The sequence below is a fragment of the Ferribacterium limneticum genome (genome assembly GCF_020510625.1).
Classification (GTDB): Bacteria; Pseudomonadota; Gammaproteobacteria; order Burkholderiales; family Rhodocyclaceae; genus Azonexus; species Azonexus limneticus_A.
On record NZ_CP075191.1, the window covers coordinates 3316055 to 3373168 of the forward strand.

The window sequence follows — 57114 nt, forward strand, 5'->3', positions numbered from 1 at the left end:
AGGCGACAGCGTCGGCCCATCGGCGGCAAAAGCCATCGAAGCGGCGAATGAAAGCGCCAACAGCCCCACTTCCCTACCCAAGTACTTATACATTTTCCGTCCCTTTTTGTTGAAAAAATCAGGACTGTTGGGTGACTGCTCGGGACATCGGATGTGCCCCTGTTATGGAGGCAAATTGGAGCATCGCAGCGGTCGTTGAACTGCGAACAGTTAGTTCGGTTTTTCACCGGCACAGTTATCGTCCACGCCCGATTCGGCATCGTCGGCCACGGCCGCAATGCCCGAAATGCCCGAGATGCCTTTCAGTGGAGCGCCATTCCCGTGCAAGCGGGAATCCAATACGTTGAAACCCCTGGGTTCCCGCCTCGCCCGCCGCGAAGCGGAGTCCCGGGTGTGTCTAGGCCGCGGGAACGACAAATTCGAAGGGTTTTCCTCTTAACTGAACGGAATTGCCGCCATGCCCGAGTGGTTCGCGCAAGCCATCCGGCGGTTTTCAGGGCAGATCGCTCAGGGAGGCGCTGATTAATTAGTCATCCCCGCGTAGGCGGGGATCCAGTCCGTTGATTTTTCTGGATTCCCGCCTGCGCACCCCAAGGGTACTTCCTACGGGGCGCGGGAATGACATTTCCGAATAAATCAGCGTTTCCTCAGTTTTTTTCCTGCCCCTGCAACTTGCGATACAGCGTCCGCGTGCTAACGCCGAGTCGCTCGGCCAGTTGGCCATGATCGCCCGTCGCCCGCTGCCGAACCCAGGCCAGGTAGCGCGCCTCCAGCGTGGCCAGATCAACGACTTCACCGATCCGGAAAGCGCCATCCTCATCCACCAGCGCTGCCGGCACGTCGTCGGCCATGTCCAGCAGGTGCGACAGGTCGATGACTTCACCGTCCGCCATCAAGGTGGCGCGCTCGATCAGGTTGCGCAGTTCACGAATATTGCCGCTGAAGCGGCGGCCGGCCAGCCACTCGAGGGCCGCTGGCGAGAGCTTCCGCCCCGGCTTGCGGTCAACCCGTTCGAGCAGGGAAACCGCCAGCAAGGGGATGTCCTCGACCCGCTCGTGCAGGGCCGGCGTATGAATCGGGAAGGTATTGATCCGGAAATAGAGGTCGCGGCGAAAGGTTTCTGCCTGCACCATGGCCCGCAGATCGCGGTGCGTCGCGGTCACCAGACGGAAATTGGCCGGTAGCCAGTCGAGTCCGCCGACCCGGCGATAGGTGCCGGTTTCGAGCAGGCGCAGTAGCTTGACCTGCAAGGCCAGCGGCAATTCGCCGATTTCGTCGAGGAAGAGCGTGCCGCCGGCAGCGGCCTCGACCAGCCCCTGCTTGCGGTGCGTGGCACCGGTAAAGGCGCCCTTTTCGTAGCCGAACAGTTCGCTTTCGAACAGGGTTTCGGTCATGCCGGCGCAGTCCACCGCGACGAAAGGCCCTTCCTCGCGCGAACTGGCCTCATGGATGGCGCGCGCCACCAATTCCTTGCCGGTCCCGGTTTCGCCAAGCAGCACAACCGACGCATCCGAATTGGCCACACGCAGGATTTTTTCGAGCATGCCGACAAAGGCCGGCGAGCGGCCGACCAGGCCCTGCGCCGCGGCCCGGCTGCTGGCCTGGCGCACCACGCGCATGGTTTCGACAAAGTAGACGATTTGCCCCTGATCATCGCGAATCGGGGTCGTTTCGACGGCGACGTGCTCCTCGCCACGCGGCGTGTGGTGCAGATGCAGGACGCGCTGCGGCTCACCGGTTTCAAGGCTTTGCTTCAGTGGGCAGGCTTCCCCGGCCTGGTCGCAGGGCACGTTGAATCGATGGGATACCTCGTAGCAGCAGCGCCCGGCCAGCGGCTTGCCGCCGCCAAACTCGTGAATATAGGCGGCGTTGGCGGCGACGATCCGGTAGTCGGCAGCCATCACGATGCGCGGCTCGGGCAGGCCATCCAGAAAGGAGATCAGTTCGCTGAGGAAGTGGGCAGTCATGCCACAATTGTCACACACGCCACTATTTTTCGCCATTTTTGGCACAGATACCCACCAAAAGAACTAGTCGCCATCCGCACAAATATCTAAGCGATTGATTTAATTGGGCTTTAAATCGGCGCTGATTCAGGCACGCATCTTGATATGTAAACCTCCGGAAACCGGCGACACCACTCCTGAGCAAAGCGCTTTCCTCAACGTGTGAACGAACAGGAGTTGGCTGCCGAATCTGGCTTGGCGGCATATCCCCCTTAGTTCGCCCCGCAGGCTTGCTTTATGCGGCCAAGCCAATCGGTGCCGGCGGTCCCGGTTTCCAACCCTATTCAAACACCGATCGAGGACCGATGAGCCAGCCCGAAGCCAACCCGCAGCAAGACAGCGCTGCAAAAGTTTCCTTCTACGAAAAGCGCAAGAAAATCTACGCCAAAGGCGTCCGCGGCTTTTTCGACAACTGGCGTATCGCCCTCGTCATCTTCACGCAGCTTCTGTTCTACGTCAGCCCGTGGCTGGTCTGGAACGGGCGGCAGGCCATCCTGCTCCACCTCGTCGAGCGCAAGTTCTATATTTTCGGCGTTGTTTTCTGGCCGCAGGATGTCATCTACCTCGCCGCCCTGCTCATCGTTTCGGCCTACGCCCTCTTCCTCGTCACCGCCGTGGCAGGCCGGCTGTTCTGCGGCTACGCCTGTCCGCAAACGGTCTACACCCAGATCTTCATGTGGATCGAAAACTGGGTCGAAGGCGAGCGCAACGCCCGCATCAAGCTCGACAAGGCCCCGCTTGATGCGCGCAAGCTGCGCATCAAGGCGACCAAACACGGCCTCTGGCTGCTCTTCTCGCTATGGACCGGCTTTACGCTGGTCGGCTTCTTCACCCCGGTCGAAGAACTGGTCAACAACGTCCTGACCGGCAACCTCGGCCCGTGGGAAACCTTCTGGATTTTCTTCTACGGCGGCTTCACCTACCTCTTCGCCGGATTCATGCGCGAACAGGTCTGCAAGTACATGTGCCCCTACGCCCGCTTCCAGAGCGTGATGTTCGACCCGGATACGCTGATCATCACCTACGATCCGGACCGTGGCGAAACCCGCGGGGCGCGCAAGAAGGGTGTCGATGCCAAGGCGGCCGGCCTCGGTGATTGCGTCGATTGCGGACTCTGCGTGCAGGTCTGCCCGACCGGCATCGACATCCGTAACGGTCTGCAATACGAGTGCATCGGCTGCGCCGCCTGTATCGACGTTTGCGACCAGGTCATGGACAAGGTCGGCCTGCCACGCGGCCTGGTGCGCTATTCGACCGAAAGCGCCATGGAAAAGCACCTGACCAAGAAAGAAATTCTTGCTCACATCGTCCGCCCCCGCATCCTGCTGTACACGGTCATCCTCGTCATCATCACCGGCCTGGCCGCCTGGTTCCTGGCCCACCGCATCCCGCTCAAGGTCGACATCATCCGCGACCGCTCGGTGCTGGCCCGTGAAGCCGACGATGGCCGCATCGAGAACGTCTACATGCTGCAGATCATGAACACCGAGGAACGGCCGCATCGCTACCGCATCACCGTCGACGGCCTGCCCGGCGCCGAAATCGCCGGCAATCCGGAGGTCGATGCCAAGGCAGCCGGTCTGACCTCGTTCAACACCGTGGTCAGCGTGCCGCCAGAGGCGGGCAAGACCGGCTCCAACCAGATTCACTTCGACATCGTCGCCATCGACAACCCGGACATCAAGGTCCGCGAGAAAGCCGCTTTCCTCCTGCCTCAGTAGGCATTCCATTTGCAGATCAAGCGTGACGCGAAGACGAGACGAAGACAGTGCGTAATGCACGGTGAGTCGAAGTCGACAAAGTCAGGGTTGGTCTGAAAATGGAATAAGGCAGACTCCGCTTGGGCGGGAGCTGGTCTCCCGCCTTTTTTTGTCCACTTTTCAGCGGGACGCCATGCAGCGATCAAGAAAATGGCCCAGTTGCGCCAAGTGCCGCGTCACATCGCCATAGTCGTCATGGCTGCCAGGGACCAGCAGTAACTCGACTGCGTCGCTGTTTCGCGCCGCATATATTTCCCGCGCCTCGTCCACCGGCACGGTATCGTCTTCCAGGCCATGCACCAAGAGAACCGGGCAGTTGATTCGGGCAATGGTGTTGCATGGCGCAATGGCATCGAAGCGATGGCCAATCACCCGCTGCACGTAAGCCAGGATGTAAGCGCCAAGCGGCCAATAGGGAATGTGCATGCCGGACATCCAGCGCCGCATCATTGCCGCCGGGTGGGCGAATGCGGCCAGACTGATGACGGCCCGCACATCGTCCCGACGGGCAGCGACCAGCAGGGCTGCGCCAGCCCCGACGGAATGCCCGACGATACCCAGCCGCTGCGGATCGACCTCGGGCTGCGCCGCCAGCCAGGCCAGCCCGGCTTCGATGTCCTCGGCAAAGCGCGGCAGCGAAGCAAAGCTGTCGCCATCGCTCTGGCCGTGGCAACGGGCATCGAGCAACAACAACGAATAACCGACGGCATGCAGCGGCGCTGCCAGCGGCAACATCATTTCCGCATTGCCGCCCCAGCCATGCATGACAACCAGCGCCGGACTGCCCGGCGCCGCGGGGATGAACCAGCCGAACAGGCTTTTATCGTTGGCCGCAGGCACCCGCACCGGATGCCACGGCAAGCCTTCCGGCTCCGCGCTTTCGATCACCCGTGGCGCCGCCAGGCCGCGCCGGATGGCGAAATTCAGCGCACCTAAGCCGCCGGCCACCAGCGGAATACCCCAAAGCCAGCTCATGATGTGCTTTATGGATGTGGCTGGAAGATGGCGCCGGACGCCACGCCGCGCGCCGTCCGGACCAGTGTGATCGCCCAGAAAAAGCAGAGCAGCAGCCAGGCGGCAAGGCCGATGGCGAAGGTGGAACTCCAGCCGAGCAGCTTCGTCAGGCGCAGGCTTTCAGCCACAAAGGCACCGAGCGGGAAGGTGAAGCCCCACCACGACAAGGCGAAGGGCAACTGTCCGGCAGCCCGCGCCGACAAAGTCAGCAGGCTGGCCATGACCAGCCACCAGACTCCAAAGCCCCAGACCAGCAACATCAGCACCGTGGCCACCTCACGCGCGGCCGGATAGGGTAACTGCTCGGCAACATTCATCAGGCTGACCGGAATGACGCCGATCGGCGCCAGATGGATCCACACCGTCGGCGTCAGGATGCCCAGGGCCGGCTTGTGCAGGTATTTGCGGTGCAGGGTCAGACCGAGCAGGCCGAGATACATCATGCTGCCCGCCCCCAGGCCGATGGCGTTGATGGTGAGCGCCCACTCGCGCAGTGCGCCATCCATGTGGGCAAGCAGCGGCCCACCGGCCAGCGGCATGACAACGAGGCCAACGGCCGGGATGAACTGGGCCGGCGTCACGTGCTCGGCCGCGACATGCTCACCGCGGAACATGATGAAGAGCACGGCGAAGCTGAAGACAAAATGCAGAATCACGCCCAGCCACCACAGCACCAGCGCCACTTCGACACAGGGCGTGAAGGTCAGCCACTGCGCCGCCAGCACCAGCAGCGCAATCGAAAAAGTCGGGTAGAAATTGGCCTGCACCGGATGCAGCATCGTCTGCATGGCCGCTGGCCGGAAGCGCAGCCAGCGAGTCAGCCAGGGAACCGCCAGCACAATAAACAAGGCACTGTTGAACCAGTGCAGCAACTCGGCCGGCAGCGCCAGCCAAGGCCAACGCAGGGAAAGCCCATGCGTCGTCATGGCAAAAACACCCGTCCCCATCACGGCGGCAAACCAGCCCGGGGCAAAGGTCCGGGAAATATCGGCGAAGCGGGGATAGCTCATTGGACGACCCTATAAATATTAGACTTTGCTTATTTTAACTGCTTGACTATGGCTAGGCACATCAGTGCCAATCGCACGAATTCTATTCGCGTCAAACCCCCTCTCCGCCAATTCCTTTCAGGTAGCGGAGGTTTGTCGTTCCCGCGAAAGCGGGAACCCAGTGAATGCGTGATACCTGGATTCCAGCCTGCGCGGGAACGACGCCTAACAGAACCATATTGCCCCCTCTCCCCCAATTTATTGGGGGAGAGGGCTGGGGAGAGGGGGCCTCTGATGAACCCACCAGCCATTCGACCAAACCCGCAACCGGGGAAGCCACCGGCTATCCGTGCGCGAACCCTCAAACCCCCGCCAATTCGGCGATATACTGGCCGAAACAATATAAACCGAATTGGAGACCGAGCCTGGCACTGCCGGGCCATTGCGCATGGATACCCTGTTCCTGCTCGCTGTCGTCACCGTCGTCATTGTCCTGGTCTTCGACTACACCAACGGCTTCCATGACGCGGCCAACATCGTCGCCACCGTCATCGCCTCGCGCGCCATGTCGCCGGCCCAGGCCGTGCTGATCGTCGGCGTTTTCGAATTTCTCGGCCCGCTGCTCGGCGGCACCGCCGTCGCCAACACCATCGGCAAGTTCGTCGCCCTCGACGGCGTCGCTCCGGTGCTCTCGCTCTCCATCCTGCTCTGCGGCCTGATCGGCGCCATCGTCTGGAATCTCGGCACCTGGTATTTCGGCATTCCGTCCTCCTCGTCGCATGCGCTGGTCGGCGGGCTGATCGGCGCGGTCGTCGTCGCCGTCGGCGCCGATCATGTCGTCTGGGGTTTTGCCGAACTGGCCAACGGCCACCTGACCGGCATCGTCAAGGTCCTGGCCGCACTGGTGCTTTCACCGCTGATCGGCTTCTGGCTGGGCTTCCTGATCCACCGCCTGCTCACCGGCCTGCTCGTCGCAGCCAACCCGGCCGCCAACTCGCGGCTGCGCGGCCTGCAGTACCTCACTGCGGCCGGCCTCGCCTTTTCGCACGGCGCCAACGACGCCCAGAAAAGCATGGGCATCCTCACCCTCGTGCTGCTTCTCGGCGGCTTCATCCCGACTTTCGAGGTGCCGTTCTGGGTCATGCTCGCCTGCGCCACCTCCATTACGCTCGGCATCATGTCCGGCGGCTGGCGCATCGTCCGCACGCTCGGCTTCGCCATCTACCGCGTCCGCCCCATCCACGCCCTCGGCTCGCAGCTGACATCCGCCGCCGTGATCCTAGCCGCTTCGGCCGGCGGCGCGCCGGTGTCGACCACCCACGTGGTGGCCACTTCGATCATGGGCATCGGCGCCTCGGAACGGCCGCGCGCCGTCCGCTGGGCCAAGGCCAAGGACATCGCCATGACCTGGCTGATCACCATACCCGGCGCCGCCATCGTCGCCATCCAGGCCTATGCGCTGGTTCATCTCTTTCTCGGAGGCACGCCATGAGCGAAGAAATCAAGCCGTCGATCTTCCGCCGCCTGTTCGATCGCGTTTTCCCGAAAATGCCGGATTTCTTCACCCTGCTCACCGAGCAGTGCGGACAAGTCGCCCACACCGCCGGCCTGCTCGTCGAATTCATGGAAACCGGCGATGCCAAGGTCGGCCTCTCAATCCGCCAGGACGAACACGAGGCCGACCGGGTCAAGATCCGCAACCTGCACACGCTGAACGAGGCCTTCTCGACACCGATCGACCGCGAGGATCTCTACCGGGCCATCATCGATCTCGACGAAGTCGTCAATTACTGCAAGACCACGGTGAGCGAAATGGAAGTCCTCTGCCTCGCCCCCGACAAGCATTGCCTGGAAATGGCCATGCACATCAAGCTCGGCTGCGACGCCCTGTCGCAAGGCTTCGCCCGGCTGGCCAAGGAACCCGCTGGCGCCGCGGCCGATGCCGACTCAGCCCGCAAGGCCGAGCGCCGCGTCGAAAAGAACTACCGCCGCGCCATTGCCGAACTGTTCGTCGGCGACGACTACATCCACATGTTCAAGCGCCGCGAAATCTACCGCCACCTGTCCAACGCCGCCGATCGCATGTCCAACTGCGCCAATACGCTGCACGACATCGTGGTCAAGATGACCTGAACCCCGAACCTATCCCCAGATGCTGAAGAAACTATCGCGCCGCCTGCTTGCACGCCTTGGCTGGAAGCTGATCGACCCGCCGGAACGCCCGGCCCAGGCGGTTCTGCTCGCCTACCCACACACCTCGAACTGGGATGGCGTCTATGCCCTGCTGATCAAACTGGCACTCGGCCTCGAAGCCCGCTGGGTCGGCAAGGACACGCTGTTTCGCTGGCCGGTCGGCGGGCTGATGCGGCGACTGGGCGGCATCCCGATCGATCGTCGCGCGCCGCGCGGTTTCGTCGCCGAAATGGCAGCACAATTCGCCACCCACCCGAACTTCCTGCTGGTCATCGCCCCGGAAGGCACGCGCAGCCTGACCAAAGGCTGGAAAAGCGGCTTCTACCGCATCGCGCTCGCCGCCAAAGTGCCGGTCGCACTGGCCTTCGTCGATTACCCCCGCCGCGAAGCCGGCATCCTCGCCTACCTGACGCTGACCGGCGACCCGGCTACCGACATCGCCGCCATCGCCCGCCACTACGAAGGCCGGCAAGGCAAACGACCAGAACTCGCCTCGCCGATTCGCTGGCTGGACTAAAGGCCGCCTCGCCGACCATCGGGATTACCTTGCCCGTTGCCTGCAGACGGGAATCCAGCCAGCTGTATTTTCTGTTCCGGATTCCCGCTGGCATGCTTCAAGGTGAGTCCTGCGCTGAGAAATGGCTCGCCAAAGCGACAAGACTCGCCAACAAGCCCGCCAAATGGATCAGTGCAGCCCCTCGCTGCGCTTCTGCACGCCAAACAACAGCGCAAGCGACAAGCCCAGCAGCAACAGTCCATTCGGCTCTGGAACCTGGCTGCTGCCCGTCGGCGTGATATTCCAGACAAACGAGGCGTCCTCGCTAAACCCCTGAGTTCCCAACGCCCCCTCAGCCGACCAGTCGCCCAGAATCAACATCGAATAGGTCGTTCCGGCGAGCAGATCAAAGCTCACTTCATTGGAGCCGGTATCGCGCTGAAGCAACTGCGAACCCACACCGCTGATGGAGAAATTGAAATTCCCAATCGCCGGGTCATTCAAACCGTTGCTCGTGATATCCCACAGCAAGTTGAACTTGCCGTTTTCATTCATCGTGAATTGATAAAGGAATCGCGCCGCTAGCTGCACACGGCCCTCAAGAAGATTCTCTGTGCGCCAGCCGAGAGCCGAGAACCCCACGGCACCGGCTGCTGAGTCGGAAAAATTGCTTGCCCCAAAGCCGAAGCTGTTAGCCGTAGCCCCATTTGACTCGGAATATGCGGAAGTACCCACCGCCATCGGCGCAATACCCGTAGTCCACGCCGGGTCATAATTCCCGACAAAATCGCCTCCGGCCGCATAGGCTTGGGTATACACCGAAAGCTCGGTCTGGACCGGTGTTGGCAACGCCTGCGCCGATGTCGACACCATCCCCGCCAGCGCCAGAACACTCAAAGTGGAAATCAGTTTATTGGACATTTTTATCTCCCTTTATGGCTAAATAACTTCGCCAAAAATCATGCATAACACATACCAACAACCAATAACCGCCATCGATTCATAACCTTACGAAATTTACAAATAAGTCACCCAGCCAAGGTGTAACGAAATCCGACACCCCCGACTCGAACACAAGCCAGACCGACGGGCTAGAATCCCGTCATCATGCACATCGACACCTTCCTAGCCCGCTGGCGGGCGGCCGGCGGCTCCGAGCGCGCCAATTACCAGCTTTTCATCGCCGACCTCTGTGCCTTGCTGGAAGTCGCCCCACCCCAGCCCGCCAACGAAGACACCCGCGACAATCCTTACGTCTTCGAGCGCCGCGTCATCTTTCATCACGGCGATGGCAGCACCAGCAACGGCTTCATCGACTGCTACAAACGCGGCAGCTTCATCGGCGAAGCCAAGAAAATCCGCGCCGGCGCCGAAACTCGCCAGTTCGACGACGCCCTGCTGCGCGCCCGTGGCCAGGCTGAAAACTACGCCCGCCATCTGCCCGCCGACGAAGGCCGGCCGCCCTTCCTCGTCGTCCTCGACGTCGGCAACGTCATCGAGCTCTACGCCGAATTCACCTGCACCGGCGGCAGCTACACGCCCTTCCCCGATCCGCGCAGCCACCGCATCCGGCTCGACGACCTCAGCAAGCCGGAAATCCGCGCCCGCCTCAAAGCCGTCTGGCACGACCCGCACAGCCTCGACCCGGCCCGCCGCACCGCCCGCGCCACGCGCGAAATCGCCGTTCGCCTCGCCCGCGTCGCCCAGTCCCTGGAAGGCAAATACCAGCCCGAGCGCGTCGCCGCCTTCCTCTCGCGCTGCCTGTTTTCCATGTTCGCCGAAGACGTCGGCCTGCTCCCCAAAGTCGACAACGAAGGCGCCTTCACCGGCCTGCTCAAGAGTTTCCTCCTCCCCTCTCCCGCCAGCGGGAGAGGGGCCGGGGGAGAGGGCAGCCCAGTAAGCCAATTCGTCCCCCTCGTCGCCGAACTCTGGCAAGCCATGGACGAAGGCAAATTCTCCGTCGCCATCCGCGCCCAGCTGCCGCGCTTCAACGGCAAGCTCTTCAAGCAGCCCGAAGTGCTGCCGCTCGACCGCGACCAGATCGACCTGCTGCTCGAAGCCAGCCGCGCCGACTGGGCCGAAGTCGAACCCGCCATCTTCGGCACCCTGCTCGAAAGTGCCCTCAACCCGCTCGAACGCCACGACCTCGGCGCCCACTACACCCCGCGCGCCTACGTCGACCGCCTCGTCCTGCCCACCGTCATCGAGCCGCTGCGCGCCAACTGGCACGACACCCAGGCTGCCGCCCTGCTGCTCGCCAACGAAGGCAAGCTCAAAGACGCCGCCGACCTCGTCCGCGCCTGGCACCACAAACTGTGCACCACCCGCGTCCTCGACCCCGCCTGCGGCTCCGGCAACTTCCTCTACGTCACGCTCGAACACATGAAGCGTCTCGAAGGCGAAGTCCTCGACACCCTCGCCCAGCTTGGCGACACGCAACAACGCCTCGAAGTCGAAGGCCTCACCGTCGACCCGCACCAGTTCCTCGGCCTCGAAATCAACCCGCGCGCCGCCGCCATCGCCGAAATGGTCCTCTGGATCGGCTACCTGCAATGGCACTTCCGCACCCAGGGCAGCGGCCTGCCGCCCAGCCCCATCCTGCGCGACTTCAAGAACATCGAATGCCGCGACGCCGTGCTCACCGCCGACGCCATCGCCTTCGCCACCGATGAAAGCGGCAAGCCGCTCACCCGCTGGGACGGTCGCACGACCAAACCCCACCCCGTCACCGGCGAACTCGTGCCCGACGAAGCCGCCCAAATCCCGCGCGAACGCTACACCAACCCACGCCCCGCCACCTGGCCGCAGGCCGACTACATCGTCGGCAATCCCCCCTTCATCGGCGCCGCCGCTATGCGCCAGGCCCTCGGCGACGGCTACACCGAAGCCCTGCGCGCCGCCTGGCCGGCCGTCCCCGAATCCGCCGATTTCGTCATGTTCTGGTGGCACCACGCCGCCGACCTCACCCGCCGCGGAGAAGTCCAGCGCTTCGGCTTCATCACCACCAACAGCCTCAAGCAAACTTTCAACCGCCGCGTCCTCGAACACCACCTCAACGCCCAGCCGCCGCTCGCGCTCGCCTGGGCCATCCCCGACCACCCGTGGGTCGACGCCGCCAGCGGTGCCGCCGTGCGCATCGCGATGACCGTCGCCACCGCCTCGCTCCCCTCGCCCGCGGGCGGGAGAGGGGCCGGGGGAGAGGGCAGCGGCATCCTGCAAACCGTCGTTGGCGAAGGCGGCGCCGACGGCGATGCCGTGCACATCGAACTCACCGAGAAAACCGGCCGCATCCACGCCGACCTCAGCATCGGCGCCGATGTCGTCGGCGCCAAGGCGTTGCGTGCCAATGAAGGCATCAGCTCGGCCGGCTTCAAACTGCATGGCGCCGGCTTCATCGTCTCCCCCGACGAAGCGGCCAAGCTGCAACCCTGCGACCGCATCCACCCCTACCGCAACGGCCGCGACCTGACCGACAAGCCGCGCGGCGTCTTGGTCATCGACCTCTACGGCCTGACCGCCAACGAAGCGCGCAGCCGCTATCCGGCGACCTATCAATGGGTGCTCGAGCGCGTCAAACCGGAACGCGACCAGAACAACCGCGCCACCTACCGCGACAACTGGTGGCTGTTCGGCGAACCGCGCAAAGACCTGCGCCCCATGCTCGCCGGCCAACCCCGCTTCATCGCCACCGTCGAAACCGCCAAGCACCGCACCTTCCAGTTCCTCGACGCCGCCATCGCCCCGGACAACAAGCTCGTCTGCATCGCACTGGCTGACGCCTACGCCCTCGGCGTGCTCTCGTCACAAGTCCACGTCGCTTGGGCGCTGGCCGCCGGCAGCCGCCTTGGCGTGGGCAACGACCCGGTCTACGTCAAAACCACCTGCTTCGAAAAATTCCCCTTCCCCGCCGCCAGCCCCGAGCAGCAAGCCCGCATCGCCGCCCTCGCCGAGCAACTCGACACCCACCGCAAGCGCCAGCAGGCCGCCCACCCCGAGCTGACGCTGACCGGCATGTACAACGTGCTGGCCAAACTGCGCAGCGGCGAACCGCTCACTGCCAAGGACAAAGCCCAGCACGAAGCCGGCCTCGTCGCCGTCCTCCGCCAGCTCCACGACGAACTCGATACCGCCGTGCTCGAAGCCTACGGCTGGTCAGACCTTCTCCCCTCGCCCGCCAGCGGGAGAGAGGCCGGGGGAGAGGGCACCATCAACACCGACGCCCTGCTCGACCGCCTCGTCGCCCTCAACGCCGAACGCAGCCGCGAAGAAGCCACCGGCCTGATCCGCTGGCTGCGGCCGGAATTTCAGAATCCGAAGGCAACCCATCCCCACCCCAACCCTCCCCTTGAAGGGGAGGGAGCGACACTCCTCCCCCTTTATGGCCCGCAGGGCCGGTATCCCTTGGGACAAGGGGGAGGCCGGGAGGGGGATGGGTCACTCCCCGCACCCAAACCCGCCGAAAAACGCCCCTGGCCACCCAGCCTGCCCGAACAGGTGGCAGCCATCGCCCAACTCCTGGCCGAAAGCCCGCTGGCGCTCAGCGAGCCGGAAATCGCCAGCCGCTTCACCGGCAAAGGCCCATGGAAAAAACGCCTGCCGCAACTGCTCGAAACCCTGGTCGCGCTGGGTCGCGCCCGGATGAGCGACGACGGCCGTTTTGGAGCCAGCAAATAATGTTGAAAGCCTTGATCCCGCTGCTCGGTATTTCTCCGGTCCTGATCATGGCCGGCCTGCTGACTTGGCAAAAGCGGCGACTGGACGCCGACGCCCGCCGCGAGGCGATCACGACAGAACTGCGCAACCCGCCGGCGGCAAGCCTGGAGGCCAGGCGCGAAGCGATCCACGAGAAGCAACTGACCCGGATAGTCAGCGCCATGGTGAGTGGCATGATCGCGGGAATGCTGATCCTCTCACGGCACGCCGAAGTCGATCTCAGTGCCTGGGGGTTGATGGACACGCTGCTCGTGCTGTTCATCGTCGGTATCGGGCTGTATTACGGGCGCCAGATCATTCGGGACATGCGCCCGACCCGTCAGCTCAAGCAAGCCATCCGCGCCGAACAGGCATCCGCCCAGGAACTGGCCGCCTCGCTGGCCGGCGACAACCGCATCATCCACGACATCCAGTGCGGCGATTTCAACATTGACCATGTGGTCGTCACCCCAGCCGGCATCTTTGCCATCGAAACCAAGTCGCGCCTGAAACCACCGGCCGGCAACGGTAGCCCGAAGGTGAAGTACGACGGCCAGTCGCTCGATTTCGGCGGTTGGAAAGAGACCAAACCGGTCGAGCAGGCGGAGCGTCAGGCCCGCTGGCTAGCGAACTACCTGCGCAAGGAAACTGGCGAGTCCTTCGCTGTGACGGCGGTTTTAGCCCTGCCCGGTTGGTGGATAGACCGCACCGCACGGATTTCGCCAACCATGGTGCAGGCGATCAACCCGAAGAATTCCCGCTGGCTGCTGCTCCCCGAGAAGAAGGCCCCGCTCCTCGACAGCCCGGCGATTCAGCGGGCAGCGAATGCAGTTGAAAAACTGGCACAGGCCAAAATGCCATGAAATTCACCCAGTATTTTCTTGTCACACGTCAGCGTCCGGATCGCTCACCGATTGATCTGGCGTGGATTGAGCGAGTCGTGACTTCACCCGAGCATGAGCGTATTCAGGCCGATGGCCGGATACGTCGCTGGCGGCAGATACCCGAGTCGGATGGACGGCACCTGCGTGTTATTCTTTTGGAGGACGGCGAGACCGTTCACAACGCTTTTTTTGACCGGAGTTTCACGCCATGAACATCAAGTATTTTCAGGATACCGACACGCTGTACATCGAGTTCCGCAAGGGTGAAATCGCCGAAACACGCGATCTCGACGAAAACACGCTGCTCGACGTCGATCGCGACGGCAATATCGTCGCCATGACCATGGAGCACGCTCGACAGCGCGCAGACATTCCGCAGTTTTCGTTCGAACAGATTGCAGCCTAACCCAATGCGCGCAATCCACCCCGGCGAAATCCTCCGCGAGGAATTTCTGGTACCGCTGGGTATGAGGGCCAATGCCTTGGCGATGGCGTTGCACGTTCCCGCCCCGAGAATCAATAACATCGTCCGCGAACGACGGGCGGTGACGCCGGACACGGCGCTGCGACTGGCGCGCTATGTCGATACGACAGCGCAGTTCTGGCTGAATCTGCAGAGCACTTTCGACCTGAAACAGGCGGCTAGCGAGAGCGCAGAGCAGATCGCCGAGGAAGTACGGCCGCTACAGCGCGTCGCTTGAGCTCGCCGACTCGACTAAAAGCGCCTATTCGGCGACCAGCACCACTTCTTCGTCACCAATGGTGACCACCTGACCGGGCCGCATTTTGGCCCGTTTTCGCGTGTCGACCGCACCATCGACCTTGACCCGCCCTTCGGCAATTGCCGCATGGGCGGCGCCGCCCGATTCGCAGAGGCCGGTGGCTTTCAACAGTTGATCCAACTGGATGTATTCGCCGCGCACGGCAAAGGTGGTGCTCACAATGGTTTCCGATCAGTTCAGACCGCCCCAACACTCACAAGGGTCAGCGCTAAGGAGGGTGGTTAATTTGGCTGGCACGCGGCCAGGTGAAGATAGTATCGGCAAAGTTTCGTGACGCCAAAGCACGCCGGCGCCCGCCGAGGTTCATTTGTAGAACTCGCTGCCGGCGACCCGGTAGCTGAGAACTTCGCCGTCGCACAAGCGGGCGCTGGCCGGCTGGCCGACGCTGGCGGTGAGCCGGCGTTTCCCCGGATTGCTGTCCAGGCAGGCAGCACGCCTGCCATCGCACGTCATGCCGAGGTAATGAGAAGATGCGCCGGCCTCCAGATAGAAACCGCGGTCGTACTCGCGCCCCCGGCCGGCGACGTCGATGATCTCTTTTCCCGGCGCCAGACAGGCTTGGCGCCATGCTTCGTGCGCCGTCTCCGATTCGTTGACGGAATAGAGGATGACGGCCAGCGGGATAAACGCCACAGCAAGCAAGGCCCAGACAGTCCGCGCCGAAATTCGCTCGGATCGCGGCACCGGGGGATTGTCCGCTTGGTGATCAGTCATGGCGCAACGGCGCCGGCTCCAACCAGGATCAGATGCACCCGGCAAGGCCCGTGCGCGCCGAGGACGATGGTTTGCTCGATATCGCCGGTCCGTGAAGGCCCGGAGATGAAATTGACGGCGCGCGGCAGGCTGCCGCGTTCGGCGCGGAGGAGCGCGAAGGCGTCTTCCATAGTTGCCACGATACGCGAAACATCGACCAGCGCGATATGCGTTTCCGGCAACAGGCTGACCGTCGCCGGCGTTTCCGGGCCGGAGAGCAGCATCAGGGTGCCGGTTTCGGCGACGCCACAGAAGCAGCCGGAGATGCCCACCAGATCGGCATCTTCAGCCGCCCTTGCGGCGACCTGCAAAGCGCTGGAGGCCCAATCCAGGCAGGCGACATCCGAGGTCACCACGGCCTGCTGCCCGATGCCGTGCGCGGCCAGGTAAGCCGCCACCGCCGCCGGCGCATCTTCCCGTCGGGCCACGACCGCGACGGTGCTCGACAGGCTTTCCGCCTTGAGCCGGAAGCGTTCGGCCAGATTGCCGGCCATGCTCGGTTGCGGCCCGCGTCCGGCATTCGCCAGCGACGCTACGGCGGCGGCCCGGCGCCCGGCAAAATCGTCCTTGGCAACGCCGTGTCGGACGCGGCCGAGGATTTCGTCTTTGGCGCTCATGCGACCCGATTCCTTGGCGCGCCGGCGACAAAGGCCTCGATGTTGTCGATCAGCTGATCGGCCAGCGTCTGCATGGCCGGTCGGCTGGACCAGGCGACGTGCGGCGTCAGCAGGAAATTGGGCAGGGCCAGCAAGGTCGGATCGACCATCGGATGCCCGGCAGGCGGCGGTTCGGCGGTAAGCACATCGAAGCCGGCGCCGGCAATCCAGCCTTCCTTGAGCGCCCGAACCAGGGCCGCTTCATCGACAATGCCGCCGCGCGCCGTGTTGATCAGCAAGGCAGAACGTTTCATCGCGCGCAATTCCGGCTCGGCGATCAGGCCAGTGGTTTCCGCTGTCAGCGGGCAATGCAGGCTGATCGCATCGGCCTCGGCCAGCACCTCGGCAAACGCCGTGTAGCCGGGTCGAACGGCCATCGCGCCCTTGCGCTCGGCGCGCAGCACGCACATGCCGAAGGCTTCGGCCAGGCGAGCCACGCCATTGCCCAGCGTGCCACTGCCGATCAGCCCCAGCGTTGCACCATGCAGATCGCGGATCGGATGGTCGAACAGACAGAACTGTTCAGCCCGCTGCCAGCCGCCGGCCTGCAGGGTTTCCCGCCAGGCGATCAGGTTGCGCGAGAGGGCAAGCAGCAGCGCCATGACGTGTTCCGGCACGGTGTGTTCGGCGTAACCGCGGATGTTGGAAACGACGATGCCGCGCGCCCGACAGGCGTCGAGATCGACGTTATTGGTCCCGGTGGCCGACACGGCAATCATTTTCAGGTCAGGCAAGGCATCGATGGCTGCCGCATTGATCGCCACCTTGTTGGTGATGGCAATCGCTGCCCCGGCCAGACGCTCGACAACCTGCCCCGGCGAGGTCTTCGCGTATTCGACCCGGTCATGGGCGAAAGGCGGCCGCCGAACTTCGGCGATCAGCGATTCGCCTTCGAGCTGGACGATACGCAACATCAGGCCGCTTTCATTTCAAACGGGGTACCGGCCGCCTCGGCAATCGCCCCGACTTGCACGCCCAGCGCGGCATGGCCGCTATAAATCAGGCGATCGACGCCGCCGGCGCACAAACCTTCAATCGCCGCGGCATCGCCCTGCATCAGGTTGAGCACGCCGGCCGGCCATTCGGCGCGAGCCGAGAGTTCGCACAGCGCATAGACGGCCGACGGCGCCTTCGGGCTCGGTTTGACGACCACGGTCGCCCCCGCCATCAGTGCCGGCGCAATAGCTTCGGCAAAATTGGCCAGCGGCCGGGAATCGTCAAGGACCACGCCAAGCACGCCGGTCTGGCCGACCAAAGCGCCTTGCAGCGCAGCCACCGCTTCGCCCACCTCGGCCGTTGCCCGGGCCTCGTCAAAACCGCATTCCTGGACCAGCAGCTTGGCGAAATGTCCGGTGTAGCGATCCAGCGCCTCGGCCAGATTGGCCAGGCAATGGCGCCGGGCCGGCATGCCCATCATCGCCCACTCGGGCTGCGCTGCCTGAGCGGCCTTTACCGCCTCGGCCGCCTCGCTGGCGCCGCACAGCGGCACCCGACGAATCGCTTCACCGGTGGCCGGATTGGTCACGGTAAAAAAGGAATCGGTGACCGTCAAAAAGGCGTGGCCGTTGATCCAAAGCGGAATGGCCATCGGGCCGTCAGGGGCTAATTCCATGTTCAAGCTCTCTTTCTTGCTGCGTAAAGTTCGTGAAAGGTTTGGCCACCGGCAACCGGCAGATCGCGTCCAGCGGTCCACTCCGGCGCCAGGCCAAGAATCCGGATACGGCCCTCGCCATCGGCCAGCCAGCTCAGGTAGCGCGCCGCGCGGCGGGTCAGCCAGCGATAAAGCAGCGGCTTGCCGGCGATCCAGGCCCAGGTTTTCAAGGCCAGACGCTCCGACCACGGGCGCAAGCCGCGTTCAACCTGCTCCTCGCGCAGACGGTGCATCAAGGTCGGCAAAGGAATCCTGACCGGACAGACGCTGCCGCACTGGTTGCAGCCGGTCGAAGCATGCGGCAAGTCGAGGGCGTTCTCGATGCCGGTATAAAGCGGCGTCAGCACCGAGCCCATCGGCCCGGGATAAACCCAACCGTAGGCGTGGCCACCGAGCGAAAAATACACCGGGCAATGGTTCATGCAGGCGCCACAGCGGATGCAGCGCAGCATGTCCTGATAGGCCGAGCCGAGCAAATTGGCCCGACCGTTGTCGACCAGGATGAAGACCGTCTTGTCCGGACCATCCTGGTCGCCCGGCTGTTTGGTGCCGGTCAGCAGCGAGACGTAATTGGAAATGCTCTGCCCGGTCGCCGAACGTGGCAGCAGGCGCATCAGGGTCGCAAAATCCTCCAGCGTCGGGACGATTTTCTCGATGCCGGTGACCACGACATGCACCTTGGGCAGCGTCGTCACCATGCGGCCATTGCCTTCATTGGTGACCAGCGCGGCCGTACCGGTTTCGGCAATCAGGAAATTGGCACCGGAGATGCCCATCTCGGCCGTCAGGAAGTGCTGGCGCAATACGGCGCGTGCCTCCTGGGTCATCGCCGGAATATCGGCCGAAGTCCGCGTTTCGATCGGCCGGCCATGCTCCTTGGCAAACAGCGCTTCGACTTCTTCGATGGTCTTGTGCACGGCCGGCGCGATGATGTGCGACGGCGTCTCGCCGGCCAGCTGCACGATGTACTCGCCCAGATCGGTCTCGACCGGCCGGATGCCGGCTGCCGCCAGCGCCTCGTTCAGATGCGCCTCTTCCGACAGCATGGACTTCGATTTGGCCGCCTTGGTCACGCCATGGCGACGGGCAATGTCGACGACCAACTGGCTGACTTCATCGCCATCGCGTGCCCACAGCACTTCGGCGCCCGTTGCCTTGGCCCGCTCCTCGAAAATATCCAGCCAGACATCGAGATCAGCCAGCGTTCGATTGCGGATGCCTTCGCAGGTCGTGCGCAACAACTCGAAGTCGAGACCATCGTCGGCCAGCGCCGCGACACCCTTGGCCCGCTTGCCGACGAACAGCGGCTTGGCTTTCTGCAGGGCACGTTGCAGTACCGGATTTCGCACCTTCTCGCCAGCCCGCGCCTGGAAATGCATGGCCTGCGAATGTTTGACGGCCGACATCAGGAATCGCCCCCGCCGGCCAGCACTTCGGCGATGTGCAGGACGCGGGTCGTTTCATCACCGCGCCGACGCAGGCGACCCTCGATATTCATCAGGCACCCGAGATCGCCGCCAACGACGGCATCCGCCCCGGCCGCCGCAATCGAATCGCACTTGCGATCGACGATCCTGGTCGATACGTCGCCGAACTTGACCGAGAAGGCGCCGCCGAAACCGCAGCACTCCTCACAATCGGTCATTTCCTTCAACGACAGGCCATTCACCTTCATCAACAATTCGCGCGGTTGCCGCTTGATGCCCAGGCCACGCAGCCCCTTGCAGGAATCGTGATAGGTCACCGAGCCATCGAACTCGGCGAGCGCCGATGGCAACTTCAGCACATCGGCGAGAAAGGTCGTCAGCTCATAAGTCCGCTCGGCAATGGCCCGCGAACGCGGCCCCCAATGTGCATCAGCAGCAAACAGCTGGGGATAGACATTGCGGATCTGGTCGGTGCAGGAGCCGGAGGGAATCACCACATAATCGTAGCCCTCCAGTTCGGCAATCGCCTTCTTGGCCAGATCGGCCGCAAGCACCTTGTTTCCGGCACTCCAGGCTGGCTGGCCACAGCAGGTCTGGCCTTCCGGCACGACGACTGCACAGCCGGCAGACTCCAGCAGGCGCAAGGCTGCGAAGCCCACGGATGGGCGCATCAGGTCGACCAGACAGGTAACGTACAAGGCTAAGCGCATGCTAATATTGCGGCGCACAAGAAAATGAAGTGGCTAATGCTACTCAAACCACACCAATAAAGGAATCCAGTTGTCCGAAGCTGCCAGCGGGTCCGCGAAAGCGCCCGGCTCAATTCAGGTCATCGAGCGCATGATGTCGCTGCTCGATGCCCTCGCCGCGTCTCCGGAAGCTGCAAGCCTGAAACAACTGGCCCAGGCCACCGAACTCCATCCTTCGACAGCGCACCGCATTCTGGCAGCGATGTGCAATGCGCGCTTTGTCGAACGTCAAGATGCCGGCACTTATCGCCTCGGCATCCGCCTGCTCGAACTGGGTGGCATCGTCAAATCCCGGATCAACATGCGCGAGGTTGCCCTTCCTTTCATGCAGGAACTGCATGAAAAGATCGGTGAAGCAATCAATCTTGGCGCCCGCCACGACGACGATATCGTTTATCTCGAACGGACCTCGTCCGGCCGCGCCCTCGTTCGTGTCGTCTATCTCGTCGGTGGCCGCGCCCCGCTGCACCTGACCTCGCTCGGCAAGCTGTTCCTGGCCGCCGAGAGCCAGCAAAAAGTTCGTGACTACGCCAAGCGTACCGGCCTGCCCGGCAAGACGCCGCACTCGCTGACCACCCTGACCGCACTCGAGAAAGAGCTCGACAAGGTGCGCCGGCATGGCGTTGCCTATGACGACGAAGAAGCCGAAATGGGCCTGAAATGCGTCGCCGCCCCGATCTACGACCACGACGGCGAAGTCGTTGCCGCTCTGTCCGTTTCCGCCCCGGCCGACCGGCACGATCCCGACTGGGCTCGCCAGGTCAAGCAAACGGCCGACGCCGTCTCCCACACCCTCGGCTACACCGGCCAAAAAAGATAAAGGCCGCTCGCGGCGGCCTTTGACTTGCTTCGTTCAGGCAATTACGCCGGGCGGCGCGATCCAGATCCCAGACCGGCACTTTCCATCCAGCGCTTGATCCGGTTGGCATCACCAACCCGGGTCATTTTGCCGTTCGAATCGAGCAGCACAATCACGACCGGCTTGTCGGCCACGCGGGCCTGCATCACCAGACAACGCCCGGCTTCGGAAATATAACCGGTCTTCGAAACACCAATTTCCCAGTTGTCGTTGCGGACCAGCGCGTTGGTATTGTGGAAGTCGCGGATGCGTCCGTTCAGTTCCACCCTGGCTTCCGCCGTCGTCGAATACTGGCGGATTTCCGGGTAGCGCGCGGCAGCCGCCACCATGCGGGCCAGATCGTGCGCGGTCGAGACGTTATTGCTCGACAGACCGGTCGGTTCTTCAAATCGCGAGTTGTACATGCCCAAGGCTTGCGCCTTCTTGTTCATTGCTTGGACAAAAGCGGGCAGGCCGCCAGGGTAATGCCGACCCAGGGAGTTGGCCGCGCGATTTTCCGACGACATCAACGCCAGCAGCATCGCTGCCTCGCGGGTCATGGTTGTGCCAACCGGCAAGCGCGAACGTGTCCCTTTCAAGCCATCGACGTCTGCATCGCCAATGGCGATGAGTTCCTGCAGGTCGAGCTTGGCATCCAGAACGACCATGGCGGTCATCAGCTTGGAAATGGAGGCGATCGGCACCACCAGATCTGGCTGTTTTTCGATCATGGCCTGACCGGTGGTCTGATCGATGACCAGCGCCGAGGCCGAATAGAGCGCCAGACGACTCGGATCGGCATCCATGTCCATCATCGAGGCGTGACGAATCGGCTTTGCGGCAGGCCTGGCGGAATGGGCGACAACGGTTTTCCCGGTGTGACGGGACTGGGCTGCAGCTTTCCCGGTCGGCGCTGCCTTGGCAACTGATTTCGTCGCTTGTTTGCCAGCCGACTTGGCGGCCAGGGGGGCCTTGCTCGCCGCCTTTGCCGTTCCTTTTTTCGCGACCTGCTGCTCGGACTTCTTTGCCGTCGCAGCTGCAACGGGGGCTTGCATGCCAACGCCCAACAAGGCGCCGACCAACAAGGCGGCCTTCAGTTTATGTTTCATTTACTATCTCCTGCCAACATCGGGCAAAGTTTACCTTACTTTAGCAGGAGATATGGAAATATCAATAAAAAATAGATAGATACAACAACAACTTAAAGCAGTTGGTCACACCGCATCGACAACGGTCAGTGCAGTCATATTGACGATGCGGCGAACGGTTGCCGTCGGCGTCAGGATATTGACCGGCTTGGCGGCCCCGAGCAGGATCGGACCAATAGTCAGGTTATCCCCGGCCGCTACCTTCAGCAGGTTGAAGGAGATATTAGCCGCATCCAGCGTCGGCATGATCAGCAGATTGGCCTGCCCCTTGAGACGAGAATTCGGGAAGGCCGCCTGACGAATACGCTCATCCAGTGCGGCATCGCCGTGCATTTCGCCCTCGACTTCCAGATCCGGCGCCCGCCGGTTCAACAGGGCCAGGACATCGCGCATCTTGACCGAGGTTGGCGTGTCTTCGGTTCCGAAAGTGGAGTGAGAAAGCAGCGCCACCTTTGGCACGATACCGAAATTGCGGATTTCTTCTGCGGCCAGCAAAGTCATGTCAGCCAACTGTTCGGCGCTCGGGTCGTAGTTGACGTAGGTATCGCCGATGAACACGGTGCGCTCCGGCAACATCAGCAGGTTCATCGCATAGTAACGATCATGGTCGGCCCGGGTGCCGATCACGCTTTGCACATATTCACGATGCGTCTCATGACGCCCGAAGGTACCGCAAATCAAACCGTCGGCGTAACCCAGACGAACCATCAGCGCGCCATAGAGCGTGTTGCGACGACGCACTTCGCGCCGCGCATAGTCCGGCGAGACCCCTTTACGCTCCATCAAGCCGTGGTAAGTCGTCCAGAATTCCTCGTAGTGCTCGTCGAAGAAAGCGGAATTATCGGAGTGCACCACCTCGAAATCCTCGCCTTCACGAATGCGCAGTCCGGCGGCTTCGATCCGGCGGTTGATTTCGGCATGGCGACCAATCAGGATCGGCTTGGCAATGCCTTCATCACGAACCACCTGCACGGCACGCAGCACGCGCTCGTCCTCGCCTTCGGCAAAGACGATGCGCTTCGGCGCCATCTTGGCCTGCGAGAAGACCGGCTTCATGATCATGCCGGAGTGATAGACAAACTCGTTCAAGCCCTGGATATAGGCGTCCCAGTCCTTGATCGGTCGAGTCGCGACACCAGAATCCATGCCCGCCTTGGCGACCGCCGGGGCGATCTTGACGATCAGGCGCGGGTCAAACGGATTCGGAATCAGGTATTCGGGACCAAAGCTGGCGACTTTCTCACCATAGGCGCGAGCTGCCACTTCCGATTGCTCGGCGCGGGCCAGTTCGGCAATCGCCTTGACGGCGGCCATTTTCATTTCCTCGGTAATCGTCGTCGCGCCGACATCGAGGGCGCCGCGGAAAATGAAGGGGAAGCACAGGACGTTATTGACCTGATTGGGGTAATCAGAACGGCCGGTGCAGATGATGGCGTCGCTGCGGACGCTCTTGACCAGTTCCGGCGTGATTTCCGGCGTCGGATTGGCCAGCGCCATGATCAGTGGGTTGGCTGCCATCTTGGCCACCATCTCTGGCTTCAACACGCCACCTGCCGACAGGCCGAGGAAAACATCGGCATCGGCGATCACTTCGCCGAGCGTCCGGGAATCCGTGACCTTGGCGTAGCGCGCCTTGATTTCGTCCATTTCTTCGACGCGGCCTTCATAGACTAGGCCCTTGATATCGGTCACCCAGATATTGCTCGGCGGCGCGCCGAGCATGACCAGCAGGTCGAGACAAGCCAGCGCCGCAGCACCGGCACCGGAGGTGACGATCTTGACCTTGGACAAGTCCTTGCCGATCAGGTGCAGGCCATTCAGGATGGCCGCGCCGACGACAATTGCCGTACCGTGCTGGTCATCGTGGAAAACGGGAATCTTCATGCGTTCGCGCAGCTTCTTCTCGATGTAGAAGCACTCGGGGGCCTTGATGTCTTCCAGATTGATGCCGCCAAAAGTCGGCTCGAGCGAGGCGATGGTGTCGATCAGCTTGTCCGGGTCGCGCTCTTCGATTTCGATATCGAAGACGTCGATGTTGGCGAACTTCTTGAACAGCACGCCCTTGCCTTCCATGACCGGCTTGGCAGCGAGCGGACCGATCGCACCGAGGCCAAGGACGGCCGTACCGTTAGTGATGACGCCAACTAGGTTGGCCCGGGAAGTCAGCGTGCTCGCTTCGCGCGGATCGGCGACGATTTCTTCGCAGGCAAAGGCGACGCCCGGCGAATAAGCCATCGACAGGTCGTACTGATTGGTCAGTTGCTTGATTGGGGTCACCGCAATCTTGCCCGGCTTGGGCTCGCGGTGATAGTAGAGAGCTGCTTCGCGTAATTGCCGTGAATCCATGTCGCCTCCGTTTTATATCGTGAAATGCCATCTCGAATCGCGGAAAATCATACCATGCAACAGCTCATTCAAGCCCCTCGGGTATCACTTAGAGGCACAAAGTCAAGTAGATGTTTACCCTGAGTTGATGCATAATTACGGGCTTCCCAGCCGACGGCCCCTCGCCGCTCTAAGTCTTGGTGGCAGCTCCCGGCGACTGGCGTGAAACCTAGCTATTTCAGTAACTTAGAGAGAGACATCGCCATGACCGCACCGCTGAATGCACCTGATTACGTCAAACACGAAGGCCTGAAGAAATGGGTCGCCGAGATTGCCGCCCTGACCCAGCCGGACCGTATCCACTGGGCCGACGGTTCGCAGGAAGAGTATGACCGCCTGTGCGCGGAAATGGTAGAGGCCGGCACGCTGATCAAGCTGAACGAAGCCAAGCGCCCGAATTCCTTCCTCGCCTTCTCCGATCCGTCCGACGTAGCCCGTGTCGAAGACCGCACCTATATCTGCTCCGAGAACAAAGAAGACGCCGGCCCGACCAATAACTGGGAAGCCCCGGCCAAGATGCGCGAAACGATGAACAGCATCTTCAAGGGCTGCATGAAGGGCCGTACGATGTACGTCATCCCCTTCTCCATGGGGCCGCTCGGCTCGCCGATCGCCCACATCGGTTTCGAAATCACCGACTCCGCCTACGTCGTCGTCAACATGCGCACCATGACCCGCATGGGCAAGGCCGTCTTCGACGTCCTTGGCACCAATGGCGAATTTGTGCCCTGTATCCACACCGTCGGCGCCCCGCTCGAGCCGGGCCAGCAGGATGCCAAGTGGCCATGCAACCCGACCGTCAAGTACATCGTGCATTACCCGGAAACCCGTGAAATCTGGTCGTACGGTTCCGGCTACGGCGGCAACGCCCTGCTTGGCAAGAAGTGCTTTGCCCTGCGTATCGCCTCCAACATGGCCCGCGATCAGGGTTGGCTGGCCGAACACATGCTCATCCTCGGCGTCGAATCGCCGGAAGGTGAAAAGAGCTACGTTGCAGCCGCTTTCCCGTCGGCCTGCGGCAAGACCAACTTCGCCATGCTGATCCCGCCGAAGACGCTCGACGGCTGGAAGATCACCACCATCGGCGACGACATCGCCTGGATCAAGCCGCGCGTCGACAAAGATGGCGTCACCCGCTTCTACGCCATCAACCCGGAAGCCGGTTTCTTCGGCGTCGCTCCGGGCACCTCGGAAAAGACCAACTTCAACGCGCTGGCCACGTTGAAGGAAAACATCATCTTCACCAACGTCGCGCTGACCGACGACGGCGACGTGTGGTGGGAAGGCCTGACCAAGCAGGCGCCGGATCACCTGATCGACTGGCAAGGTAACGACTGGACGCCGGAAGACGGCAAAGCCGGCAAGAAGGCCGCCCACGCCAACTCCCGCTTCACCGCCCCGGCCAACCAGTGCCCGTCGGTTGACGAAGCCTGGGAAGACCCGGCCGGCGTGCCGATTTCCGCCTTCATCTTCGGCGGCCGTCGCGCCACCACCGTGCCGCTGGTGTACGAAGCTTTCAACTGGAACTACGGCGTCTACATGGCCGCCACTCTCGGCTCCGAAACCACTGCTGCCGCCTTCGGTCAGCAGGGCGTTGTCCGCCGCGACCCGTTCGCCATGCTGCCGTTCTGCGGCTACCACATGGGCGATTACTTCAACCATTGGCTGAAGATGGGCAAGACCGTTGATGCCGCCCCGAAGATCTTCTGCGTGAATTGGTTCCGCATGAACGAAAAGGGCGAATTCATGTGGCCGGGCTTCGGCGACAACATGCGCGTCCTGAAGTGGATCGTTCAGCGTTGCAAGGGCAAGGTTGCCGCCAAGGAAACCGCGCTGGGCTGGATGCCGCAATTCGAAGACATCGACTGGACTGGTCTGGACATCAACAAGGCAGAATTCAACAGCCTGACCAACATCGATGCCGATGCCTGGAAATCCGAACTGGCCGGCCACAAGGAGTGGTTCGACAAGATGGGTGAAAAGCTGCCGCGCGAATTCACCCTGAAGCGCGAACTGTTCGAAATGGCACTGTTCAAGAACGCTGATTAATTTCTGTTCTTGCTATGATCGACGGCCACCTCGGGGTGGCCGTTTTACTTTGGAGAACCACATGTACCGCCCCGCCCAACGCCTCGCAGATATCGAGCCCTTCCACGTCGTCGAATTGCTGACTCGGGCTCGACAGCTGGAAGCCGAGGGGCGCGACATCATTCACATGGAAGTGGGCGAGCCTGACTTCCCGACACCTGAGCTTATCGCCAACGCGGCGATCAATGCGATCAAAAGCGGGAAAACCCTCTACACCCAGGCCCTCGGTCTGCCCGAATTGCGCGAGGCAATCAGCCAGTTTTATCGCGAACGCTACGGAGTTGCCGTTCCGGCCTCACGCATTGCCGTCACCAACGGGGCTTCCGGGGCGCTGAACCTGGCCTTCGCCTGCCTGGCCGACCCGGGCAGCGAATGGCTGCTGACCGATCCCGGCTACCCGTGCAACCGGCACATTTTGCGGGCTTTCGAAGGGCGACCACAGAACATCCCGGTCGGCCCGGACACCAACTTCCAGCCGACACCGGAACTGCTGCGCCGGCACTGGAAGCCGAGCACCGTGGGTTTGCTGGTTGCCTCTCCGGCCAACCCGACCGGCACCTTGCTCACGCTCCCGGAGATCACCGGGCTGGCAGATGTCTGTCGTGAAAAGAACGGCCATTTTTTGGTCGACGAGATTTACCACGGGTTGACCTACGAGATTGAAGCGCCCACGGCATGTGCTGCCGGCGAAGATATCTGGGTCATCAACAGCTTCTCAAAATATTTCCAGATGACTGGTTGGCGCCTCGGCTGGATGGTCATTCCAGAAGCCTATGTCCGCGATGTCGAAAAGTTGGCCCAGAACCTCACCCTCTGCCCCTCGACGCCAGCCCAGCATGCGGCACTGGCAGCCTTCGAGCCTGACACCATCGCCATCCTCGAAAGTCGGCGCAGCGAATTCCGTCGCCGCCGAGACTTCCTTGCCCCGGCGCTGGAGGCAATCGGCTTCCGCATCACGGCCCGCCCCGAAGGCGCGTTCTATCTGTATTGCGATTGCTCGGTGCTGGCCGATGACAGCTTCGCGCTGGCCAAGGATCTGCTGGAGAAGACAGGGGTCGCTGCCACCCCTGGCCTTGACTTTGGCAGCAACCAGCCCGAGAAGCACATCCGCTTCGCCTACACCACCGGCGTTGAGCGGCTGGCCGAGGCAGTGGAACGCCTAAGCCGCTATTTCGGCCGGTAGTTCCAGCCCCGGGTAGCGTGAACGCAGGGCCACCCAGTCGAAATAAGGCCCCGGATCGGTCTTGCGTCCAGAGGCAATATGGCAATGGCCGGCGATGGCCATAATCGGATAGTGCGCACGCAAGGCGTCCAGCAAGCCCCACAACGAGGTGTATTGCTCAGCGGTATAGGGCTGGCTATCCGAGCCTTCCAGCTCGATGCCCACCGAGTAATCGTTGCAGTTGTTACGCTCGCACCAGCAGGACTGCCCGGCATGCCAGGCACGCCGGTCGCAGCCGACAAACTGAATGACTCGGCCATTCCGCCGGACATAGAAATGCGCGGATACCTGCAAGTCGGCAATGGTCGAAAAATAAGGGTGCGCGTCAGGATTCAGCCGATTGAGGAAGAAGTCCTCGACCCAGTTACCCCCGAATTCATCGGGCGGGAGACTGATGTTGTGAATCACGACCAGAGATACTGCCTCCCCGGCCGGTCGCTCGCTAAAATTCGGCGACGGCAGCCAGTCAGCCCCCTCCAGCCAGCCGTCCGCCTGCCACGCCATCACTCGATGCCCAGACGCTCAAGCCGGTAGCGCATGGAGCGGAAGGTCACGCCAAGCAGACGGGCCGCCGCCGTACGGTTCCCCTCGGCCTTCTGCAAGGCTTCCAGAATGGCCTGACGCTCGAGGCGATTCAGATATTCATCCAGAGTTTCGCTGCCCCGCCCCGGCGCTTCACCACCCGGCATTTCCTCGGGACCAAGATGCAGGTCGTCGACTTCGATGGTATCGCCAGCGCAAAGGGCCGTTGCTCGCTCCAGGATGTTTTCCAGCTCGCGCACGTTGCCCGGAAAGGAATAGAACTCCAGCGCTTTCAGCGCGCCGTTTGAGAGTTTTGGCGTAGCCTCCCCGAAAACTCGCCGCAGGATGGCATCAACCAGCGGGGCAATATCCTCCAGGCGTTCGCGCAAGGGCGGCATGCGGAGTTCAATCACGTTCAGCCGGTAATACAAGTCCTGCCGGAAGCCGCCCTTTTCGACCAGATCGCGCAGATTACGATGGGTCGCACAGATGATCCGGACGTCTACCGGCTCTTCGGCCACACTACCCACCTTGCGCACCCGTTTTTCCTGAATGGCACGCAGCAGCTTGACCTGCATGGCCAGCGGCAGATCAGCCACTTCGTCGAGGAACAGCGTACCCCCGTTGGCGGCCTGGAAAAATCCCTCGCGCTCACTATCGGCGCCGGTAAATGCCCCTTTCCGATAACCGAAGAATTCGCTTTCCATCAGGTTTTCCGGAATCGCCCCGCAGTTAACCGGAACGAAGGGCCCTGCCGCTCGAGCGCTGCGGCTATGGATCAATCGGGCACCCAACTCCTTGCCGCTGCCGGACTCGCCGGAAATGTAGATCGGCGCCTGGCTGCGCGCCAGCTTCTCGATCATCGCCCGTACCTGCTGCATGCTCGGGGAGTCGCCAATCAGCGATTGCAGGGGATCTTCATCGTCCCCCTGCCCGCCGCCTGGCAAACGTAAGGCAGACTTGATCAGCGCGCGTAGTTGCTCAAGCCCGACCGGCTTGGCCAGATAGTCGAAAGCCCCCGCCTTCAAGGCGGCGACGGCATTTCCAGCGCTGCCATAGGCGGTAATGACAGCTACCGGCGTTTGGGGGTAATGCTCGGTGATGAGGCGAACGATTTCCAGCCCCTCGCCATCCGGCAGGCGCATATCGGTCAGGCAGAGCTGAAAATCATCGGCCTCAAGCGCGGCTTTCGCCTCAGCCACCGAACCCACACACTCGGTGGCCAGGCCCATGCGAGCCAAGGTTAAATCGATCAGTTCACGGATATCGGGCTCGTCATCAACAACGAGAACCCGGCTTAATTCGCCGCGCGGACGCCGTTCGGTTCTGACAACTGACACGTATCGTTTCTCCCTGCCACAATGAAATGCGCCCCGGAACCCGAGGCCATCAATTCCAAGCTCGCACCGTTGGTTGCACAAAGCTCACGGGCGATGAACAACCCCAGGCCAGTCCCCTGAGTATGCGTCGTAAAAAATGGCTCAAAAATCTGTTCGCGCACGGTTTCCGGAACCCCCGGACCATCATCGATCACATGCAATTCTACCCGTCCCTCACCTTGGGCGCCGAGCACCTCGATCCGTACCGCTCCTGGTCCCTTGGTCGAATGACGCAGCGCGTTGCTGACCAGATTCCACAAGATCTGGTGCAGATGGGAGCGATCAAAACAGATGTTCTGTGGCCCAGATGCCTTGAGCAAGACGATATCCGGAGACAAATTCTCCGTTGCCAAAAAGTGTTCGACAAAATTCGCGCAGAACTCGCCCACCTGCAACAATTCAGGCTCGGCGCGATTCTGCCGCCCCAACTCCAGAATATCGCGCACGATCCGGTCAAGCCGGATCACGTTATCGTTAAGAATACGCAGCAGACGTTCCTGCATTTCACCACGGCGCTCCTCGCGCAACAGCTCGCCGGCATGGCCAATCGCTGACAGCGGGTTGCGTATCTCGTGGGCAATACTTGCCGTCAAGCGGCCCAGCGAGGCCAGCTTCAACTGCTGGGCGTGCTCCTTGATCCGCCCGACATCCTCAAGGAAGACCAGCACCTCGCCATCCGAACTTGGTGTCCGCTCGAAACGGGCACGCAAATCCCGGCCTTCGGCACCGCAAAAAAGAAGTCCGTCTTCATTGCCTCCGGACTCCCAAACCTGAAGTGCGCCGGCCAATTCCGGAGCGCAACTGGCCAGAAGCACCGCCTGATCGTCCGAAGACAAGCCAAGCATATTTTTGGCTACGGGATTGCAGCGACTCAGCACGCCCTCCTTGGCAATGATCAGCACGCCGTCCTGCATCCGCTCGACGATGCGCTGGCTGATGCGAATCTGGTTATCCAGCGCTACCCCGCGCCGGCGGGCCAGATCTTCATTGACCATCACCCGCTGGCCCAACAGACGCGCAAGGATGGCCGTGGCAAAGAAGCCCGCCGAGATGAAGCCGGCCTGAACGATCGAGGCCTGATCAAACCCCTGGGCCACTATCCCGTAGGACTGCACCAGCAGCACAGCCACAGTCGCCACCGCCGCATAGAACAAGACCAGACGCCCGCGCCCCACCAGGCTGGCCGCCGCCAGCGAGACTAGCAGCAACACACTCAATCCACTACTGACGCCACCCGCCAGGTACATCAGCGAACAGACGATAGCAATATCCACCATCATCTGGGCAGACAATTGCCGATTGAATCCATGCTGCCAATGGGTCGCCAGCACTAGCCCGGCAATCGTCGCCACCATGTAGGCCCCCGTCAGGCCAAACAGCAACAGCGACGGCATCAAATTCAGGCGAGCAGTCCACTCATGAGGAAAGAGGATCGCCAGGCAAAACAATCCGGCCAAAACGAGGCGATAAAGATTGAAATACTGGAAGGAGCGCCAGTTAGCCTCCCAGGTGGAGGAGAGCCAATCCGACATCAGCGCCCCGTGGACCGGGATGCCGCCCGATGCGCTTCACAGCAATAGATCCGGCCGTCTTCGATGAGCCCCTCGCTCTCTGGCAAATGCACGCCGCAATGGACGCAAGTCACCATCTTTTCCTCAGTCGGAACGCGCCGTGTCGACGATGGTTTCGAATCCACCGACACCTTGCGCTTGGACCAAATCCACCAGACCACACCCAGAAACGCGAACAACAGCAGGTATTTCATCATTCATTCCAGAAACAAAATATTTACGGAGACGCCGTAATTTTTCTGCCGGTTATTGCCAGCCCAAGTTGAATTGAGCATACCACCAAGACCAGGGTGGGCAGAACAAGCGGCGCTTGATCAGCCGACGAAGTCCAACCAGGCACCGCACACAAGCCGAGGGGAAGCGAGACCCAAAAATTGGGGGAAACACCGAAAATCTTGAGGTTTTAACCTGAGCCAAGCAATCGCTTGGCGAACTGAGAGATTCGAGTTTTTGACAAAAATGACGTGCGTCAAATTAATAATCATTCTCATTTGATATAATTTCAGCAGTTGCTTATTTAATTCAGGCAAGCCAGCCATCGCAAGCCAGCCTTCACTCTCTGGAGTTTGAAATGGACTTGCCTCGCCTCAATCCTTTGGCGTTTGCCCTGTTGGTCGCTTTTTCCTCGGCAAACGCTCAGGAAACCGCCCTTTCCCCGGTTAACGTGACCGCCAAGGGCTACGCAACCACCGATCTGGAAACACCCATTTCGACGACCGCCTTGGACCAGGCGGAAATATCCCGGCGCGGCGGACAAAATCTGGGTGACGCCCTGCGTGGCAAACCGGGAATTGCTGTCGCCAACGACGGCGCCCAAGGACAGAACCCGGTCATCCGCGGGCTGAGCAAGGAAAGCATGGTGCTGCTGGTCGACGGCGTGCGCTTCAATTCGGCACAGCCGGCCGGCGCCATTGCATCGTTCATGTCGCTGGGCATGGCCGAGCGGGTCGAGGTGGTCAAGGGCGGGTCGTCGGTGCTGTACGGAACGGGTGCGCTGGGCGGGGCGATCAATGTGCTGTTGCCGCAGGCCCGTTTCGTCCCCGGCATCGGCGTCGAAGCCGGCGCTTCCTTCGATTCGGCCAGCAAGGGCCTGCGTGGCACGGCGGTGATGAATGCCAGCAGCGGTGACCATGCGCTGATGCTCGGCGCCTCGCTGGCCCGCATCGAAGACTACAAATCTCCCGAAGGCACGGTCAGTCGCACCGGCTACGACTCCGACAGCTTCATTGGCCAGTACCGCTTCCGCATCGATGCCCAGCAGCAATTGCGCGTTTCGGCCCAGCTGCACAAGGATGAGGACGTCTGGTATCCCGGCTCGACGCGATGGATCAACGCAAGCAACAAGGCGCTCGGGACCAATGTGGTTCATTCGCCGGAGCAGGAGCGCCGTCTGTACGAACTCGGATACAACCGCAAGGGAACTGGCGAGCAGCCGGTTAACATCGATCTGCGCGTCTACCGTCAGGAAATGGAACGCACGATTTTCAGCTGGGCCAACAATTACAACCGCGACATGGTGGTCAACCGCGTCACCTTCCAGACCGATGGCTTCGACGCCAAGGCAGATTGGCTGGTACACCCGCAGCACCTGCTGTCCTTCGGCATCAACGCCTGGGAAATGAGTGGCGATCCGGATCGTTACCTGTCGCAAACGCCGCCGTTTACCACGCTGGCATCGAACAACCCGTTCCGGAACGCCAAGATCACCGCCATTGGCGCTTACGTGCAGGATGACATGCGTTTCGGCAAGCTCAACATTCTGGCCGGCCTGCGCTACGACACCGTCAAATCCACGGCAGAACGCATGGGCAATCGCACGACCGGCCTGGACAACGATGACAACGCCTTTTCCGGCAGCCTGGGCGCCATCTACGAGGCGAGCCCGCTGCTCCGCCCGTATGCCAACTATGCCCGAGCCTTCCGCGCTCCCGGCATGCGCGAGCGTTACGAATCCGGCCTGCGCGGCGATGGCTACGTCTATGCCGGCAGCCCGGAAGTCGAGGCCGAGAAAGCCGACCAGTTCGAGTTGGGCCTGAAAGGCGCCAACAGCCAGTTCGTCTATCAGGTGGCCGGGTATTACAACCGCATCGAAAATTACCTGACCGGCCAGGTGCTGTCCGGGGCTGCCGCAACGGCGGCCTGTCCTACTGCTCCGACCAACTGCAAAAAGACGGTCAACCTCGGCAGCGCGACAATCAAGGGCATCGAAGCCAGCGCGCGCTGGCAGTTCGTCAACGGCCATTGGCTGACGGCCGGTTACTCGATGCTGCGCGGCACCAACGACGATCTTGACGAACCGCTGTTCCAGATGCCGGCCGACGAGATTTCTCTGGGCTGGCTGGGCAACGTGCTGCCCGGCGTCAAGGGTGACTTAACGCTTCGCCTGGTCGACCGTCAGGATCGCGTCGCGACGCAATTCACCAGGGGAGCTGAGAACACGACGGCGGGCTTCGTCACTGCCGACCTCGGCGCCACCTGGCAGTTCGCAAAAAACCAGAGCCTGCGCTTTGCCGTAAAAAACCTGGCTGACAAGACCTACCACGAGCACCTGACCGAAGGCGTTTCCGGTTGGGAAATCAAGTCGCCCGGCCGTTCGTTCCAACTGGCCTGGCGTGGCAGTTTCTAACCTGGAGAGCCTGAGCCTGTGATCCCGCCCCTGTTCCTGTTCCGCTTCCTTTCCCTGCTCGCACTGGGCTGGCTGGCGCTGCTGACGCCGGCCCATGCCGACAAACTTCCCAAGCTGATCCTGGCCGGCCCACCCGCTGCCGTATCGACGCCGCTGATCCACATGATGGAAACAGGGGCGCTCAAGGATGTCGCCGACAGCGTCGAGTTCGTCGTCTGGAAGGATCCGGATCAGTTGCGGGTGCTGGCGCTGGGCGGCAAGGCGGATTTCGTCGCCATGCCGAGCAATGTCGCGGCCAACCTGTACAACCGGGGCGTTGGGCTGAAACTGCTCAACGTGTCGACCTGGGGCGTGCTGTGGCTGGTGTCGCGTGACGCCAAGGCGAAAACGCTGGCTGATTTTCGCGGCAAGGAAATCGCCATGCCCTTCCGGGCCGACATGCCGGACATCGTCTTCGGCCTGATCGCCGAAAAGCAGGGGCTGGACCCGAAAAAGGACTTCGCCCTGCGCTACGTCGCTTCGCCGCTCGATGCCATGCAGCTGCTGATTACCCGGCGCGTCGATCACGCCTTGCTCGCCGAACCGGCTGTGTCGATGGCCCTGCGCAAAACCAAGTCCTTCCCGGTCAGCCTCATCGCGCCGGAACTCCACCGCAGTGTCGACCTGCAACAGGAATGGGGCCGTCTTTACGGGCGCGAGACCCGCATTCCGCAGGCCGGCATTACGGTCATCGGCAAGGCCGTGGCGGATGAAGCCCTGCAGGCCAAGGTGATGGCCGCCCACGATGCCTCGCTGCATTGGTGCCAGAAGAACGCCTTGCAGTGCGGCGAGATGGTGGCCAAGCGCATCGACCTGCTGACGCCGCAAGCGGTGGCCGATTCGCTGGCCGTCAGCCAGATGCGGGCGGTCAGCGGCTGGGCGGCGCGCGGCGAGCTGGAATTCTTCTTCAACCAACTGCTCGCCAAAAACCCGGCGCTGGTCGGCGGCAAGCTGCCCGACGAGCGCTTTTACGGCAATCCGGTCCGCCCTTGAAAGCCCCGGCATTTTCCGAGCTGGTGCGCCGTAACCGCGCGCTGGACTGGCTGGCCGCCACCGGGAACTACCTGTGGAGCGGCTGGGGTTCGCTGGCCAGCCTGTTCATTTTTCTCGCCGTCTGGGAGTTGACCGCACAAAGCCTCGGTTCGCTGATCCTGCCGACGCCGCGCGAAGCCTTCGCCACCCTCGGCCAGTTGTTGCAGGATGGCTCGGCGCGCGACGACATCCTGATCACCGCCCGCCGCGCCCTGCTCGGCTTCGGTTTGGCGCTGACCCTGGGCAGCCTGCTCGGGCTGCTCGCCGGCATCTCGATGACCGCCTCGATGATGGCGCGCCCGCTGGTCACCCTGCTCGTCGGCATGCCGCCGATCGCCTGGCTGATCCTCGCCCTGCTGTGGTTCGGCGCCGGCGATGGGACGCCTGTGTTTACCGTGTTCATCGCCTGCTTCCCGATCATTTTCGTTGGCGCCATGCAGGGCACCCGGACGCTGGACGGCCAGTTGAAGGAAGTTGCCCGCATGTTCCAGTTGCCGCTGTGGATGAAATTCACCGACGTCTACCTGCCGCACATCGTCTCCTACCTGTTCCCGGCCTGGATCACGGCGCTCGGCACCTCATGGAAGGTCGTCGTCATGGCCGAACTGCTGTCCACCACCGACGGTATCGGCGCCGCTCTGGCCGTAACGCGCAGCCATCTCGACACGGCCGCTTCGATGGCCTGGATCGTTGCGTTGGTCGGCAGCCTGCTTGCCGTCGAATACTTGTTGCTCGAACCGATCAAGCGCCGGGTCGAATCCTGGCGGGAGTTTGCATCATCAAATCCCTGAGCATTTCGCGGCTGTCCCATCGCTTCGGCTACCAGCGGGTCCTTGAAGACATCGACCTGAGCGTCGCGGCCGGCGAAGCGGTGGCGCTGGTCGGCCCCTCCGGCTGCGGCAAGACGACGCTGCTCAACCTGGCGGCCGGCCTGCTCGAGCCGTGGGAGGGTTGCATCGACTGCCACTTCGAGCGACCGGCCATGATGTTCCAGCAACCGCGCCTGCTACCCTGGAAGCGCACCCGCGACAACATCGCCCTCGGCCTCAAGGCCGCCGGCCAGTCGCGCGCCGCCCGCCACGCTACGGCCAGCGCGCTGGCGCTGAAGATGGGCCTGACCGCCGACGATCTCGACAAATACCCGAGCGCCTTGTCCGGCGGCATGCAGAGCCGTGCCGCGCTGGCCCGCGCCTTCGCCGTCCAGCCTGACCTGCTGCTGCTGGACGAAGCCTTCTCGGCCCTCGACATCGGCCTGAAAAGCGAGTTGTACCAGTTGCTCGCCAGCGAGCGCGTGGCCAGCGGCTGTGCCGTGTTGATGATCACCCACGACCTGATGGAAGCGATCCGCCTGGCCGACCGCATCCTGGTCATGGCCGGCAGCCCCGGGCGCATCGTCGCCGAGCACGCCATCGCGACGCCGCTTGCCAAGCGCGACGAGGACTGGGTCTTCGCCCGCACCGCCGAGTTCATCCGCTGGCCGGACATCCGCGCCGCCTTTGCCTTGCCGGAGCGCGCATGAATTTCATTTTTGGCCGTTTTTTCCGGTTCACCGCGCCCCGAAGGAAGCACCCTTTGGGTGTGGGAATCTGGATTTGCCCCTTCCGGCCCTTCTTCCTGCTCACCGCCACCCATGGCGCGCTCGCCATCGCCTGGTGGGTCGGCCTGCTGGCCGGAATTCTGCCGCTGCCCGAGGTCGCCGGCGGCCCGGTCGTCTGGCACGCCCATGAACTGCTCTTCGGTTTCGCAACCGCCTCCATCGCCGGCTTCCTGCTCACCGCCGTGCCGGAATTCACCGGCACCGCGCCGATTCCGCGCCGTCGCCTGAAACTGTTGGTCGCCATCTGGCTGGCCGGGCGCATCGCCTTCGCGCAGTCCGGCACGCTCGGCGTTCTCCCCGCTGCCACCTTCGATCTCGGCCTGCTGGCGCTACTGCTGGCCGCCGTTGCCAAACCGCTCTGGCAACAACCAAGCCGGCGCCACCTTGCCTTTTTCCACACCCTGCTCGCTCTCGGCATCGTTCATGCCGGCTTCTACCTCGCCCTGCATCGCGGCGGCGATGCAATGCCCTGGCTGCGGCTGAGCATCGGCCTGCTGATGATCCTCATCGTCGTCGCCCTGTCGCGCATCTCGATGCGCCTGGTCAATGACGTGCTCGAAACCCAGGGCGGCTTCGCCGCGCCTTACATGGCCCGGCCACCGAGGCGCAATCTGGCCATCGTCGCCATTGCCGCCTACAGCCTCGGCGCACTCCTGATCCCCGGCAACGCCGTCACCGGCTGGCTCGCCCTGGCCGCGGCCGCCGCTATCTTCAACCTGCTCAACGACTGGCACGTCGGCCGGGCGCTGGGCCAGCGCTGGGTACTCATTCCCTACCTGGTCTATTGGTGCATGGCGCTCGGCTACGCCACCATCGGCTGGGGCCAGCTCGCCGACAGCCCGTTGACCAGCGCCGGCGAACACCTGCTGCTGGTCGGCGCCCTCGGCCTGTCGGTGCTTATCGTCATGGCCGTCGCCGGCCGCATGCACAGCGGCTGGGGCCTCGATCACCGGCGCTGGCTACCGTTCACCGCCAGCCTGCTGGTGGCCGCTGCGCTGCTTCGCGCCGCCGCTGGCTGGCCGGCAACAGCCGCTTTTCTCACGCCCCTGCTGCATACAGCCGCCCTGCTCTGGCTACTGGCCTGGAGCGTCTATCTCTTCTTCTCCTGGCAGAATCTTGCCGGGCCACGGCCGGACGGCGGACAAGGCTGCGACGAGCCGAGCTGACCAGCAGGAGATGCAGCAGCTTGTTGGAGCCATTCAACTCCCCGACTATTGCAAGAAAAAAGGTGCGGGCCAGTCGGTTCGGATAACCAAAAAACAGCGGAAGTTCACATCAACGCCTGTCACTCGACCCATCACCGGCCGTCCCGCCAGCATCATCGTTTGCAGTACCAATCAGCGCCAGCAATCCTCCGGCGAGACTGACGCGCCAATGTTCGTAGCCATGGGCCGCGGCGTATTCCCGGTGGCTCACGGCGTAGCCTTTGGCTTGCAGTACGTCGCGCAGATGCCGCGTGGTGTCGCGGATTCCCGCCTGGCCGTCGCGGCCGAATTCGAACAGGCCAGCTTCCAGATGCAGACGCAGGGGCTGGCGTGGCGCCGTGGCGAAACGCTGCGTGAGCCATTCAGCGGGGCGTGAATACGTGTCGGAATCTTCCCAGCCCGGCGCCCACCAGAAGGAGCCAGACTGGCTATATACGTTGCCGAACAGTTCCGGATGGGAAAAGCCGGCCCAGGCGGCGGCCAATCCGCCGTAGCTGGCCCCGGTGACGACGGTGCGTTCGGCCGGTGCATGGATGCCCTGCGCCTTGGCCCAGGGCATCAGCTCCTCGGCGAGGAAGCAGGCGAAGTCTTCGTTGGGCGGCAGCTCCTTGCTGCGCGTCTCGTTGCTCGGGTTGGCGATGAAAACTGCCGCCGTGGACGGCAGGCGCCCCTCGGCGATCAGGTTGTCAAGAAGGATCGGGGTGGGCACTTCCCGCGTATAGCTCTCGCCGTCGAAGAGCACGATCAGGGCGTTACCCGCCGCGCCCGGACGCCAGCCGGCGGGACGGTAGAGGTGGATGTCACGGGTGTTGCCGAGGATGCGGCTTGCCAGGCGCCGGGCTTCCAGCGTGCCGGCGCTTACACCGGGGCGCGGCGCATTCCATTCCGCGCCCGGGGCGGCGGGCAGTTCCAAGAGGGAATAGCCGTCGTAACGGTCCAGCGGCTTGTCCGGAACGCTCTTGGGATTGAACGGATCGCGCTGGGCGGTGGCAAGGATGGCGCGGCGGCGGACATGGGATGGGGCATCCAGCTCCGGCATGTCCGGCGCCAGACGGTAGGCCAATAGCGTGCTGTCCGGCAAACGGTAGCTGCGGTACCAGATGTCGGTGCCGGCGAGATGGCGCAATTCGTCATGATCCGCCGAGGGGCCGCCGAACAGGCGCACGCTGCGCTCGGTGCCGCGCCAGAGAAAGGTCACGAGGCGCTCGCGCCCAGTGAGCGCGGGCATCACGCCCGTGCTTTCGATCAGCGGTGCGCCAACACGCTCGATCTCACGCCAGAACACTTCCGTGTCGCCGCTTTCCTGCAGCAGGGCGCGCAGGCGCGGACTCTCCGGTATATCGGCGGGGCGTGCCTGCCCGGCAAGGGATACCCGCTGCAGTATCTCCAGGCGGTAGTCGCCCGCCGCCGGTGCGCGCACGTCGAGGCGGTAGGGGCCTGCTTTGCCGGCGACGAACATGAATTCCTCGACATCGCGCCGGCCCTTGGCCAGCACCCGCACTCGCTGGCCCTGCCGGTCCACCAGCACGAGACGCATGCCGGGGCCGGTGAGGCGACCTTGCACGTAGTCGCCCGCTTCGGTGTCGATCGTGTGTTGGTGACTGCTCTTCGCGTCGAGCTGGCCGGTGAAGCTTGCCAACGGCTCGGCCGCCAGGTTCGCCGTAGCCACCCCCAGCACAAGGGCTGCCATGACACGAAGAATGTGGAGCAAGGGAGTATTCATGCGCTTTTTCCAGTTAGCCAGGCAATTGCCCAAGCCGCTATTAACAATGAGAACAATTCTCATTATAATTGCAAACGAGTGTAAAACTAACCCGCAAGCCAGCAGTCGCCAGCCAGCATTTACTTATTGGAGAAATCATGGTGCTGCGTATGACGCCGATCGCCTTGGCGATTGGCATGCTTGCCTTGCCACAACTTGCGTTTGCTCAATCCACGACGGAATCGGGCAATGAAGTCACGCTGCCTGCCGTCAAGGTGGTCAGTAGCACAGAAGGGCCGACTGAGCTGCCCAAGGCCTATGCCGGCGGGCAGGTTGCCAAAGGCGCCCGCCTCGGTCTTCTCGGCAACCAGGATGTCATGGATACCCCTTTCAACATCACCAGCTACACGGCAAAACTGATCGAGGATCAGGGCGCGAAGACGGTAGCCGATGTGCTCCAGAACGATCCATCCGTGCGCTTTACCACGTCTGGCTCGCACGCCTACGAGAATTTCCGCCTGCGCGGCTTCGAGGTTCATTCATCCGATCTTGCAATCAACGGCATGTATGGTCTGGCCCCGCTCGGCCATTCCTCCCTGGAGTTTGTCGAGCGGGTCGAAGTGCTCAAGGGGCCGGGCGCCATGTTCACCGGGATGGCACCTAGCGGCGGTATCGGCGGCATCATCAACCTGGTACCTAAACGCGCCGGTGATGATCCACTCACTCGGGTAACGCTTGATTATCAGACGCAGAGCCAAATTGGCACCAGCGTGGACATTGGACGCCGATTCGGCACAGCCAAGGAGGTAGGCGTACGCATCAACGGCTCATTCAGCGATGGCGAGACGTCACTGGAAGGTCAGGACAAGACGCGCAAGTTCCTGTCTGCAGCATTGGACTACCGAGGAGAATCGCTGACCGCTTCGCTGGATATCTACAGCAGCAAGGAATCTTTCTCGGGCGGTTCGCCGGCTATGTTCGGCTTTGCCAATCCCAATATGCCCTCGGCACCAAATCCGCGTACCAACATGCTGAGTTCGGCCGCCGGCGAGCTGGAAAGCCAGGCTGTAATCGCTCGTGCAGAATACGCGTTCAATAAAAACGTTTCCGCCTTTGCCAGTCTCGGCATGAGGAAACATGATTACTCGGGCTGGGTTAACGGCACCCATGTACATAACGTTCAGCCCAACGGTAGCGCGCAGGTGCGTGGCGTTGCCCAGCGCGGCTACGATGACAGCGTAGCCTCCGAAGTGGGAGGGCGTTTTAATTTCGATACCGGCGCTGTCCGTCACGAGCTGGTGCTGCAAGCCACCCAGCTCGAACTTGAGTCTGGCTACCTGTCCAACGTGACGAGTATGTTGGCGAGCAGCATTTACAACCCGATCACACCGCCGTTGCCGGCCATACCGACGGGACCGTTGCCCAAACTTTCCGATACGACGCTCTCGAGTCTGGCGCTGGTAGATACCCTGTCCTTCATGCAGGATGCCGTCCGCCTGACTCTCGGCCTGCGTCAGCAGCAAGTGAAACAGACAAGTTTTAACGTGTCGGGGGCGGTCACGGGTGATTATGATGAGAAGGCACTAACCCCGGCGGTTGGCCTGGTGGTCAAGCCCTGGGGCGAGGGAATTTCCCTGTATGCCAGCTACGTCGAGGGTTTGAGTCAGGGCACCAGCGTGAAGGCGACCAACGGCTACGCACAGGACCAGACCTTCAAGCCTTACAAGACCGAGCAGAAAGAAGTAGGCGTCAAGTGGAATGCGGGTACTTTCACCAATACGGTCAGCCTGTTCGAGATCACCAAGCCTGAACTGATCACGACGGGGACGTCACCTAACCTGGTCGCTTCCGATGACGGCGAATCGCGTGTGCGTGGTCTGGAGTGGAATACCTTCGGTCAAATCGTATCGACTGTCCGCGTGCTGGGAGGGATTTCTTACACCAAAGGCGAGTTGACCAAGACTGCAGGCGGCGTCAACGAGGGAAATGAGCTCTACGGCGTACCCCGCTGGCAGGGCAACCTGGGGGCTGAATGGGATACGCCGCTATCCGGCCTCAGTCTGAATACACGCGTCATCGCCACCTCCAAGCAGTATCTGAACAACGCCAATACCTATCAGATTCCGAGTTCGGAGCAGGTAGACCTGGGCGCCAGGTACGAAACCAAGGTGGCGGGGCGCAAGACGACCTTGCGCCTGAACATCAGCAACTTGTTTGACCGTCATTATTTCTCGGGCAGTTTTGCCGAGCCGCGCGCCACCCTTGCTCTGGGACGCACCGTGCAGTCTTCGGTCTCGGTGGATTTCTGATCCCGGGTTCCGTGTCGCGAAACTGATGCTGCTGTATGGCCTTGTCCTGGAAGCGCAAGCGCTTCCAGGACAAGGCTGCGCTGAGCTGCGACAGGCAGTTCTTTCCAGAGCAGCGGTTTTGTCTCGGTCCCAAACTTACTTGGTTGTTTTTGAATGAACACTTTCACGCTGATCGGGCTTCTGACATCCCTGTTGGGTAGCGCTACGATCTACCTGGCTTCCCCGAACCAGCGCTGGCTAGCTGTGCCCTGGCCGGCCCGAGCAGCTCGTCCGGCCGGCTTCCTCCTACTGCTTGCCGGGCTCATCGCTTTGTTGCAAGCCCTGCAGCCGGCCGCGGGAAGCTTTGTCTTCGTCCATTGGCTGATGTTGCTCTTCGTGCTCCTTCCCTACCTTGGGGCATTGCTGGATTCGCGCCGAAAAACTCGTTCATGAGCACGACAAAACCCAAGGCCATCGCCCCTGACTGGCTCTCCAAGACCCTGGCCGGCATGCTGCTGGGCTTCACGCTAGCTATCGGCTGTGCCGGTCTGTTTTCGTGGCTGGCGTCCGACATGGCCCTGTCCATCCGGGGGCAACTCGCCATGTGGATGACGGCCCCCATCTGGATGGGCATCCTTTCCGGCGTCTACTTCTTTCGCAGTGGCATGCGCGCCTGGGCCTGGCTGGCTGGCGCCAACCTGCTAGTTTTCGGCCTCCCGGCGGCCTCCCGTCTCATCTGACTCTCAAGGCTTCGCCATGCGCTCCGAGCTCATCCGCATCTACAAATCCGTGCACACCTGGACCGGCATAGTCGCCGGCATGGCACTGTTCGTTGCCTTCTATGCCGGGGCAATCACCATATTCAAGGAGCCGCTGGCGCGCTGGGCAGCGCCCCCATCCGCCATGCACGGTAGCGCCATCTCCCTGAATGAGGCGTCCGCTCTCATCGTTCGTACCCTGCGGGAGCAGCCAGCAGCAGCCAAGGATTTCAGGCTGAACCTTAAGGCCGCAGAACACCTGCCGCGGGGAATTTCCTGGCAAGTGCGCGAGCAAGGCGCCGACGACCATGACCATTCCTCCTCCCGTCACTACGTCGCCACGCTGGAGGCTGATAGCCGAGTACGTGCAGAGGAGGTGCATCCATCCGGACTCGCCGACTTCATCGACACGTTGCACCGTGTGGTCGGCCTGCCGGCCGATACCGACCCCAATCGCTGGGTCATGGGTATCATCGCAGCGCTCTATGCCATGGCGCTGGTCTCCGGGGTGATCGTGCTGCTGCCTTCACTGGTAAAAGACCTCTTCGCCCTGCGTGTGAGCAAAAACCTCAAGCGCATGTGGCTGGACGCACACAACGTGGTCGGTATCATCAGCCTGCCCTTCCACATCGTCATGGCGCTCACTGCCATCGTCTTCGCCTATCACGATGGTTTCTACGCCATTCAGGACAAGCTGATCCACGACGGCAAGTGGTCTGCCGCTGCGCAGGCACGAGGTAGCCCGGCAGCTCCAGCGACGCCGCGCGACCCGGCGGCGATGCTCCCGCCGGCCGATCTGCTGGCCAGCGCGCAAGCGCTTTCACCGAGTTTCGAGGTGGCCTCCCTGCAATACCTGAACGCCACAGGGCCACGCGCCACCGTACGGGTTTGGGGTCACGATCCCGCCGCCCATTCGCCACGCTTCGTCGGCGGTTTCGTTGCCGTCGATCCCTACAGCGGCAAGATCATGAATGCCGATTTTCTGCCTGGCCGCCAGAACCTGCCGAATGCCATCGTCGCCAGCTTCTTCGCCCTACACTTCGGCACCTATGGCGGCGCGCCGGTGCAGTGGATGTATTTCCTGCTCAGCCTGGCCGGCGCCTGGTTGTTCTATGGCGGCAACCTGCTCTGGGTGGAGACCCGCCGGATCAAGGCCGCCCGCGCCAGCGACTCAGTCGCTTCGCCGCCCGAACAGCGGCGTGACGTGCGCTGGATGGCTGCCGCCACCGTCGGCGTCTGCCTGGGCGCCGTTTGCGGCATCTCGCTGACCATCGTCGCCGCAAAATGGCTGCACGGCCGCGTCGAGGACCTCAACACCTGGCATCAGGGCATCTATTACGCCGTCTTCTTCAGCGCGCTGGTCTGGGCTTTCCAGCGCGGCGCAGCGCGTTCTGCCGTCCATCTGCTGTGGCTGGCTGCAGCCTTCACTTTTGCCATCCCGGCCACCAGCCTGCTTGCCTGGCTGCTACCTTCCCTCGGCATGTGGACCCACGGCAGCGCAGCGGCATTGGGCGTCGATGCAACCGCTCTGGCCGGCGGACTCAGCTTCGTCTGGCTGGCTCGCGCCACGATGCGACGCGTCATGCATGGCCCTGCTGACAGCATCTGGTCAATACGGCACGAAAAAATTTAGTCGGCAATGACGTCTGCTCACCTGTCCGGTTACTACTTCCTCAGCTTCGCCTTCATTGGCACGTTCGCCCCTTTCTTTTCCCTCTATTTGCATGGGATCGGCTCCAGTGCCCGCGAAATCGCAATCCTGATGGCCGTCATGCAGTCGATGCGACTATTCGGCCCCTACTTGTGGGGAAGCTGGACGGACAAAGGACTACCACTCAAGCGTGCCATCGCGCTGACAACACTGGGTAGCCTGTGCGGGCTGTCAGCCTTCACAATCGCCAGCAGTTTCAGCGGCATGTTTATCGCCATAGCCGCGCTGTCCCTGTTCTGGAGCGGCACACTACCATTACTTGAAACGCTGACATTCGCCTATATCGAGGATCGCGTCGTACACTACGGCCCGATCCGCACGTGGGGATCGCTGGGGTTCCTCGGCGCCGTCCTGGCTGTTGGCAAGCTACTTGATCTCTACTCGTTCACCATCGTGCCATGGGTCTGCGGGCTAATCCTCCTCAGCCTGTTACCGATCTCTTTGGTTCTGCCTGATGCGCTTCCCCGCAACAAATCACGCATGAGCGGGCACCTGCCAAATTTCAAAGCGGCTCTGTTTCAACCTACCGTGCTCTCCCTGTTGGGCGCCAGTTTTTTAATGGCAACCGCCCACGGTGCATTTAATGTTTTCTATTCGATTCACTTGTCAGAACACGGCTATGGCGGCCTCGAAATCAGCGCACTGTGGGCCTTGGGCGTTGCGGCCGAGATGCTGGTTTTCACGCAGATGCCGTACCTGAATCGCCTGTTTTCCCCGCGCACGCTGCTGATAACCTGCTTCGCTGCAGCAATCCTTCGCTTTGCTGTGATTGGCTGGTGCGTAGCCAGCATCTCCTTTTTGGCATTTGCCCAAATCCTGCACGCGCTGAGTTTTGGGGCACATCATGCGGTATCCGTGTCCTCCATCAACCGCTGCTTCACTGGCGGCAATCAGACCAAGGCACAGGCAATATATGCTTCCAGCCATGGCGGCGGAACCCTGCTTGGCAGCCTGACGAGCGGCGTTCTGTGGTCGGCTTTCGGAAGTGGCTGGACCTTCACCTCCAGCTCGTTGTTGGCCTTCGGTGGCATGATCATGATCATTATTTTCATACGCCAAGAATAATCTTGGCAGCGGCTGCTTGAGTCAGCTTAGCGCCCACCTAATTCTGCCCCACCCGCTCGCACTCCTGGCAATAGCCGTAGAGCGTCAGGCTGTGCTGAGCGAGGCGATAGCCGTTTTCCAGGGCGATCTCCCGCTGGCGCTCTTCTATCAGATCGTCATCAAATTCCTTCACTTGCCCGCACTTCAGGCAAACGATGTGGTCGTGATGAATGCCTTTGTTGATCTCATAGACGCTTTTGGTGCCATCGAAGACTTGCCGGGAAATCGCACCGACTTCGTCCAGTTGGGCGAGCACACGATAGACCGTGGCCAGTCCGATTTCATGGCCTTGCTCGCCCAGGAGCCGATAGATCTCCTCAGCACACAAATGGCTCCCGGCGTGCCCCCTGAACACTTCGAGAATCTTCATGCGCGGATGAGTTACCTTGAGCCCCAGTCGACGCAGTTCGCTCTCTGAATTCATTGTCTCTTCCATTGTTCAGCCCTTCTTTTCAATTCACGGCTTTTTGCCAAACTCGTTTACGGCACGCCCAAAACTGGTCACGCCAGCACTTTTTACAAACATGCACGGCTTCCCGGTTCGCTTGCACAGCTCCTTCACCCGCCAATAGGCGTTGTGACTGATACATCCGACCTGACAGATCACGATATCGGCTGCGGCTAGAACACCGTCGATACGATGCAGGCTCTCCTCCAATCCGCCATCGTGGTGCATGAAATGTCCGCCCGACTGCTCCACCACCTCACGGTACGAATTGACCGCCCCCGAGCGACCGCCGACACACAGGACACACTTGCCCGATAGCTGGTCCTCGGGCAGGGCTGCCAAAGCGTCATCCTCCCGCGTCAACGACTCGATTGTCTCCTCGGCATGCTTGGCAAAATCGCGCAATCGGCCGACCTCTCGCGACAGTTCTTCGGCTTGGAGCCGAGCCTCTTTGGCGCGGGCCTCAGTGTCGCTCAGGCGCTGGGCAAGCACCTGGCGTGTTTCAAGATCAGGCAAGGCATCGCGTAATACCGACTCCTTGGCGTAACAGAGCGCCCGAGCCCCTGTAGCCGCCAATTCCGCCCTGAGCTGAGCGATGGTCTGAACACTCTGGCTGGACTGGGCGGCCATTTTCCGGCGCAGCTCTTCAAGCTCGGCCTGGCTTGACTCCAGGCGTTGATATAAACCAACATTCTCTACCTTCAATGCCTTCATGGCATTCTGGTCAGCCCGATTGTGAGCCCCCAGTTGATGCTGGATCATATGGATATCTGCATAGATTTCCTGTTCCAGTTGGTCTGTACAGTCGGGATGCGTCCAGCACGCCCAAAGTGCAGCAGGAATATTTCTGCCTTCTTTGCAGGCAACTTTCCAGGCGAGGCGCAGGTCACTGTCCGTCTTGATCGATGCGAACTGGCGAATGGTCAACTGGTAGCGTTTTTCCAGGGTTTTCTGCAAGACATCGGCCAGGCGGCTTCTCTCCTCGCAGCAACCCACTGCCGTCGTATGCAGAAGAAAATCGGCTGCATCTTTGGGCAAATGCATGACCTTGTTCATCAGGCGTCGTAACTCGTCGCACTCGAAACAGACACCGATCACCGGACAATGGAATTTATGCGAAATCTCCCAGAGTTTGCGGCGCCGTGAACTGCTTGCCGTGCTCACCGACGGCTCAACGGGCAAGCTAAGCGCATCCAGGAATATCGAACGACCGCCACCAAAAACACCACCAGCGACGTGAAAGGGAAAGTCAGACATGGAGATTCTCCAAAACGGAATATCAGGAACAGACAATTGCGAGCTGTTCGAGCTTGTTCAGGCTAAGCTCCTCAGCCAGGGAGTCCCGCTCCCGTGACAGGCGCGAATACTCCGCATGCGCCGCCTCGATCGTCCGCTCCAGCGTCCACAAGCGATGCGCATCGCTGCTAAGCTGTTCGTTTTTCTCGCTGAGTTGCATCAGCTTGCAACCCAGCTCAACAATGGCCGCCCCGGATTCATAGCTGAAAATCTGCTGACGATAGCTCGCGCACAATACCGACAGTCGGCTCACCTCGTTGCTAAGCGCAGCAATTCGCCGGGTGCTTTCCAGGGCACTGCGCCGCAGCCGCGCACGACTCTCCCGCAAGGCTAGGCGCAGATCCCGAATTTCCTCATCCGAGCTCCGAAACTGCCCCCCATCAGTCGCTCTCCGATGGAGAGCAGCCTTACCCCCCTCGCCTTCGAGGGCCAAACGCTCCTTAAGCAGCGCAAGCATCACGACACTCCAGACCGGTTTCCAGACGGCGGCTGGCACGCTCACAAAGTGAGCGCACATCCTCGTCGAGGCCGTCAAATTCAGCCAATTGATCGAGCAATCGGATGGCGTGCCGGGCCGAATGCGCACAGCCGGTTTCCTGATGAATGAGCAATTGGCTCAGGACGCCGGCCCACAGGTTGTTGGTTGGCATGATGGCTCCCTTAAAAGCTGATCAACGCCAGCCAGAGCAATCCGGCAGCAATGGCAAGACTGGTGTAGAGACTGTCCGGCAAATACCGGGATACCGGTGAAATGAACCTGACCAGCCACGGAGAACTTGGGGAATGCGCTTGCTGGAACTGGATTTGCATGGTGCCTCCTGAACAAGGATTGTCGGGATGGCTGGCTACCGTAAGACGTTGGCTGGCGAGATATTGAGAACGATTCTCATCAAAAACAATGGCATTGTCAACAGAATGCGAATCATTATTATTTGATAATCTGGAGACTCACTTCGACAGTCGAGACAACTGGATAAATGGAGTCAGTGGCGCACACCACGTCAAACATCGCCATAGCGTGATAAGTCTTGCCAATCGTATTGCGAATCGTTATCATTAATATTTAATCGGGTTGCTCTGGGGCAACTTGTAAATATTTTTCGCCAGCCACCTAGCTCTGCAAGGCAGCCAGCCAATTGATTCATTCACTTGCTGGAGGTCTTGCATGCACAGTCCTTTCACCCGCACGAAGATGCGGGTCATTCCTTTTGTTTTGCTGTCGGTTTTCGCTGCGCCCGCAGCTATCGCTGACGCCGAGCTGCGCGATACCGTCGTCACGGCCAACCGCCACGAAACGGCTATCGACCAACTGAGCGCGACAGTAACCAGCGTCAGCCGGCGCGAAATCGATCGTCGCTTGCCGGTGGATGACGCCGATCTTTTCCGTGATGAGCCGGATATCACGATGGCGCGCGACATGCGCCGCCACGGGGCAACGCGGATCAACATCCGCGGCATCGAGGACAACCGGGTCGTGCAAATGGTGGACGGGGTTCGCCTGCCCGATTACTTCAACGGCGGCGGCCCAACCAATTACACGATGAACGCCCCTTCCGGCCCGATGCTCGACTTCCTGAAGCAGGTCGAGATCGTCCGCGGCCCGGCGTCCAGCCTCTACGGTTCGGACGCCATCGGCGGCGTGGTCGGCTACCTGACACTCAATCCGGAAGACATCGCCAAGGGCGACAAGACCTATGGGGTCCGGGTCCGCGGCGGCTATTTCGGCGCCAGCGACACGCTGTCCAGCAGTGTGATCGGCGCCCTGCGCAGCGAACGTTTCGATGTCCTGCTCGGCTACGCCCAGGCAAATGGCAGCGAAACGAAAAACCAGGGCAGCAACAGCAGCTACGGCCAGACCCGCAGTACGGCCAACCCGGCCGAAACGGAAGATCGTGGCCTGCTCGCCAAGCTGGTTTTCCGCCCCGCCACCGGCCACAAGCTGACGGCCAGCCTGGAAGGGCGTGAGCAGAATGCCCAGACCACCATCATGCGCATGCCGGCCTCGCTCTCCCGAGTGACGGCAATGAGTGGCGACGACGAAAGCAAGCGCACCCGCTTCGGCCTCGAATACGAACACAAGGACGGCCTGTTCTACGACCGCCTGCTTGCCCGCGCCTATCACCAGGACTCCGAGACGAACAACGGCAATTACCAGACCCGTAGCAACGCCCGCTACTCGGCGGCCACCGGTTGCTCGGCATCGAGCAGTGCAGCGCCTCAGGCGACCTGCCAGATTGAACAACTGTTTAATTTCGAACAACAGACCACCGGTGTCGGCCTGCAACTGGAATCGATGTTCCAGTTGGGCGGTGCCAGCAACCTGCTGACCTACGGCGTCGACGTCATGCGCCAGCGCGTCGAAACCAAGCGTGACGGCCGGGTGCTGAACGTCAATACGGGTGCCGTCACCTATGGTCTGGCCGGCGAGACCTATCCGCTGCGCGATTTCGCCAACGGCGTGACCGACACGCTGGGCCTCTATGTGCAGGACGAGATCTCGCTGTTTGCCAATCGCCTGTCCCTGACCCCGGGCCTGCGCTACGACCAAACCCGCCTGAAGCCGGATGTCGACGCCCTGGCGCAGCAAGTGCTGAACATCATCAACCGCCAGGCCGTCGACAAGGAGTTCAGCCACGTCTCGCCCAAGCTGGGCGGCCAATGGCGCTTCAACGAAGAACTGAGCCTGTTCGGCCAGATCGCCAGCGGCTTCCGCGCCCCGAACTACAACGAGGTCAACGGTGCCTTCCGCAATTCGGCGCAGATCTACGCCTCGTCGCCGAACCCCGACCTCAAGGCTGAAACCAGCCTGGGTGTCGAGATCGGCCTGCGCGCCAACGTCGGCAACGTACGCGCCCAGCTGACCGCCTACGACAACCGTTACAAGGACTTCATCGACAACGTGAGGCTGAACTGCCCGAGCGACCCGAACTGCATCAGCATCGGCGGCACCAACTACACCACCTACATGTACCGCAACCTGTCGAACGTCCGCATCTATGGCGCCGAATCGCGGGCCAGCTGGGCCTTTGCCCGCAACTGGCGGGTCGATGGTGCGATTGCCTATGCCCATGGCGAAAACACCGACACCGGCGTCGCCATCAACACCGTCGAGCCGCTGCGCATCAACTTGGGCCTGGCCTACGACGTCGGCCAGTGGGGTGGCGAATGGCGCCTGCGTGCCGCAAAGGGTAAAAACCGAATCGACGAAACGGGCGGCACCTGGTTCCGCACCCCGGGCTACGGCGTGAACGACCTGGCCGCCTGGTTCCGGCCGACCGCCAATACGCGTGTGGTTGTCGCAGTCAACAACGTCTTCGACCAGAAATACTGGTATTGGGCCGACATCCGCCAGGCCGACACCAGCCTGACCGGCGTCGATTTCTATACCCAGCCGGGACGCAACTTCCGCGTCTCCTTCCAGGCCGACTTTTGACCCCCTCGCGCCGGCGGCCCCGGGATAGGGTCGTCGGCGCATTTTTTGGAGAGTGCCATGTCAGCCCGTCTGCCCGATCCCTCGGCCCTGCTCGCTTCACTGCTCAACCTGATGACCCGCTTCTCCTGCCTCGGCTGTCCGCAGCAGGCGGCACTCATCCGCAAGGAACTGGCCCTGCTGCAGGCCTACCCGGACGACCAACTGGCGCCGCTGATCAAGCAGGTCGGCCAGCGACTGGAAAGCGAATGGTCGCAACTGCACCTGGCCATCTCCGACGATCCCTACCCTGCCACCGTCGAGGCTCGCGCCTTGCATTGACCGCCAGCGCAAGCCAGCCGGATTTCCGCCAGCCATGATCCATTCCCCTTCCCTCCCTTTCCAGATCCGCCCCTTCCAGGCCGACGACGCCAGCGAATTTGCAACCGCGGTGCGCGACTCGGTCCGCTCGCTGAGCGATTGGCTGGATTGGCCACAAGAACACTACACGCCGGACGAAGCCAGGGCCTGGTTTGCCGCCTGCGATCAGGCAAGGCAAGCCGGCACGGCAGACGAATATGGTCTTTTCGAGCACGGCAGCGGCCTGCTGCTGGGCGGTGCCGGCATTCACCAAATCGACACTTCGCATCGTTGCGGCGCCCTTGGCTTCTGGGTGCGGCGTACCCAACAGTGGCGCGGCATTGCCACCCGGGCGGCGCAACTTCTTTCCCGGCAGGCGTTTTCCAGCCTCGGCCTGCAGCGTGTCGAGTTGGTCATTGCCGAACAGAACATCGCCAGCCGTCGGGTCGCCGAAAAACTGGGCGCCCGCTTCGAAGGCATGGCCGCCAACCGGCTGTGCATTCACGGCCGCCAGCATGCGGCCGCCATCTACTCCCTGATCCCGCACGAAGGCGCCACCGCCCCATGACCATCACTCGTTTCGCCTGTCTGCTTGGCGCCCTCTGTCTCTGGCAAAGCGCCCTTGCCGAAAATATCCTGATCATTGCCACCTCGCCTGTCCCGCCCGGCAAGTTCAAAGCCGTTTCCGAGATTGGCCAGAAATTCGGGCTAACCGTCGAAGCCCATTTCGCCGAGCGCCTGCCGGCCGACAAGGCGGCCAGGATTCTGGAAAACCGCGACTTCATCGTCTTCGATGCCGCCCGCAGCCACATGCAGGATGCCGTCAAGGGCAAGCTGGGCAAGACGCTGGAAGGCCTGAAGACGCCGCACCTGTGGATGAAGGACGACGGCCCGGCCGGCAATGGCCTGTCCAAGGAGCTGGCCGCCAGACTGCACGCCTATTACACCAATGGCGGGCGCAGCAATTACGAAGGCTTCTTCGCCACCCTGGCCGCCCAGTTGCGCGGCCAGCCGCAGCCCAAGCTGGCCGCGCCCTTCGTCTTCCCCGACGATGCGATCTACCACCCCAAGGCGCCGAACCGCGTCTTCGCGACGCCGGCCGAGTATTTCAAATGGCGCGGCATCGCCCTCGACAAGCGGCCGCCGACCATCGCCATCGCTTTCCACCAGATCTACATCGGTGCCGAGCAAACCGCCTTCATCGACGACCTGGTCGCCCGCATCGAAGCTGGCGGCGCCATCGCGCTGCCCTACTACGCCGGCGTCCTCGGCCCGCACAAAAAGATGCTGACCGTCGACGGCAAGCCGATTGCCGACGCGGTGATCAACACCCAGATCGTTCTCGACCCCGAGGGCCGGCGCAAGGAACTGGCCGAACTCGGCATCCCGGTCACCCACGCGCTGGCCTACCGCAAGGGTGACGAAGCCGCCTGGCGCGCCGACCCGCAGGGCGTGCCGCTGATCGACGTGCCCTTCTACCTGGCCCAGGGCGAATACGCCGGCATCGTCGATGCCATCGTCGCCAGCACCAGCGACAAGGCAAGCGGTGAGGTCGTGCCGCTGCCGGAACAGACGGCCGCCGTGGTCAATAAGGCGCTCAAGCTGGTGCGCCTGCAGCGACTGCCGAATGCTGAGAAGAAGGTGGCGATGCTGTTCTGGAACTACCCGCCGGGCGAAAAGAACATGTCGGCCTCGTTCATGAACCTGCCGCGCAGTTTTGAAACCACGCTCAAGGCCCTGCGCGATGCCGGCTACGACACCCACGGCGAAACCGAAGAAAGCCTGATCAAGAGCCTGCAACGCCTGCTCGCCCCCTTCTATCGCGATGGCGAACTGGCCGGCCTGTTGCGCGACGGCCTGGCCGAGCGCCTGCCGGTCGCCACCTACAAGGCCTGGCTGCAGCGCCAGCCGTCGGCCGTCCAGGACGAACTGCGCGAGCGCTGGGGCGATCCGGAAAAGTCGGCCATGGTCATGGTCGACCGCGGCGAAGCGGTCTTCGTCATGCCGCGCCTGGCCGTCGGCAAGGTCATTTTCAGCCCGCAGGCGCCGCGCGGCGAACGCTGGGAAGACAAGGAAAAGGCCCTCTACCACTCAACCAAGGCAGCACCTTCGCACTTCTACCTCGCCCATTACCTGTGGCTGCGCGAGCAGTTCAAGGCCGACGCGCTGGTGCACTACGGCACACATGGCTCGCAGGAATGGCTGCCCGGCAAGGAACGTGGCCTGGCCGTCACCGACTACCCGCTGCTCGCCGTCGGCGACGTGCCGGTGGTCTATCCCTACATCGTCGACAACATCGGCGAAGCCTTGCAGGCCAAGCGGCGCGGCCGGGCGGTGATCGTCACCCACCAGACACCACCGTTCGCGCCGGCCGGGTTGCACGAATCGCTGACCATCATCCACGACCTGCTGCACCAGTGGCTGGCGCAGGACGATGGTGCGGTCAAGGACAAGCTTGCGGTGGACCTGAAAAAACGGGTCAAAAAGGAAAGAATCGAACGCGACATGGGCTGGAACGATGCCCGCATCGACAAGGATTTCCGCGCCTTCATCGACGAACTGCACAACCACCTGCACGAGTTGGCGCAGACGGCCCAGCCGCTCGGCCTGCACACCTTCGGCACGCCGCCGCAGGACAAGCACCGACTGGGCACGGTACTGCTGATGCTCGGCAAGGGCTTCCACGAAACCGCCGCCCGCATCATGGGCGTCAAGGAAGACGACCTAGACGAAATCTTCGTCGGCGACTACACCCAGCTGACCAGCACCCCGCCGTTCAGGATGCTGGCCGATGCGCTGGCCGGCAAGACTGCCTTGCCCGCTGACAAGGCCCTGGCCGAAAAGCTGGAACAAGGCCGCCGCTGGTACGCCGACCTCGGCGCCCAGGGCGAAATCGCCGGCCTGCTCTCGGCCCTCGCCGGCCAGCATCGGCCGACCTCCTACGGCGGCGACCCGATCAAGAACCCGGACGCCCTGCCCACCGGCCGCAACCTCTACGGCTTCGACCCCTCGCGGGTGCCAACCAAGCAGGCCTGGGAAGCCGGCAAGGAAGCCGCCGACGCGCTGATCGCCGCGCAGACGGCCAAGGCCGGCCGCGCCCCGAAGAAGCTGGCCTTCTCGCTGTGGTCGGTCGAAACCATGCGCCACCAGGGCATCCTCGAAGCGCAGGCGCTGTGGACGATGGGCGTCGAACCGGTGTGGGACGCCGGCGGGCGGGTCATCGACGTCAAGCTGGTGCCGCGCGAGCAACTCAAGCGCCCCCGCGTCGACGTCGTGCTCTCGGCCACCGGCCTCTACCGCGACCACTTCCCGAACGCCATGAAGCAACTGGCTAAAGCCGTGCAACTCGCCGCCCGTGCCAATGAAGCCGACAACCCGCTGTACGCCAACAGCCGGGCCATCGCCGAACGCCTGGTCGCTCAGGGCATCCCGGAAAAGGCAGCGCAGAAAGCGGCCGAGACACGCATTTTCTCGTCCGAATCCGGCCGCTACGGCACCGGCCTGGACGATGCGGCGCTGGCCACCGATACGTGGAAAAGCCGTGGAGAAGCGGACAAGAAACTGGCCAACCTCTACCTCTCCAAGATGCAGTTCGCCTACGGCGCCGACGAGGCCGACTGGGGCTCTAAGGGCATCGCTGGCGTCGAGGGCAAGACCGCCCGCCTCAACCTCTACGCCGAACACCTGAAGGGTACCGAGGGCGCCGTGCTGGCGCGCACCTCCAACCTCTACGGCATGCTGACCACCGACGACCCATTCCAGTACCTCGGCGGCATCGGCGCGGCGGTGCGGGCGCTCGACGGCAAGGCACCGGAGCTCTACATCTCCAACCTGCGCAACAGCGGCAGCGACGGCAAGGGCGGCAAGATCGAAGGCGCCGACCAGTTCCTGGCCAAGGAACTGGCCACCCGCAACTTCCACCCCGGCTACATCCAGGGCCTGATGGCCGAAGGTTATGCCGGCACGCTGCAGGTACTCGACGGCATCAACAACTTCACCGGCTGGACCACGGTATCGCGCGAAATCGTGCGCGACGACCAATGGCAGGAATTCGTCGACGTCTACGTCCGCGACAAGCACAAGCTGGGGCTGAAAGACTGGTTCGAGAAGAACAACCCGCACGCGCTGGCCCAGAGCATCGAAAAAATGCTCGAAATGGCCCGCCACGGCTACTGGCAGGCCGATGCGAAAACCGTGGCCGAGTTGAAGCAGCGCTACCGCGAACTGGCCAAACGCTACGACGTGAAGAGCGACAACGCCGCTTTCGAGAAATTCGCGGCCGAAGGCTTCGGCCTGGTGGCGCCGCTGCCCACGCCGGCGCCTTCGCCGACCCGGCCGCAAAGCGCCGCCGATCTGGTCGCCCCGCCCCCGCCACCGGCCCCGCCGCAAATCACCGGCATGAAGCTGGAGAAAGTCGACAACCGTCCGCCGGAAATGCCGCCACTGGCGCTGGCCGGCAGCGGGCTGTTGCTGCTCGCCACTTTCGGCGGCGCGGTGACCACCGTTCGTCGACAACGGAGGGCGGCATGATGGCGGCGGTGGATTGTTCGTCACCCCCGCGCCCCGCCGGGACTTCCTCTGGTGGCAAGCGGGCACCCGGTTTTCTGGCACTGGATTCCCGACTGCGTGGGAATGACGGAGCCGGCGGGGATCGGCCCATCTCGCCCCGCGACCTGCATCCGGTTTTTGCCATGATATCCGTGGCTTTTGCCACGCTGGCCCATGCCGAGCAGCCAACCACGCTCCAGGAAGTCACCGTCACGGCAACCAGTCAGGCGGAGGGCGAACGACAGGCCGCCGTGACCCAGAAGACAGTGATCGACCGCCAGGAAATCGAAGCCCTGGGCGGGCTGACCGTCGGTGAGGTGATCCGCAAGTTGCCCGGCATCGAGGCCGGCGCCCATAGCGGCGATGGCGGCCCGAGCGCCAACGCGCGCGGCATGGGGCGCGACTCGGTGCAATTCCTGGTCGATGGCGAGCGCCCCTCGGCCAATGCCCGCTACGCGCTAACCACCGTCGGTCGCCTGCCCTCGGGCGAACTGGAACGCGTCGAGATTCTGCGCGGCGCCTCGGCCGAGCACGGTGGCGGCGCACCGGTCACCGTCAACCTGATCATGCGCAAGGCCCGGCCGACCACTTCTACTGCGCTCAAGGCCGCCGTCGGCGTGCGCGGCGACGAGCCGAACGGCCAGTTCACGCTGAGCCAAGGCGGCGGCGACAAGGCGTTTTCGTGGATATTGCCGCTGACCATCAACCACCACGGCATGCCGCTGGAAAAGACCACCAGCCGCCAGCAGGCGAGCGGCGGTACGCGCAACCTGTGGCAGGAAGAAAAGGAAAGCAGCCCGTACACGCTGGACGAATTCATCGTTTCGCCCCGCCTGACGTGGCGCGGCAATGAGGGCAGCCTATCGCTGTGGCCCAGCCTCTATCACAACCAGGGCGAGCGCAGCAGCGAAACCACCCGCTCGGCCTATGCCAATCCGGGCGCCGGCACCGGGCTGGCCGCAGACGGCAGCCGCCGCGAGCGCGAGGAAAGCCTGCTGACGATTGCCCGCCTGCGCGCCGAAGGCGAGCGCAAGACAAACCTCGGCAAGCTTTCCGGCCGCGTTGCCGTGATGGGCGCCCGCCGCGAGCAGGACACCGACCGGACCTGGATCGACGCCGGCGGCAACCGGACGAACGGCCGCGAGGAAATCAGCCGTGACGAGCGGGAATATTCCTCCGCCCTGCGCCTCGACCGCCCGGCTGGCGACGGCCTGCTCTCCGCCGGTATCGAACAAAGCTGGCACCGGCGCGAGGAAAGCCAGCGCGCCACCGGCGCCACGCTCTACAGCGGCGACTACGATGCCCGCGCCCGGCAATGGACCGGCTGGATGCAGCACGAATGGCCGCTGGCCAAGGTGCTGACGCTGACCTATGGCCTGCGCGGCGAGCACGTCGTACTCGAAGCCGAAGGTCGCCGGCAAAGCGCCAGCCAGTTGGCCCCCTCGCTGGCCGGACGCTTCGAATTCGCCCCCGACCTGATCCTGCGCTCCTCGCTGGGCGCCGGCCTGAAGGCACCGAAACTGGAGGAAATATCCGGCCTCACCGTGCGCGGCGCCGGCTTCAACAGCCCGCTCGAAGCCGACCGTGGCGGCAACGCCAATCTGAAAGCCGAGCGCAATCTCAACTGGGAACTGGCGCTCGACAAGCATCTGCCGAACGAGGCCGGCACGCTGGGCGCCAATATCTATGTGCGCCGCACCGAGGATTTCATCGAACGGCGCACCGCCCTCGAAGGCACCCGCTGGGTCGACCGCCCCTACAACGAAGGCACGGCCCGCCACTGGGG

The 57114-nt window shown here is 62.5% G+C and carries 51 protein-coding genes (2 of these 51 only partly in view); 27 read left to right on the forward strand and 24 right to left on the reverse strand.

All coding sequences use genetic code 11. The features are described from left to right. Positions 1–36, reverse strand: the start of a protein-coding gene (locus KI617_RS15975) for a cytochrome D1 domain-containing protein (RefSeq protein ID WP_455550763.1). 1581 nt of this gene lie to the left of the window's left edge; only the first 36 of its 1617 coding nucleotides appear in the window; it begins with the start codon at positions 34–36; the stop codon falls past the left edge of the window. Between the two features lie 611 nt (positions 37–647). Next, the gene (locus KI617_RS15980) at positions 648–1967 is read right to left on the reverse strand and encodes a sigma-54 interaction domain-containing protein (protein ID WP_226447932.1); all 1320 of its coding nucleotides are present in this window, start codon (positions 1965–1967) and stop codon (positions 648–650) included. 344 nt (positions 1968–2311) lie between these two features. Here KI617_RS15980 and ccoG point away from each other — a divergent pair, with 344 nt between their 5' ends. Then, positions 2312–3727: a cytochrome c oxidase accessory protein CcoG gene (gene ccoG, locus KI617_RS15985; RefSeq protein ID WP_226447933.1), complete on the forward strand. Its 1416-nt coding sequence runs from the start codon at positions 2312–2314 to the stop codon at positions 3725–3727. Positions 3728–3886: 159 nt separating this feature from the next. On the opposite strand, the gene KI617_RS15990 is transcribed toward ccoG, so the two are convergent. Together KI617_RS15990 and KI617_RS15995 are read right to left on the reverse strand one after the other, a co-directional pair. Next, complete coding sequence (locus tag KI617_RS15990) at positions 3887–4741, reverse strand: alpha/beta hydrolase (RefSeq protein WP_226447935.1); 855 nt, start codon at positions 4739–4741, stop codon at positions 3887–3889. Between the two features lie 8 nt (positions 4742–4749). Next, complete coding sequence (locus tag KI617_RS15995; RefSeq protein ID WP_226447937.1) at positions 4750–5790, reverse strand: TDT family transporter; 1041 nt, start codon at positions 5788–5790, stop codon at positions 4750–4752. Between the two features lie 427 nt (positions 5791–6217). Between KI617_RS15995 and KI617_RS16000 the strand changes: the two genes are divergently transcribed. From KI617_RS16000 to KI617_RS16010, 3 genes are read left to right on the forward strand one after another with little or no spacing between them, the layout of a single operon-like run. Beyond that, complete coding sequence (locus KI617_RS16000) at positions 6218–7261, forward strand: inorganic phosphate transporter (RefSeq protein WP_226447939.1); 1044 nt, start codon at positions 6218–6220, stop codon at positions 7259–7261. Continuing rightward, positions 7258–7902, forward strand: coding sequence for a DUF47 domain-containing protein (locus KI617_RS16005; protein WP_226447941.1), 645 nt, complete (start codon positions 7258–7260; stop codon positions 7900–7902). The genes KI617_RS16000 and KI617_RS16005 overlap by 4 nt, the downstream gene beginning before the upstream one ends. A 19-nt stretch (positions 7903–7921) precedes the next feature. Continuing rightward, positions 7922–8479: a 1-acyl-sn-glycerol-3-phosphate acyltransferase gene (locus tag KI617_RS16010; protein ID WP_226447943.1), complete on the forward strand. Its 558-nt coding sequence runs from the start codon at positions 7922–7924 to the stop codon at positions 8477–8479. Between the two features lie 168 nt (positions 8480–8647). Here the strand turns inward: KI617_RS16010 and KI617_RS16015 are convergent, their stop codons facing one another. Next, positions 8648–9379: a PEP-CTERM sorting domain-containing protein gene (locus KI617_RS16015; RefSeq protein WP_226447945.1), complete on the reverse strand. Its 732-nt coding sequence runs from the start codon at positions 9377–9379 to the stop codon at positions 8648–8650. Positions 9380–9565: 186 nt separating this feature from the next. Here KI617_RS16015 and KI617_RS16020 point away from each other — a divergent pair, with 186 nt between their 5' ends. The 5 genes from KI617_RS16020 to KI617_RS16040 are packed head-to-tail and all read left to right on the forward strand — an operon-like array spanning position 9566 to position 14735. After that, the gene (locus KI617_RS16020; protein ID WP_226447947.1) at positions 9566–13132 is read left to right on the forward strand and encodes a class I SAM-dependent DNA methyltransferase; all 3567 of its coding nucleotides are present in this window, start codon (positions 9566–9568) and stop codon (positions 13130–13132) included. Beyond that, positions 13132–14013, forward strand: coding sequence for a nuclease-related domain-containing protein (locus KI617_RS16025; protein WP_226447949.1), 882 nt, complete (start codon positions 13132–13134; stop codon positions 14011–14013). The genes KI617_RS16020 and KI617_RS16025 overlap by 1 nt, the downstream gene beginning before the upstream one ends. After that, positions 14010–14246 (forward strand): hypothetical protein, encoded by a 237-nt coding sequence (locus tag KI617_RS16030; RefSeq protein ID WP_226447951.1) that lies wholly within the window; start codon positions 14010–14012, stop codon positions 14244–14246. The genes KI617_RS16025 and KI617_RS16030 overlap by 4 nt, the downstream gene beginning before the upstream one ends. Beyond that, the gene (locus KI617_RS16035; RefSeq protein ID WP_226447952.1) at positions 14243–14440 is read left to right on the forward strand and encodes a DUF2283 domain-containing protein; all 198 of its coding nucleotides are present in this window, start codon (positions 14243–14245) and stop codon (positions 14438–14440) included. The genes KI617_RS16030 and KI617_RS16035 overlap by 4 nt, the downstream gene beginning before the upstream one ends. 4 nt (positions 14441–14444) lie before the next feature. Further along, positions 14445–14735 (forward strand): HigA family addiction module antitoxin, encoded by a 291-nt coding sequence (locus tag KI617_RS16040; protein ID WP_226447954.1) that lies wholly within the window; start codon positions 14445–14447, stop codon positions 14733–14735. Between the two features lie 24 nt (positions 14736–14759). Here KI617_RS16040 and KI617_RS16045 read toward each other — a convergent pair whose 3' ends face one another. From KI617_RS16045 to KI617_RS16075, 7 genes are all read right to left on the reverse strand, one after another. Continuing rightward, positions 14760–14975 (reverse strand): RNA-binding S4 domain-containing protein, encoded by a 216-nt coding sequence (locus KI617_RS16045; protein WP_226447956.1) that lies wholly within the window; start codon positions 14973–14975, stop codon positions 14760–14762. A gap of 144 nt (positions 14976–15119) precedes the next feature. Further along, the gene (locus KI617_RS16050) at positions 15120–15530 is read right to left on the reverse strand and encodes a hypothetical protein (RefSeq protein WP_226447958.1); all 411 of its coding nucleotides are present in this window, start codon (positions 15528–15530) and stop codon (positions 15120–15122) included. Beyond that, a complete protein-coding gene (locus KI617_RS16055; RefSeq protein ID WP_226447960.1) occupies positions 15527–16186 on the reverse strand; it encodes a LutC/YkgG family protein in 660 nt (219 codons plus the stop codon). Before KI617_RS16055 ends, KI617_RS16050 begins: the two co-directional genes overlap by 4 nt. Continuing rightward, on the reverse strand, positions 16183–17139 hold the full coding sequence (locus tag KI617_RS16060; protein WP_226447962.1) for a D-2-hydroxyacid dehydrogenase: 957 nt from the start codon (positions 17137–17139) through the stop codon (positions 16183–16185). Before KI617_RS16060 ends, KI617_RS16055 begins: the two co-directional genes overlap by 4 nt. Next, on the reverse strand, positions 17139–17837 hold the full coding sequence (locus KI617_RS16065) for an aldehyde dehydrogenase family protein (RefSeq protein WP_226447964.1): 699 nt from the start codon (positions 17835–17837) through the stop codon (positions 17139–17141). The genes KI617_RS16060 and KI617_RS16065 overlap by 1 nt, the downstream gene beginning before the upstream one ends. Before the next feature lie 2 nt (positions 17838–17839). Next, positions 17840–19282, reverse strand: a complete 1443-nt coding sequence (locus KI617_RS16070; protein WP_226447966.1) for a lactate utilization protein B — start codon at positions 19280–19282, stop codon at positions 17840–17842. After that, on the reverse strand, positions 19282–20013 hold the full coding sequence (locus tag KI617_RS16075) for a (Fe-S)-binding protein (protein ID WP_226447967.1): 732 nt from the start codon (positions 20011–20013) through the stop codon (positions 19282–19284). Before KI617_RS16075 ends, KI617_RS16070 begins: the two co-directional genes overlap by 1 nt. A gap of 130 nt (positions 20014–20143) precedes the next feature. Between KI617_RS16075 and KI617_RS16080 the strand changes: the two genes are divergently transcribed. Further along, complete coding sequence (locus tag KI617_RS16080) at positions 20144–20872, forward strand: IclR family transcriptional regulator (protein WP_226451898.1); 729 nt, start codon at positions 20144–20146, stop codon at positions 20870–20872. A gap of 41 nt (positions 20873–20913) precedes the next feature. Here the strand turns inward: KI617_RS16080 and pbpG are convergent, their stop codons facing one another. Together pbpG and KI617_RS16090 are read right to left on the reverse strand one after the other, a co-directional pair. Then, entirely contained in the window at positions 20914–21999 is a 1086-nt protein-coding gene (gene pbpG / locus KI617_RS16085; RefSeq protein ID WP_226447969.1) for a D-alanyl-D-alanine endopeptidase, read from the reverse strand. Between the two features lie 105 nt (positions 22000–22104). Next, positions 22105–24384 carry an NADP-dependent malic enzyme gene (locus KI617_RS16090; protein WP_226447971.1) on the reverse strand — a complete coding sequence of 760 codons (2280 nt, stop codon included), beginning with the start codon at positions 24382–24384 and terminating at the stop codon, positions 22105–22107. 243 nt (positions 24385–24627) lie between these two features. Here KI617_RS16090 and KI617_RS16095 point away from each other — a divergent pair, with 243 nt between their 5' ends. Both KI617_RS16095 and KI617_RS16100 read left to right on the forward strand, forming a co-directional pair. Next, positions 24628–26472, forward strand: a complete 1845-nt coding sequence (locus tag KI617_RS16095; protein ID WP_226447973.1) for a phosphoenolpyruvate carboxykinase (GTP) — start codon at positions 24628–24630, stop codon at positions 26470–26472. A gap of 61 nt (positions 26473–26533) precedes the next feature. Beyond that, entirely contained in the window at positions 26534–27694 is a 1161-nt protein-coding gene (locus tag KI617_RS16100; protein WP_226447975.1) for a pyridoxal phosphate-dependent aminotransferase, read from the forward strand. Here KI617_RS16100 and ampD read toward each other — a convergent pair. Genes ampD through KI617_RS16120 form a run of 4 tightly spaced genes read right to left on the reverse strand, consistent with a single transcriptional unit; the run spans position 27671 to position 31402 of the window. Further along, the gene (gene ampD / locus KI617_RS16105) at positions 27671–28237 is read right to left on the reverse strand and encodes a 1,6-anhydro-N-acetylmuramyl-L-alanine amidase AmpD (protein WP_226447977.1); all 567 of its coding nucleotides are present in this window, start codon (positions 28235–28237) and stop codon (positions 27671–27673) included. The genes KI617_RS16100 and ampD overlap by 24 nt on opposite strands. Further along, positions 28237–29595, reverse strand: coding sequence for a sigma-54-dependent transcriptional regulator (locus tag KI617_RS16110; RefSeq protein WP_226447979.1), 1359 nt, complete (start codon positions 29593–29595; stop codon positions 28237–28239). The genes ampD and KI617_RS16110 overlap by 1 nt, the downstream gene beginning before the upstream one ends. Continuing rightward, a complete protein-coding gene (locus KI617_RS16115) occupies positions 29553–31166 on the reverse strand; it encodes a two-component system sensor histidine kinase NtrB (protein ID WP_226447980.1) in 1614 nt (537 codons plus the stop codon). The genes KI617_RS16110 and KI617_RS16115 overlap by 43 nt, the downstream gene beginning before the upstream one ends. Then, positions 31166–31402 carry a PP0621 family protein gene (locus KI617_RS16120; RefSeq protein WP_226447982.1) on the reverse strand — a complete coding sequence of 79 codons (237 nt, stop codon included), beginning with the start codon at positions 31400–31402 and terminating at the stop codon, positions 31166–31168. The genes KI617_RS16115 and KI617_RS16120 overlap by 1 nt, the downstream gene beginning before the upstream one ends. 374 nt (positions 31403–31776) lie before the next feature. Here KI617_RS16120 and KI617_RS16125 point away from each other — a divergent pair, with 374 nt between their 5' ends. The 5 genes from KI617_RS16125 to KI617_RS16145 all read left to right on the forward strand — a co-directional run bounded on the left by KI617_RS16125 (position 31777) and on the right by KI617_RS16145 (position 37665). Next, entirely contained in the window at positions 31777–33831 is a 2055-nt protein-coding gene (locus tag KI617_RS16125) for a TonB-dependent receptor (protein WP_226447984.1), read from the forward strand. Between the two features lie 36 nt (positions 33832–33867). After that, the gene (locus KI617_RS16130) at positions 33868–34863 is read left to right on the forward strand and encodes an ABC transporter substrate-binding protein (RefSeq protein WP_404826818.1); all 996 of its coding nucleotides are present in this window, start codon (positions 33868–33870) and stop codon (positions 34861–34863) included. Then, positions 34860–35693 carry an ABC transporter permease gene (locus tag KI617_RS16135; protein WP_404826736.1) on the forward strand — a complete coding sequence of 278 codons (834 nt, stop codon included), beginning with the start codon at positions 34860–34862 and terminating at the stop codon, positions 35691–35693. Before KI617_RS16130 ends, KI617_RS16135 begins: the two co-directional genes overlap by 4 nt. Positions 35694–35773: 80 nt before the next feature. Then, the gene (locus KI617_RS16140; RefSeq protein ID WP_404826825.1) at positions 35774–36421 is read left to right on the forward strand and encodes an ABC transporter ATP-binding protein; all 648 of its coding nucleotides are present in this window, start codon (positions 35774–35776) and stop codon (positions 36419–36421) included. A gap of 59 nt (positions 36422–36480) precedes the next feature. Further along, a complete protein-coding gene (locus KI617_RS16145) occupies positions 36481–37665 on the forward strand; it encodes an NnrS family protein (RefSeq protein ID WP_226447986.1) in 1185 nt (394 codons plus the stop codon). 109 nt (positions 37666–37774) lie between these two features. On the opposite strand, the gene KI617_RS16150 is transcribed toward KI617_RS16145, so the two are convergent. Continuing rightward, entirely contained in the window at positions 37775–39490 is a 1716-nt protein-coding gene (locus KI617_RS16150) for an alpha/beta hydrolase-fold protein (RefSeq protein WP_226447988.1), read from the reverse strand. 74 nt (positions 39491–39564) lie between these two features. Here KI617_RS16150 and KI617_RS16155 point away from each other — a divergent pair, with 74 nt between their 5' ends. The 5 genes from KI617_RS16155 to KI617_RS16175 all read left to right on the forward strand — a co-directional run bounded on the left by KI617_RS16155 (position 39565) and on the right by KI617_RS16175 (position 45228). Then, positions 39565–41715, forward strand: a complete 2151-nt coding sequence (locus KI617_RS16155) for a TonB-dependent receptor (RefSeq protein ID WP_226447990.1) — start codon at positions 39565–39567, stop codon at positions 41713–41715. Between the two features lie 153 nt (positions 41716–41868). Continuing rightward, on the forward strand, positions 41869–42147 hold the full coding sequence (locus KI617_RS16160; RefSeq protein ID WP_226447992.1) for a hypothetical protein: 279 nt from the start codon (positions 41869–41871) through the stop codon (positions 42145–42147). Beyond that, positions 42144–42434, forward strand: a complete 291-nt coding sequence (locus KI617_RS16165; RefSeq protein WP_226447994.1) for a hypothetical protein — start codon at positions 42144–42146, stop codon at positions 42432–42434. Before KI617_RS16160 ends, KI617_RS16165 begins: the two co-directional genes overlap by 4 nt. A gap of 16 nt (positions 42435–42450) precedes the next feature. Beyond that, a complete protein-coding gene (locus KI617_RS16170; RefSeq protein WP_226447996.1) occupies positions 42451–44085 on the forward strand; it encodes a PepSY-associated TM helix domain-containing protein in 1635 nt (544 codons plus the stop codon). A gap of 6 nt (positions 44086–44091) precedes the next feature. Beyond that, positions 44092–45228 (forward strand): MFS transporter, encoded by a 1137-nt coding sequence (locus tag KI617_RS16175; RefSeq protein WP_226447998.1) that lies wholly within the window; start codon positions 44092–44094, stop codon positions 45226–45228. 37 nt (positions 45229–45265) lie between these two features. Here the strand turns inward: KI617_RS16175 and fur are convergent, their stop codons facing one another. The 5 genes from fur to KI617_RS16200 are packed head-to-tail and all read right to left on the reverse strand — an operon-like array spanning position 45266 to position 47821. After that, complete coding sequence (fur, locus tag KI617_RS16180) at positions 45266–45691, reverse strand: ferric iron uptake transcriptional regulator (protein ID WP_226448000.1); 426 nt, start codon at positions 45689–45691, stop codon at positions 45266–45268. Positions 45692–45724: 33 nt separating this feature from the next. Further along, positions 45725–47008: a DUF2325 domain-containing protein gene (locus KI617_RS16185; RefSeq protein WP_226448001.1), complete on the reverse strand. Its 1284-nt coding sequence runs from the start codon at positions 47006–47008 to the stop codon at positions 45725–45727. Then, positions 46995–47468 (reverse strand): hypothetical protein, encoded by a 474-nt coding sequence (locus KI617_RS16190; RefSeq protein WP_226448003.1) that lies wholly within the window; start codon positions 47466–47468, stop codon positions 46995–46997. The genes KI617_RS16185 and KI617_RS16190 overlap by 14 nt, the downstream gene beginning before the upstream one ends. Then, positions 47452–47661, reverse strand: a complete 210-nt coding sequence (locus KI617_RS16195) for a hypothetical protein (protein ID WP_226448005.1) — start codon at positions 47659–47661, stop codon at positions 47452–47454. Before KI617_RS16195 ends, KI617_RS16190 begins: the two co-directional genes overlap by 17 nt. Positions 47662–47671: 10 nt before the next feature. Continuing rightward, positions 47672–47821 carry a hypothetical protein gene (locus tag KI617_RS16200; RefSeq protein WP_226448007.1) on the reverse strand — a complete coding sequence of 50 codons (150 nt, stop codon included), beginning with the start codon at positions 47819–47821 and terminating at the stop codon, positions 47672–47674. Positions 47822–48176: 355 nt separating this feature from the next. On the opposite strand from KI617_RS16200, the gene KI617_RS16205 reads away from it, so the two are divergent. The 5 genes in view from KI617_RS16205 to KI617_RS16225 are tightly spaced (at most 57 nt apart) and all read left to right on the forward strand, a layout consistent with a single transcriptional unit that may run on beyond the window. Continuing rightward, entirely contained in the window at positions 48177–50444 is a 2268-nt protein-coding gene (locus KI617_RS16205; protein ID WP_226448009.1) for a TonB-dependent hemoglobin/transferrin/lactoferrin family receptor, read from the forward strand. A 57-nt stretch (positions 50445–50501) separates the two neighbouring features. Then, the gene (locus tag KI617_RS16210; protein ID WP_226448011.1) at positions 50502–50762 is read left to right on the forward strand and encodes a hypothetical protein; all 261 of its coding nucleotides are present in this window, start codon (positions 50502–50504) and stop codon (positions 50760–50762) included. Between the two features lie 34 nt (positions 50763–50796). Further along, positions 50797–51348, forward strand: a complete 552-nt coding sequence (locus KI617_RS16215; RefSeq protein ID WP_226448013.1) for a GNAT family N-acetyltransferase — start codon at positions 50797–50799, stop codon at positions 51346–51348. Further along, a complete protein-coding gene (gene cobN, locus KI617_RS16220) occupies positions 51345–55310 on the forward strand; it encodes a cobaltochelatase subunit CobN (protein ID WP_226448015.1) in 3966 nt (1321 codons plus the stop codon). The genes KI617_RS16215 and cobN overlap by 4 nt, the downstream gene beginning before the upstream one ends. After that, positions 55307–57114, forward strand: the 5' portion of a protein-coding gene (locus tag KI617_RS16225) for a TonB-dependent receptor plug domain-containing protein (protein ID WP_226452037.1). 457 nt of this gene lie beyond the right edge of the window; only the first 1808 of its 2265 coding nucleotides appear in the window; the start codon lies at positions 55307–55309; the stop codon falls past the right edge of the window. Before cobN ends, KI617_RS16225 begins: the two co-directional genes overlap by 4 nt.

Excerpts from the sequence above, each read along its gene's own strand:
- KI617_RS15980 (WP_226447932.1), bottom strand. The coding sequence starts at position 1,967 with ATGACTGCCCACTTCCTCAGCGAACTGATCTCCTTTCTGGATGGCCTG.
- ccoG (WP_226447933.1), top strand. The coding sequence starts at position 2,312 with ATGAGCCAGCCCGAAGCCAACCCGCAGCAAGACAGCGCTGCAAAAGTT.
- KI617_RS15990 (WP_226447935.1), bottom strand. The coding sequence starts at position 4,741 with ATGAGCTGGCTTTGGGGTATTCCGCTGGTGGCCGGCGGCTTAGGTGCG.
- KI617_RS15995 (WP_226447937.1), bottom strand. The coding sequence starts at position 5,790 with ATGAGCTATCCCCGCTTCGCCGATATTTCCCGGACCTTTGCCCCGGGC.
- KI617_RS16000 (WP_226447939.1), top strand. The coding sequence starts at position 6,218 with ATGGATACCCTGTTCCTGCTCGCTGTCGTCACCGTCGTCATTGTCCTG.
- KI617_RS16005 (WP_226447941.1), top strand. The coding sequence starts at position 7,258 with ATGAGCGAAGAAATCAAGCCGTCGATCTTCCGCCGCCTGTTCGATCGC.
- KI617_RS16010 (WP_226447943.1), top strand. The coding sequence starts at position 7,922 with ATGCTGAAGAAACTATCGCGCCGCCTGCTTGCACGCCTTGGCTGGAAG.
- KI617_RS16015 (WP_226447945.1), bottom strand. The coding sequence starts at position 9,379 with ATGTCCAATAAACTGATTTCCACTTTGAGTGTTCTGGCGCTGGCGGGG.
- KI617_RS16020 (WP_226447947.1), top strand. The coding sequence starts at position 9,566 with ATGCACATCGACACCTTCCTAGCCCGCTGGCGGGCGGCCGGCGGCTCC.
- KI617_RS16025 (WP_226447949.1), top strand. The coding sequence starts at position 13,132 with ATGTTGAAAGCCTTGATCCCGCTGCTCGGTATTTCTCCGGTCCTGATC.
- KI617_RS16030 (WP_226447951.1), top strand. The coding sequence starts at position 14,010 with ATGAAATTCACCCAGTATTTTCTTGTCACACGTCAGCGTCCGGATCGC.
- KI617_RS16035 (WP_226447952.1), top strand. The coding sequence starts at position 14,243 with ATGAACATCAAGTATTTTCAGGATACCGACACGCTGTACATCGAGTTC.
- KI617_RS16040 (WP_226447954.1), top strand. The coding sequence starts at position 14,445 with ATGCGCGCAATCCACCCCGGCGAAATCCTCCGCGAGGAATTTCTGGTA.
- KI617_RS16050 (WP_226447958.1), bottom strand. The coding sequence starts at position 15,530 with ATGACTGATCACCAAGCGGACAATCCCCCGGTGCCGCGATCCGAGCGA.
- KI617_RS16055 (WP_226447960.1), bottom strand. The coding sequence starts at position 16,186 with ATGAGCGCCAAAGACGAAATCCTCGGCCGCGTCCGACACGGCGTTGCC.
- KI617_RS16060 (WP_226447962.1), bottom strand. The coding sequence starts at position 17,139 with ATGTTGCGTATCGTCCAGCTCGAAGGCGAATCGCTGATCGCCGAAGTT.
- KI617_RS16065 (WP_226447964.1), bottom strand. The coding sequence starts at position 17,837 with ATGGAATTAGCCCCTGACGGCCCGATGGCCATTCCGCTTTGGATCAAC.
- KI617_RS16070 (WP_226447966.1), bottom strand. The coding sequence starts at position 19,282 with ATGTCGGCCGTCAAACATTCGCAGGCCATGCATTTCCAGGCGCGGGCT.
- KI617_RS16075 (WP_226447967.1), bottom strand. The coding sequence starts at position 20,013 with ATGCGCTTAGCCTTGTACGTTACCTGTCTGGTCGACCTGATGCGCCCA.
- KI617_RS16080 (WP_226451898.1), top strand. The coding sequence starts at position 20,144 with ATGATGTCGCTGCTCGATGCCCTCGCCGCGTCTCCGGAAGCTGCAAGC.
- pbpG (WP_226447969.1), bottom strand. The coding sequence starts at position 21,999 with ATGAAACATAAACTGAAGGCCGCCTTGTTGGTCGGCGCCTTGTTGGGC.
- KI617_RS16090 (WP_226447971.1), bottom strand. The coding sequence starts at position 24,384 with ATGGATTCACGGCAATTACGCGAAGCAGCTCTCTACTATCACCGCGAG.
- KI617_RS16095 (WP_226447973.1), top strand. The coding sequence starts at position 24,628 with ATGACCGCACCGCTGAATGCACCTGATTACGTCAAACACGAAGGCCTG.
- KI617_RS16100 (WP_226447975.1), top strand. The coding sequence starts at position 26,534 with ATGTACCGCCCCGCCCAACGCCTCGCAGATATCGAGCCCTTCCACGTC.
- ampD (WP_226447977.1), bottom strand. The coding sequence starts at position 28,237 with ATGGCGTGGCAGGCGGACGGCTGGCTGGAGGGGGCTGACTGGCTGCCG.
- KI617_RS16115 (WP_226447980.1), bottom strand. The coding sequence starts at position 31,166 with ATGTCGGATTGGCTCTCCTCCACCTGGGAGGCTAACTGGCGCTCCTTC.
- KI617_RS16120 (WP_226447982.1), bottom strand. The coding sequence starts at position 31,402 with ATGATGAAATACCTGCTGTTGTTCGCGTTTCTGGGTGTGGTCTGGTGG.
- KI617_RS16125 (WP_226447984.1), top strand. The coding sequence starts at position 31,777 with ATGGACTTGCCTCGCCTCAATCCTTTGGCGTTTGCCCTGTTGGTCGCT.
- KI617_RS16150 (WP_226447988.1), bottom strand. The coding sequence starts at position 39,490 with ATGAGAATTGTTCTCATTGTTAATAGCGGCTTGGGCAATTGCCTGGCT.
- KI617_RS16155 (WP_226447990.1), top strand. The coding sequence starts at position 39,565 with ATGGTGCTGCGTATGACGCCGATCGCCTTGGCGATTGGCATGCTTGCC.
- KI617_RS16160 (WP_226447992.1), top strand. The coding sequence starts at position 41,869 with ATGAACACTTTCACGCTGATCGGGCTTCTGACATCCCTGTTGGGTAGC.
- KI617_RS16165 (WP_226447994.1), top strand. The coding sequence starts at position 42,144 with ATGAGCACGACAAAACCCAAGGCCATCGCCCCTGACTGGCTCTCCAAG.
- KI617_RS16170 (WP_226447996.1), top strand. The coding sequence starts at position 42,451 with ATGCGCTCCGAGCTCATCCGCATCTACAAATCCGTGCACACCTGGACC.
- KI617_RS16175 (WP_226447998.1), top strand. The coding sequence starts at position 44,092 with ATGACGTCTGCTCACCTGTCCGGTTACTACTTCCTCAGCTTCGCCTTC.
- fur (WP_226448000.1), bottom strand. The coding sequence starts at position 45,691 with ATGAATTCAGAGAGCGAACTGCGTCGACTGGGGCTCAAGGTAACTCAT.
- KI617_RS16190 (WP_226448003.1), bottom strand. The coding sequence starts at position 47,468 with ATGCTTGCGCTGCTTAAGGAGCGTTTGGCCCTCGAAGGCGAGGGGGGT.
- KI617_RS16195 (WP_226448005.1), bottom strand. The coding sequence starts at position 47,661 with ATGCCAACCAACAACCTGTGGGCCGGCGTCCTGAGCCAATTGCTCATT.
- KI617_RS16200 (WP_226448007.1), bottom strand. The coding sequence starts at position 47,821 with ATGCAAATCCAGTTCCAGCAAGCGCATTCCCCAAGTTCTCCGTGGCTG.
- KI617_RS16205 (WP_226448009.1), top strand. The coding sequence starts at position 48,177 with ATGCACAGTCCTTTCACCCGCACGAAGATGCGGGTCATTCCTTTTGTT.
- KI617_RS16210 (WP_226448011.1), top strand. The coding sequence starts at position 50,502 with ATGTCAGCCCGTCTGCCCGATCCCTCGGCCCTGCTCGCTTCACTGCTC.
- KI617_RS16215 (WP_226448013.1), top strand. The coding sequence starts at position 50,797 with ATGATCCATTCCCCTTCCCTCCCTTTCCAGATCCGCCCCTTCCAGGCC.
- cobN (WP_226448015.1), top strand. The coding sequence starts at position 51,345 with ATGACCATCACTCGTTTCGCCTGTCTGCTTGGCGCCCTCTGTCTCTGG.